This is a genomic window from Nocardia concava NBRC 100430, from assembly GCF_000308815.1.
Lineage (GTDB): Bacteria > Actinomycetota > Actinomycetes > Mycobacteriales > Mycobacteriaceae > Nocardia > Nocardia concava.
The window spans coordinates 113,985-162,475 of sequence record NZ_BAFX01000064.1; the positions used below are offsets into that span (position 1 = coordinate 113,985).

The window sequence follows — 48,491 nt, forward strand, 5'->3', positions numbered from 1 at the left end:
AAGCGTTCGTATTACGCCGATTTCGAGGGCGTGATGCCCTTCCTGCAGCGGCGCATGGACGCCACCGAATCCGAGGCGATGAAGGAGCACTACGACGGCTACATGCGGGACATCCCGTGCCCCGTCTGCAATGGTGCGCGCCTGCGTCCGGAGATCCTGGCCGTCACGCTGTCAGCGGGCGCGGAGCGCATGTCGATCGCGGATCTGGCGGATCTGTCGATCGGAGACGCGGCCAAGTTCCTCAATACCCTGACCCTCGACGAGCGACAGGCGGCCATTGCCGCGCAGGTGATCAAGGAGATTCAGGCGCGGCTGGGCTTCCTGCTCGATGTCGGCCTGCAGTACCTGACGCTGTCGCGGGCGGCGGCCACCCTGTCCGGCGGTGAGGCCCAGCGCATTCGCCTGGCCACGCAGATCGGTTCCGGGCTGGTGGGTGTGCTCTACGTGCTGGACGAGCCGTCCATCGGCCTGCACCAGCGCGACAACCGGCGGTTGATCGAAACCCTCACGCGCCTCAAGAGTCTCGGCAATACGCTCATCGTGGTCGAGCACGACGAGGACACCATTCACGCGTCGGACTGGGTGGTCGATATCGGCCCGCTGGCCGGCGAGCACGGTGGTCAGGTGGTGTACTCGGGTCCGTACGAGGGACTGCTGAAGGACAAGAATTCCCTCACGGGCGCTTACCTTTCCGGCCGCGAGCAGATCGAGGTGCCGCTGGTGCGGCGGCCCATCGACAAGAAGAAGCAGCTCACGGTGGTCGGCGCGGTCGAGCACAATCTGAAGAACATCGATGTGAGTTTCCCGCTGGGCGTGCTCACCTCGATCACCGGCGTCTCCGGCTCGGGTAAGTCCACGCTGGTCAACGACATTCTGGCGACCGTGCTGCAGAACAAGCTGAACGGTGCGCGCCAGGTACCGGGCCGCCACACCCGCGTCAACGGCCTCGATCATCTGGACAAGCTGGTCCAGGTCGACCAGTCGCCGATCGGTCGTACCCCGCGCTCGAATCCGGCCACCTACACCGGCGTCTTCGACAAGATCCGCACCTTGTTCGCCTCCACCACCGAGGCCAAGGTGCGCGGCTACCAGCCCGGCCGGTTCTCCTTCAATGTGAAGGGCGGCCGCTGCGAGGCGTGCTCGGGTGATGGCACGCTGAAGATCGAAATGAACTTCCTGCCCGATGTTTACGTCCCCTGCGAGGTTTGCCACGGTGCGCGGTACAACCGCGAGACCCTCGAGGTGCACTACAAGGGGAAGACCATCGCGGAAGTCCTCGACATGCCGATCGACGAGGCCGCGGACTTCTTCGAGCCGGTGACCTCGATCCACCGCTACCTCAAGACCCTGGTGGATGTCGGCCTCGGCTACGTCCGCCTCGGCCAGTCCGCACCGACGCTGTCGGGTGGTGAGGCGCAGCGTGTGAAGCTGGCCGCCGAACTCCAGAAGCGCTCGACCGGCCGGACCATCTACATCCTCGACGAGCCGACCACGGGTCTGCACTTCGAGGACATCCGCAAGTTGTTGAAGGTCATCAACGGCCTTGTGGACAAGGGCAATTCGGTCATCGTGATCGAGCACAACCTGGATGTCATCAAGACCTCCGACTGGGTCATCGACATGGGCCCCGAGGGCGGTTCCGGCGGCGGCACGGTCATCGCCCAGGGCACCCCGGAAGACATTGCGGCGGTGGGGGAGAGCTACACCGGCCAGTTCCTCAAGGATGTGCTGGCGAACTCGCAGGCCACCCTCACCGAGGCGAAGCCGGTGAAGAAGGCGGCCAAGAAGGCTCCGGCCAAGAAGGCCGCGCCGAAGACGGAGGCTCAGGCCACCGCCGCCAAGAAGGCCGCCGCCGCCCGCCGCAAGGCCGCGGCTCTGCGCTGATGAAAGCTCGTCCATGACGAAGGCCCCGTACCGGAATCGGTACGGGGCCTTCGTATTCGGTTCCTACTCGGCGGCCGCCAGCGGCGGGCTGAGCTCCTTCACCTCGGCGATGCGGCCGAAGTCGAGCTTCACGATCTGGTCGGCGCAGTCGAAGTAGCGGTCGTCGTGGGTGATCACGATGACGGTCTTGCCGCGTTCCTTGAGCTTCACCAGGATCTCCCGGTAGAACACGTCACGGAACTTCGGCTCCTGATCGGCGGCCCACTCGTCGAACATGTAGATCGGCCGATCCTCGAGCAGCGCGGTCAACAGCGCCAACCGCTTTCGCTGCCCCTGCGACAGGGCGATGGTCGACAGGCGGCCGTTCTCCACGGTCACCTTGTGATCGATCTGCAGTTCCTTCAGGTACTTGCGGACCTCGTCGTCGATGCCGTCCTCGAAGCCGAGGTAGTCCTCGAACAGGTGGAAGTCGGTGAAGACCGCCGAGGTGTTCTGCCGGAACCACTCGATGTTCTCGTGGTCGATCGTCTCGCCATTGAGCGACAGGTGGCCGTTCTGCGGGACGTAGAGTCCCGTGATCAGTTTGGCCAGCGTCGATTTGCCGCTGCCGTTGCCGCCCACGATGAAGGTGATCTGCCCGGGCTGGAAGGTCAGGTCCAGCGGGCCCAGGCTGAAGCCGGAGCCGTCCGCCTCGGGCGGGGCCACGGGCGCGCCCATCGGGACGGGCCGTCCGTCGTGGCCGCCGTGGTCAACGAACCTGTGCCCGTTGACATCCGGGCGATCGCTGCCGGGCCGCGGACCGTGCCCGGGCGGCGGGCCGCCGGGACGACCACCACCCGGATGCGGTCCGGGCCGACCACCGACCGGCGCACCCGGCGCGCCGGGCCGTCCACCCGCACCCGGGTGCGGCCGCGCACCGCCACCCGGGTGGGCTCCGGTGCCGGGCGGCGGGCCACCCGGAACGGGCGGGAACGCCGGCGGCGCCTCGGTCAAATAGTGGTAGCTGACGTCATTGAGCTCCAGCCGCGCCGCGGAGGCGGCCGGGCGCTCGGTGTAGGGCAGCGTGGATTCGTCGTGCGCGGTCTGGATGGACAGATTCAGCGAGCGAATCTTGGCCAGCGCCACGTCACCCCGCAGCAGATCCGGAATGCGGTGCATGAAGTTCTGCATGGGCATCGAGAGGAACGTAGTGACCAGGACGTATCCGACCATGGTGTTCTGCGGCAGATCCAGCGCGCGGGCCAGGCCGAACAGGATCAGGGCCATGGTGCCCAGCTGCAGCACCTGACCGAAACCCTGGGCGAAGGTGAACTTCGAACCGGCCTCGACATTCTGGACCCGCAGCTTCTCGGCCGAGCCGAGCAGGTGCTTGTCCATGAAGTCGCCGCGCCGTCCGCGGTGCAGCTTGAGCTCCTTGATGCCCAGCGACACCTCCTGGAAGGAGCGGATCAGCCCGTCCTCGTTCTCGCGGGCCTCCTTGTACAGGTGCCGCACCTTCTTGAGAACCGTTTCGACACAGGCGATTCCGAGCAGCGTGCCCGCCACCGTGGTGGCGAAGATCGGGCCGGACACGATCGCCAGGAAGATGAAGCACCCGATGATCGTGGCCAGGTCGATGCAGATGCTCGGAATGGCCGTGACCGCCTGCGACAGTGACCGCACGTCCTCGGTCAGCGTCGCGATCAGGCGGTGCTGACCGAGCCGCTCGAGATGCTCGAGCGGCGCGGACACGATGCGGCCGCTCAGGTCCGCCCGCAGGCGGTAGATCGCTTCCTGAGCCAGCCGGATCAGCAGCACCTGCGAGATCACCCCGCTGATCAGGATGATCAGCGCGGTCGCCACGAAGGCCTGCACGGTGACGGCCGGGTGCGGTTCCGGTGACACCACTCCCCGAATCAATGTCACCAGATAGGTATTGGCCGCACCGCAGACCAGACCGGAGGCGATGACGCCCGCGATCCGCATCCACGAGATGGAGATGAGGAATCTGAGTAGTTGCATGACTGCTGAGCCTTTTGCTGGGGCCTATCGAAAAGGGACGGATGCCCGTCTCAGGGGCGGATGATGTCGAAGAGCACGCCCTCGAGGGTGACGCCCGGCGCGAAGGAGAACGCCACACCCGTCGAGATCGGCTCGTCGGCCTGCTGCGCGATCATCTGCTCGAGCACGAAGATCAGCGAGACGCTGAGCATGTTGCCGTACTCGGCGAGCACGTCCCAGCTGGTCGCCGCCCGCTCCGAACCGATGCCCAGCGAGCGCACCGACTCCTCGATGATCTTCGGGCCACCCGGGTGGATCGCCCACAGATCGACCTCGGCCTTGGTCATGCCGTGCCGCTCGAGCACCCGGGTCACCACCGGATCGACCCCGCGCAGAATGTACTGCGGCAGGTTCTCCGACAGCTCGCAGGTGATCCCATTGTCGTTGACGCCCAGGACGATTCCGTCCTCGGCATCGTCGAACAGGTAGCTGAAGCTGTCGCGGATGACCACCGCGCCCGCCGGTAGCTCCTGCTGCGGGTTGCTCGCCCCGATGACCACCGCGCCGCAGCCGTCGCCGAAGAGGCTGTGGATGATGACGTCATTGATGTTGTCATCGAACACGGCGTTCACCGAGCTCAGCTCGAGGCAGATGACCAGCGCCTTCTTGTCCGGGTGCGCCCGGACGAAATCGACGGCGGCGCGAATGGAGTTCATCGCGGCGGCGCAGCCCATGAAGTTCACCATCACGCGGTTGATTGCGGGCGACAGACCGAGCTGCTTGACCACGGCCACATCCACGCCGGGCGCGATGAAACCGGTGCTGGTGGCGAAGACCAGCATGCCGATCTCCGACGCCGGATCCTCCAGGTGCTCGATCGCGCGCCCGGCCACATCCACGGCCAGCGGCACCGCGTGGTCGTAGAAGGTGTTCATGCGGTCCCGGATGGTGCCGACTTCCTTGCTGTAGGACAGGAATTCGGGATCGATCGGATTGACCGCCAGGTGCCGGGTGGTGATCCGGGTCTTCTGGTAGATCCGCGGGATCCGGGCCTGCTGGGCCGGATCGCTGAACAGCCCGGCCACCTGGGCGGCGGCGTCGGCCTGCGAGAAGATCTGCGTCGGCGAACCGGTCGCGATGCTCTCGATCACGCCGACGGTGGTCGGCGGGGTCGGCGGCAGGGGGGCCGGCGCGAAGTCGTAACCGGGTTCGCCTCCCACGAACCGGGTCGAGGACTGCGCGGCGGGCAGAGCGCCCCCTTCATCAATGGTGATAGACACGAAATACTCCCCTCGAATTTTCCAAATGACGACCCGCGGTGCGATCGGCGCATGTTCTGGAAAGCTCCAGTCGAGCGCACCGCGGTCTGGAATCGGTTCAGACGGTTCCGATTCCGGTGAAGCCCTGAACCGTGTAGACGGCGCAGGTCTTCAATGCAAGCGGCGAGAAGTGCTCCTTCACGAACCCCCACTTGCGCTCCACCGCGTCGTCGGACGGCGCGAGAATGTAGGTGCGGATCTGCTTCGGGAAGCGGTCGGTGAAGAAACTCTTCGCCGGCAGCCACTCCACCCCGAACTTGGCGGACTCCTCGCGGAGCACGTCCTCGGTCGCGATATTCGCGAATCCGCTGCGCTGGTACGGCAATACGTGGTGCACCCGGTGCGAGCTCAGGCCCGCGGACAGGAAGCAGTCCACGTAGCGGTTGCCGACCACCTTCAGGTCGTAGGCCTGCTGGATCTGGTCGACGCCCCAGTCCTCGGAGTTGTGTTCGAGCTCCTCGGATTCGACCTCGAAGTCGTGGCTGGCCACCACCAGGAAGGTCGAGACCCACAGGGTGAGCACGAATTGCAGTGCCCAGGCCCAGAAGTCGCCCATCACGGTGAACACGATCAGCTCGCCCAGCAGCAGGAACCGCACGCCGAACGATCCGATGAAGTGCGGCAGCGCCCCGCCCCAGGTGCCGTACATGTCCTTGATGCCCACCTTGCGGGTGAGGCGGCAGACATCGAGCAGGCGCATGAGCATGCCGGTCACGGTGTGGCCGAACTTGTGCAGGGTGTGCACCGGCACCCGGTACAGCCGCGGGATCCGCATCATCATGGTGAAGACGTTCTTCTTGATGTCGACTTCACTCTGGGTGTGCGGGTGGTGCAGCAGCGCGTGGCCGTCCGCGGTCACGAAAGCCAATGCGACGTAATTGAAGTCGAAGGCATTCGTGTAGATCTTGTTCATGCCCTTCTGGGCCCGGTGGATGGCGTAATGCCCGAAACCGGCCAGGCCACTGCGCAGCAGCACCATGGCGATCACGAACACCGGCAACGGCATCCAGCTGCGCTCGAACAGCCGCAGCCCCTGCACCGCGAAGTAGGCCACCGCCAGCAGGGCCACCACGATGTTGAAGTAGGTGTCCATGCGGCGGATCCGGGCGGCCAGCTCGGGTTCCTTGAGCCGCGCCTTCACCTTGTGGAGCAGGTCGTCCTTGTTGTCGAAGCTGAACTTCGGGGTGTCGCGCCAGCTGTCGAAGCCCTCGTTGAAGAGGAAGGCCGGCGCATTGGCCTTGGGGTGGATGTCCTCGGGCAGCGCATCGCGATCCAGCGAGTACTTCTTCAGGATCTTTCCGATGGCTTCCGGATTCTTGTGGTACGAACCGACAATCGAGGTGATATCGCGGTTCTTGGTCCGGCCGATGAAGAACTCGCCGCCCGGATGCTTGGAAATCCAGTCGCTCAGGTCGTAGGCTTTGCCGTTGTAGACCCAGACATTCGAAATCGGGGGCGGGCCATCCAGCGGAGGACGGCGGAACTCACCCTCGGGTTCTTGGCGTTCGATCGTCGCGTCGGCTTCCGGGCGTTCGATCGTCATAGCATCCCTCCACACGCAAGCTCGACGTTTGAACTGAACTTTCGACTCAAATCGTCGGTCCTGCGGCTTGCATTTCACTCAACAATCGCTTGTAGCGCTCGAGTTGCGGTTGCTGCGGACTAACCGGCTCGGCACCGGTCTGTAATTCTTTGGACTCACCGGCATTTCGCATCGGGATGCGCAAATGCCAAAGCCGGTCCGGGGTGGCGTACGACAGCCGTTGCCGCCGTTATGTTTCCCCGAACCGGCTCCGAACTCACATGGCAGGGTGGAGCTTTACGCTCAGCTGCCGGGCTTGGTGACGTGGACCGGCTTGGCCCAGTCGGACAGGGTAACCGTGACGGTGCCGGAGTCCTTGGTCACGATGGCGCGCACCAGGTTCGGGCCGGTGCCCGGGGACGCGGCCGTGGACGGCAGCGTGGTGCCGGTGCCGCTCGGGGGAGCGACGTCCTTGATGTACAGGGTGATCGGGAAGCTGCCGCCGTCCTTACCGATCTGCGGGACGATCGGGTCGAAGACCTTGGCGTCGATGGTGCCGGACACCTTCACGGTGTCCACGCCGTCGATCTTCTCGCGGCCCTCGGCCTTGGCGTTCTCCACCTTGGCGATCACATTGGCCAGGCCCAGGTCCTTGTCCAGGAGAACGCCCGGATCGTAGATCTTCTCGGCGGGGCCGACGGGGGCGTACTTGCTGCCGTCGCCGGTGTAGAGGGTCTTGTCGACCACCAGGAACTTGGTGGTGGTGAAGTCCGCGTCCTGCTTGACCTTGACCTTGGCCTCACCGATGGCCTGGCCCTGGCCCTGCGGCTGGTTGGTGACGTCGCCCTTGAGGCTCTCGACCGGGAGGGTCGGGAGGCCCTTGACGTCGAGCACCACGTGCACCGACTGCAGGGTCTGGGTGGTCTTGGCCGACTCGGCGACGATCTGCGCGCCGTCGGGCAGCTGGGTCGGCGCGGCCGCCGCCGAGGTGGTGGCCTTGCTGTCCGAGCTGGAGGACGAGGAGCAACCCGTCACCAGGGCGGCGGTCGCGGCCGCGGCGATCACGAGCGGCAGGACGCCACGCCGGATGCGGCGTCGCGGTGTGCTTTTGGCTTGGGACATCACTTCATTCATGTACAACCCCCGAAGTCCATTTCGATCTCGTAGTGAGGGCAGCCTTGCCGCTGCCCGTCGTAGTATGCAGGAGTTCGCCCGCGTCCGCGTCGAACGAGGCGATACTCCGGCATCCAACCAGCACCGCGTTCGTGTCGCCAACGTTTTCGATCTTCCAGCTGCACAGGCGATTAACCTGCAACCCGGTAATGTCCCACGTGGCGGCAAGTGTTAACAGTCGCGCCGAGCTCGCAGCAAGCCGAGCGACCGCTTATTTGTATGCTGTTCTGTCGCTGAATGTTTGCCAAACGGTCGCCGAATGGTCAGACCGCTGTTTCTCCGAATGGTTTCAGCGCTGTGCCGCTTCGTGAATCAGGTCCGCCAGCTCGATCGGCTTCGACCACATGGGCCAGTGTCCCGTCGGCAGGTCGAGGTATTCGGCGTCGATATTGCGCAATTCGCGGAACAGCGGCGGCTCCCCGGCATCGCGTAGCTGCTGGACCAACTCCGAGGGGTAGCTGGTGCAGATGAGCGTGGTCGGAACCTTCAGCCGCGCAGCCGAATCGCTCAGCGTGATCGGCCGTCCCGCCACCCCGGCCGGGACCGATACCGCGCGTTCGCGGAAGCGCGCCAGCTGCGCGTCATCCAGTCCGGCCAGGCTGTTCCCGGCCGCCTCGACCTCTTCCCAGGTTTCCGGTAGCGGGAAATCCACCGCGTCGCCCAGCGCCGGGTTCAGTACGAACCCGTCCGGCATGGGCGCGGTGTCGGCGTAGATGGCGCGCGAAAAGACCTCGGGCGCCAGATCGGTCGCCATGTAGGCGGCCGCGCCCGCTCCCGAATGCGATACCAGCACCGCCGATTCCCCGGCCGCGTCCACGATGGCCCGCGCCTGGGTCTCGAGCGTCGCCGAAAGTCGATCCGGGTCCTCTGGATCCAGGCCCGGCAGCGTCAGCGCCGTCACCTCGTCCCCGAGCCCCCGAAGGTGTTCGGCCACTTCATCCCACGCCCATGCGCCGAGCCAGAACCCGGGTGCCAGCAGTATCCGTGCCATGTCCCGAAGCATGGCACACCCCACCGACAGTCAAAACCCATGTGTCCTAGGGGCTCTTGACGACCCCTCGGCTTCGAGCGCAGTATGAACAGACGTTCATGAACAGTTGTTCATAAGGAGTCGAGCATGACCGAAATCGTGAATACCGCCCAGTCCGAAGCCTGGAACGGCTACGAGGGCGAGCACTGGGCCGGCAACTACGACCGCTACGACGCCGTCAACCACGGCTTCAACGAACCCCTGCTCACCGCCGCCCGCGTCACCACCGGCGACCACGTCCTCGACATCGGTTGCGGCAACGGCCAATTGACCCGGGCCGCCGCCCGGCGCACCGCCACCGCGACGGGCGCCTCCGGATCTGCGATGGGAGTGGACCTCTCCGGCCCGATGCTCACCCGAGCCCGCGAACTCGCCACCGCCGAGGCCGTCCCCAACGTCACCTTCGAACAGGGCGACGCCCAGATCCATCCCTTCCCCGACAACGCTTTCGACGCCGCCCTGAGCCGCTTCGGCATCATGTTCTTCGCCGACCCCACCGCGGCCTTCGCCAATATCGCCCGCGCCCTGCGCCCCGGCGGCCGCCTCGCCTTCGTCGCCATGCCCCCGATGCCCGGCACCGACCTCGGAGCCGTATTCGGCGCCGCCGCAAACCATCTCGACAATTTCGTCGTCAGCCCATCGGTAGGCCCGTTCTCCGATCCCGACCGCATCCGAACCCTGCTGACCGCAGCCGGTTTCACCGACATCGCCACCGAATACCGTGAGGCCGAGGGCATCTGGGGCCGCGACGTCCCCGACGCCACCGAATTCATCATGGGCTGGGGCCCCGTCCACTACCACCGCACCCTGGCCGGCTTCGCCACCGACGACAAAGTCCGCCAAGCGGTCTCGGAAACCCTCACACCCCACGCCACCCCCGACGGCGTCCGCCTCCGCATAGCGGCCTGGCTGGTCACCGCCACCACCCCGCTACCGTAACCACATGTCCCCGAGAAAGGCAGCAGCCCTGCGCGGCTCCGACGACGCCCTCCGCGACCACCTCGTCACCACCGCCCAGCGCCTGATCGCCGACCAGGGCGCGGCCGGCCTCACCGTCCGCGCCATCGCCCGCGCCGCCGGCGTAGCCGACGGCGTCCTCTACAACCACTTCTCGGACAAGGACGAATTGCTGGCCGCCGCCGTCGGCGCGCACGTCGCCGCCGCGCACGCCGAGCTGGGTCCGCTACCCGAGCCCGGCACCTCGACCGTCCGCGCGAACCTGGTCATTTACCTGCGCGCTGGCTTGGCCTTGCATCGCGCCGTCCTCCCGGTCTTCGCGGGTCTGCTGTCCACCCCGGCCGTACTGACCCGTTTCGCCGAATCCGAAGCCCGCGACCGCGACTGGCGCGAACAACTGGCCGCCTACCTCCAAGCTGAACGCGATCTGGGCCGTCTGGCCCCGACCGCCGACATCGCCGCCGCGACGGCGGTACTCGTCGGCGTCTGCCACGATGCCGTCCTCACCACCCTGCTGCCGGGCACGACGGCGCCGCCCACGACGAGACCGGAGATCGATGTGGACGCCATCGTCGCGACCCTGCTGGTTGGAATCGCGCCGCCCGCCTGAGCCGTCCGCGGCTCACCCAATCCGTCCGCGCCCCACGAAAACGGCCCGCCGCGACCGGGTTTGGGTCGCGGCGGGCCGGGAGCTGTTCGAGCGGTCGATCAGTAGACCGGGCCGGTGTACTTCTCTCCCGGGCCCGCGCCGGGGGCGTCGGGGTATTCGGAGGCTTCGCGGAAGGCGCGCTGCAGGGACTGCAGGCCCTCCCGGATCGGGCCGGCATGCGGGCCGAGGTACTCGACGGACGCGGTGACCAGGCCGGCGAGGGCGGTGATGACTCGGCGGGCCTCGTCGAGATCGAGATGCGGGCTGGTGGCAGGATCGGCTTCGCCGAGGCCGAGCTTCTCGGCGGCGGAGCTCATCAGCATGACGGCCGCGCGGCTGATCACCTCGACCGCGGGGATGTCGGCCAGTTCGCGGACCACCTCGCCGTCGATGAGGGCCGAGTCGTCGTTCATGATTGCCTCGCTCATGGGGTAGAGCATCCCATCGAGCGGGTCGGCGCTGGTCGCGGGGGCCGCCGATTCGGAGCTCACGGCTATGAGTGTTAGACTCTTCCGCGACGACCGTCCCGGACTGATTCATGCAATCGACTCGGGGCATCAAGTGGAGCCCGACTCCCACCGTCCACCGGCCTAGAGCTTGGTAAGACGGTCCGGTCGCCCATCATTTACTTGATGGGTTCTGCGCGTGGGTTTTTCCTGCGTGTGGCGTGATGCGGCATGTTCGCGTCGCGGATCGGTCGACTCGGGCCCCGTGGTGGTGAAATACCAGCACGGGGCTTTCGTGTTGAAATTGGGGTTGCAGTTATTGCTTGCGGTCGTTGACGAACCGCTTGACCTAGGAGGCCCCATCAGCACTGAGACCCGCATCAACGATCGCATCCGCGTTCCCGAGGTCCGACTCATCGGACCGGGTGGCGAGCAGGTTGGGATCGTGCGTGTTGAAGATGCACTACGCGTCGCTCAGGAAGCTGACCTCGACCTGGTCGAGGTCGCCCCGGATGCACGCCCGCCGGTGTGCAAGATCATGGACTATGGCAAGTTCAAGTACGAGACCGCGCAGAAGGCGCGTGAGTCCCGGAAGAACCAGGTCCAGACCGTGATCAAGGAGCAGAAGCTCCGGCCGAAGATCGACGACCACGACTATGCGACCAAGCGCGGACACGTGATGCGCTTCCTCGAGGCCGGGTCGAAGGTCAAGGTCACCATCATGTTCCGTGGTCGCGAGCAGTCGCGTCCGGAACTCGGCTTCCGGCTCCTGCAGCGACTGGCCGCCGACGTCGCCGATCTCGGGTTCGTCGAAACTTCGGCCAAGCAGGACGGCCGGAACATGACCATGGTCCTCGCTCCCCACAAGGGCGCGAAGACGCGGGTGAAGGCCCAGAACGACGCGAGCTCGTCGCAGCAGCGCAGCAGTGCGCCCGCGGCGGCTCCGGCCGAAGCTCCGGTTACCGACGCTGCCGCGGCTCCGGCCGAGGCACCGGTCACCGACGCCTCGGCGGCCACCCCGCAGCAGTAATAACGACAAGCACCGTGGACAGGGGGTCACCCCTGTCTCCGGTACGACACAGATAGAGGAAATCCATGCCGAAGATGAAGAGCCACAGCGGCGCCTCGAAGCGATTCAAGGTGTCGGGCAGCGGCAAGCTGCTGCGTCAGCAGGCGAACCGCCGCCACCTGCTCGAGCACAAGCCGACCACCCGGACTCGTCGTCTGGACGGCGTGGAGGTCGTCGCGAAGGCGGACGTCGCTCGCGTCAAGAAGCTGCTCGCCAAGTAATTCGGGCTGAGCCAGCCGCACGCGATCCGTTCGCGGAACGCATAAACCGACTACCTCGGGCGCATCAACCCCTCGGGTCCACGCGAAGGACCCAGCGCCCCCAACGATCAAGGACTGAAAAGTGGCACGCGTCAAAAGGGCTGTCAACGCTCAGAAGAAGCGCCGTTCCGTTCTCGAGGCCTCCAAGGGCTACCGCGGTCAGCGGTCGCGCCTGTACCGCAAGGCCAAGGAACAGCAGCTGCACTCGCTCACCTACGCCTACCGGGACCGCCGGGCGCGGAAGGGTGACTTCCGTCAGCTGTGGATCACTCGTATCAACGCCGCCGCGCGTCTGAACGACATGACCTACAACCGCTTCATGCAGGGCCTCAAGGCCGCCGGCATCGAGGTGGACCGCAAGATCCTGGCCGAGCTCGCCGTCTCCGACGCCGAGGCCTTCGCCCAGCTGGTCGCCGCCGCCAAGGCCGCCCTGCCGGCCGACGTCAACGCCCCGGCCGCCTGATTCGGCCTGCGTGACAACACACGATTCGAAACGACCCGCGGACGCGCTCTCCGAGCGCAATTCGCGGGTCGTTTCGGCTGTCAAGCTGCATCGCGGACCGATGCGCCGCAAGACCGGGCTGTTCCTGGCCGAAGGCGCGAATTCGGTTGCCGCGGCGCTGGATACGGGCCGGATCGAGGAGCTGTTCTTCTCCAACCGGGCCGCCGAGCGCGAGCACGAGCTGGTGGCGAGCGCCGCCGCCCAGCGGGTGCGCACCACGCTGGTCAGTGACCGCGCCGCGGAGATGCTGGGGGAGACCGTGACCCCGCCCGGGCTGGTCGCGGTGTGCCGTCAAGTGGATGTGCCGCTGCGCGAGGTGCTCGACTCCTCGCCGCGCATGCTCGCCGTCCCCGTCGAGATCGCCGACCCCGGCAATGCGGGGACCCTGATTCGCGTGGCCGACGCGGTGGGCGCGGATGGTGTCGTGCTGGCCGGTGATTCGGTCGATCCGCACAACGGCAAATGCGTGCGCGCCTGCGCCGGAAGCCTGTTCCACGTTCCCGTGGCCCGCTCCCGCGACATCGACGCGACCCTCGACGCCCTCGAAGCGGCGGGCATCGCCATCCTGGCCACCACCGCCAAGGGCGAGGTCGACCTCGACGACGCCGACGAGATCCTGCGCGGCCCGGTCGCCTGGCTCTTCGGCAACGAGGCCCACGGCCTGGACAAGGCCGTCGCCGCCCGCGCCACCCACCGCGTCCGCATCCCCATCCACGGCCGTGCCGAGAGCCTGAATCTCGCTGCCGCCGCGGCGATCTGCCTCTACGCGAGCGCGCGCGTCCAGCACGCGCGGTAGCCGCCGGGCACCCCCGCCGCGCAGTCCCGGGCCGGTGGCGGTCCGCCGACCCGGCAGCGCGCCCGGTGCCGCTCGGCGGTCTGGGATGCGGGTTTCGGAGGTCGCCGTGCTCGATCGGATTCGAGCGGATTGCCAAGTGCCGCAGCGAAAGTTCCACTCCCCGGAGGATCGGCGGCAGGTTGATGGCCAGAGGGGAGTGGCCACGGCCGCACGGGCGTCGCAGGGTCGTCCGGCGCCGCTCGGCGGGCCCGCGATGTGGCCGTACCGTGCGATTCGGTGTGCTGGGGATTTGCCCGTATTCTTTCGAGTCGTGACTTCGCCCAGCACTCTGCGGTCCGGTGCGCTGTCCCTGGTCTCCAGTGTGGTGATCGGGGTGGCGTCGGCGGGGCCGGCGTACAGCATTACCGCCACGCTCGGATTGGTCGTCGTGGCCGTCGGTGCGCAATCGCCGATCATCGTGGTGCTGGCGTTCGTGCCGATGCTGCTGGTGGCCATCGGGTATCGGGATCTCAATGAGGTGGAGCCGGATCCGGGGACCACCTTCGTGTGGGCGACCCGGGCGTTCGGGCCGTTCACCGGGTGGATGGCCGGATGGGCCATCGTGGTGTCGGATCTGCTGGTGATGGCGAGCCTGGCGCAGATCAGCTCGCAGTACACCTTCCATCTGTTCGGGGCGCACGGGATCGGGTCGGACGGGACCAGCCTGTGGGTGCTGGGGCTGGGCATCCTCTATCTGATCGTCATGACCCTGGTCGCGGTGCGCGGCATCGACGTGTCGGCGCGGCTGCAATCGGTGCTGCTGAGCATCGAATTCGGGATGCTCGTGGTGTTCTCGGTGGTCGCGCTGACCCGGGTGATGCTGGGGCACGGGCCCGACGGGTCGGGGATGCCGCGCTGGGAGTGGTTCAACCCCTTCGCCATCGGGTCGTTCTCGGACTTCGTGACCGCGCTGCTGCTGATGGTGTTCATCTACTGGGGCTGGGACTCGGCGGTGTCGGTGAACCAGGAGACCGTGGACCCGCGGCACACGCCGGGACGGTCCGCGGTGTTGTCGACCATCACCCTGGTCGCGCTGTACCTGCTGGTGACCGTGGCCGCGCAGGCGTACGCGGGCGTCGGCACCGACGGGCTGGGGCTGGCCAATCCGGATCACGTCGACGATGTGCTGGGCGCGCTGGGCCGAGCCGTGTTCGGCGACAGCTGGATCGGGACCGCGGCGGTGTACCTGCTGTTCGGCATGGTGCTGACCTCGGCGGCGGCCTCCACCCAGACCACGATTCTGCCGACCGCGCGCACCACCTATTCGATGGCGCTGCATCACGCGCTGCCCGCCGCGTTCGGGCGGATCGATCCGCGTTTCCGGACACCGGTGTTCTCGACCTGGGTGTTCGGCGGGGTCTCGGTGGCGCTGTATGTGGGGCTGAACTTCGCCTCGGGCGGCCGTCTGATCGCCGAGGCGGTGACGGCCATCGGCATCTCCATCGGCCTGTACTACGGGCTCACCGGACTCAGCTGCGCCTGGCTGTACCGGCACGAATTCGCCGGTAACCCAAGGAAACTCGTGGTCAAGGGCATCCTTCCGACGCTGGGTGGGCTGGCGCTGCTGTTCGCGGCGGGCTGGACGGCGGTCACCTCGTGGTTCAGCGCGGTGTTCGTGCTGGGCGTGGGCACGCTGCTGATCGGCATTCCGATCTATCTGACGCTGGCGCGCGTCATGCCGCCGTTCTTCCGCGGTGAGGTGCTGGCGCGCAAGCTGCCCGCGCCGACCGAGAACATCATCGAGGCCGACGCGGAACCGGAGCCGGAAGCGCCCGCGTACAGCTGAATTCGCGATGGATGCGGCTGATCAGATGCCGTCCTCGCTCAGATTGGTGAGGATCTCGGCGGCCCACGGCGGATTGCCCGCGTCCTCGATGTCGACGACCCCGAGGACGGTCAAGTCGATGAGCAGCATGCCGGTGGCGAAGAAGCGGCGGACCTCGTAGATCGTCGCGCCGGTGAGCTCTTTGGCCAGTTGGAAGAGCTGCCCGAAGTGCTCGCGGATATTGGCGCCGATGGCAGGTTCGCCCGCGGCGGCGATGCCCTGCAGGAAGACCTTCGGTAGGTCGCTGTCGGTGAGGAAGTACTCGCCGAAGTGCTGGCCGAGGGCGTCGAGGCGGTCTTTGGGGGAGGCGTCGGGCTCGGCCTGGGTGGCGCCGGCCCGGAAGATCTCCCCGATGCGGTCGCACACCTGGTCCAGCACGGCCAGGAACAGCTGCTGCTTGGTGCCGAACAACCGGATCACATACGGCTGCGAGACGCCCGCGCGCCGCGCGATCTCATCGGTTTTCGTTGCGGCGTAACCCGATTCGGCGAACGCGGAGGTCGCGGCCGCGAGTACCTCGGCGCTGCGCTCGGTTGCCGTCATCCGGGTCCTGGTCATGGCTGTCGAGCCTCCTCGTCGTGAAGATTCCGGCGTCGTCGGGGAATCCTAGCTGCCATTGACATGTTATCAGTCGATGCATACTCTCTAGTTATCAGTCGATAACAACAAGGAAATGGTCATGACTGAAACACTCGGAACCTCAACTCTCACGGGCACAGTCGCCGCCAAGCGGCGACCGCTCGCCGCGGTCCTGGCGGCCGTCGGCATTCCCATGTTCATGGCCACACTCGACAATCTCGTGGTCACCTTCGCGCTGCCGGTCATCCGGACCGAGATGCACGCCTCGCTCACCGACCTGCAATGGTTCGTGAACGCCTACACCCTGTCGTTCGCGTCGATGCTGCTCACCGCGTCCGCGCTCGGCGACCGGCTCGGCCGCCGCCGGGTGTTCCTGTTCGGTATCGCGCTGTTCACGGCGGCTTCGGCGGCCTGCGCGCTGGCCACCGAACCGTGGATGCTGATTGCCGCGCGAGCGGTGCAGGGCATCGGTGGCGCGGCGGTGATGCCGTTGTCGCTGACGCTGTTGTCGGCGGCTGTGCCGGAGAAGATGCGCAGCGCGGCGATCGGCATCTGGGGTGGCATCACCGGGCTCGGCGTGGCGCTCGGGCCGGTGATCGGCGGCGCGGTGGTCTCCGGTCTGAGCTGGCAGTGGATCTTCTGGATCAATGTGCCGATCGGCATCGCGGCGGTACCGTTCGTCGCCCGCACACTGGACGAATCATTCGGTGGCGCAAAGAAGTTGGATCCGATCGGTGTGGTGCTCTCGGCGACCGGTATGCTGGCGCTGGTGTGGGGCGTGATCCACGGCGCGGATGACGGGTGGACCTCGGGCAAGGTGCTGACCGGACTGATCGGCGGCGCGGCCCTGCTGGCGGCATTCGTGGTGTGGGAGAACCGTTCCGCCGATCCCATGCTGCCGCTGCGACTGTTCCGGTCGCGCAGCTTCACGGCAGTCAATACCGTGCTGTTCACCTTCTCGGTCGGCGCGTTCGGCTCGATCTTCCTGCTGGCCCAGTACTTCCAGGTCGTGCAGGGCTACTCGCCGCTGCAGTCCGGAATCCGGACGCTGCCGTGGACCATGGCCCCGATGGTGGTGGCTCCGCTGGCCGGTCTGGTCGTGGATCGCGTCGGCGTCCGCCCCCTCATCGGCCTCGGCCAGGTCTTCCTGTCCGGCGCACTGCTGTGGATGTCGCTGATCACCAGCGTCGACGCGTCCTACAGCTCCTTCGTCCTGCCCTTCGTCCTCGGCGGCATCGGCATGGGCCTGACCTTCGCGCCGACCGCCACCGCCATCATGGTCAGTGCTGCCCCCGCCGACCAGGGCATGGCCTCGGGCACCAACAGCACCATTCGCGAGGTCGGCGTCGCCATGGGCGTCGCAATCCTCGCCTCGGTCTTCGCCTCCTACGGCTCCTACCTCAGCCCCGCCGCCTACGTAGACGGCCTCATCCCCGCCGTGAAGATCGGCGCGGCCATCGTCGCAGTCGGCGCGGTTGTCTCCCTGTTCCTCCCCAGCCGACGCGCCGTCGTCGAATCATCCACCGGCGCACCGGCTCTCGCTCACTGAGCGGGTTCGGTGGCCTCGAAGGCCTCGGCGACGGCAGCGACCACCTGCCGCATCGTCGGGGCCTTCTCGTCGCCGAGTTCCCTTTCGACGGAGGTCATGTCGACGTCGGGGAGGCCGCAGGCGATTGCGAGTTTCCAGGGGGTGAGGTCGCCGGTGACGTTGAGGGCGAAGCCGTGGGTGGAGACGTTGCGGCCTACTCGCATGCCGATTGAAGTGATTTTGCGGCCGGTGTCGCGGGTCCAGACTCCGGTGAGGAGTTCGGAGCCGGGTGGGGTGTCGCGGCGTTCGGCGGGGATGCCTAGTTCGGAAAGGACTGCGACTATTCGGTGTTCGACGTCGCGGATGAGGTCGACGACGCCCTCGCCGGGTTGGAGGCGGGCGATCAGGTAGCCGACGAGTTGGCCGGGGGCGTGGTAGGTGAGTTGGCCGCCGCGGTTGGTTGTGAAGACGGGGATGTTGGTTTCGGGGGCCGGGAGGTGGGCCTCGGGGGTGCGGCGGCCGATGGTGAAGGTCTGCTCGTGGCTCAGCAGCCAGAGGGTGTCGGGGCGCTCGTCGGCGACGCGCTGCTCCCACATCTCCTGCATTCGGTCCATCGCCGCGCCGTACTCGGTGAGGTGGTCGGTGTCGTCGATGAGGGTGAGGGGGCGGGACTTCACGGATTCATTGGTACCACTTCGGGCGATCGGGGATGCGGGTCACCCGGGGGATGCGATTCTGCTGGCCATGGCGCAAATCGTGAGTCGTCGTATGCATTGGGAGCACGCGACGTCGGTGCCTTTCACGGCGCTGGCGCTCGCCTTTCTGATCTCGTATGTGTGGCAGGTACTCGACCACGGGCGGACACCGGCGCTGGATGCCTGGCTGACCCGGATCGACATCGTGATCTGGGTGGTGTTCTCCGCGGATTTTCTTCTGCGGCTACGGATTTCGACGGATCGGCGGCGGTTCCTGCGGCACAACTGGCTGGACCTGTCGATCGTGCTGGTGCCACCCCTGCGGCCGCTGCGGTTACTGCGGGCGGCGTTGCTGATCATCGACGCGGTCGATCGGCACACCCGGTTCCAGGCGCGGATGCGGTTGGCGGTGTTCGTCGGGGTGAGTTCGGTGCTGCTCGTCCTGCTGTGCAGCGTGGCCGTTTACGACGCTGAACGCGATGCGCCGGGCGGCAATATCCACAGCCTCGGCGAGGCCGGGTGGTGGTCGATGGTGTCGGTGACCACGGTCGGCTACGGCGATTTCCATCCGGTGACCCTCACCGGACGGCTGATCGCGGTGGTGCTCATGACCGTCGGCATCGGGCTCATCTCCTTCACCATCGGTGCCGTCACCAGCTGGGTCATCGATAAGTTGCGGATTGTCGACGAATCGGTGGAACGGGCCGACCGCGACCTCGAGGAACTGCTCGACGAGGTCCGTTCGCTGCGGTCCGAGATCGCTGACCTGCGCGCCGAGCTGAGATCGGGCGCGGTGGCCGCCCGCCCCGAACCACGCCGGGAGGTGGCTGCGAGCTGGGGAAATCCAGGTGAGGTGGGCTGATTACAAGGATTACGATGCGACCAGCAAGAATGGGAGAGCAATCCCGACCCGTAACCAGCCTGGGGAGTGACGAACCATCGTGGCCGACGACAACAGTGCCGAGCAGAACGCTGCCTTGAGCGAGGAATCGCTCGCTGCCGCCGCGGAAGCTGCAGAGAAGGCGTTTGCCGCGGCCGCCACCCTGGACGAGCTGGCGACCGCCAAGACCGAGTACATGGGCGGCAAGTCCCCGATCTCGCTGGCGCAGCGATCGCTGGGCAGCCTGCCCAAGGAGGAGAAGGCCGAGGCCGGCAAGCGCGTGAACGTGGCGCGCGGCCGGGTGTCGAGCGCTTTCGAGGCGCGCCAGGCCGAGCTGCTCGCCGAGCGCGACGCGGCGGTGCTGGTCGCCGAGACCATCGACGTGACCCTGCCCGCGCGTCGGCACGCCGAAGGTGCGCGGCACCCGATCTCGGTGCTGTCCGAGCGCGTCGCGGACGTGTTCGTGGCCATGGGCTGGGAGGTCGCCGAGGGCCCCGAGGTCGAGACCGAGCACTTCAACTTCGACGCCCTGAACTTCCTGCCGGACCACCCGGCGCGCACGATGCAGGACACCTTCCACATCGCGCCCGAGGGTTCGCGGCAGGTGCTGCGCACGCACACCTCGCCGGTTCAGGTGCGCTCCATGCTGTCTCGCGAGCTGCCGATCTACGTGGTGTGCCCGGGGCGGACCTTCCGCACCGATGAGCTGGATGCCACGCATACCCCGGTGTTCTCGCAGGTCGAGGGTCTGGCCGTCGACAAGGGTCTGACCATGGCGCACCTCAAGGGCACCCTGGACGCGTTCGCGCGGGCGCTGTTCGGTCCGAACACGACGACCCGCATGCGGCCGAGCTACTTCCCCTTCACCGAGCCGTCCGCCGAGGTGGACGTGTGGTTCGAGGACAAGAAGGGCGGCCCCGGCTGGGTCGAGTGGGGCGGCTGCGGCATGGTGAACCCGAAGGTGTTGATCGCCAGCGGCATCGACCCCGAGGTGTACAGCGGTTTCGCGTTCGGCATGGGCCTGGAGCGGACCCTGCAGTTCCGCAACGGCCTGCCGGACATGCGCGACATCGTCGAGGGCGACGTGCGTTTCACGCTGCCGTTCGGCATCCAGTCCTGATCTGACCCCGCTGAGTCCATTCACTGAACAAGGAAGCGAAACGTCAAGTGCGAGTAGCGCAGTCCTGGCTGACGGACATCCTGCAGCGGACCACCCCCGGGTGGTCGGTGACGCCGGAGGAACTCGACGCGGGGTTCGTCCGGGTCGGTCTGGAGGTCGAAGAGGTCGATCCGCTGGAGCCGGTGGGCGGTGACATCGACCACCCGCTGGTGGTCGGCCGGGTCGCCGAGATCACCGAGCTGACCGAGTTCAAGAAGCCGATCCGCTTCTGCAAGGTGGACGTCGGCAATCCGGAGCTGCAGGAGATCGTCTGCGGCGCACGGAATTTCGCCGTCGGCGATCTGGTGGTCGTTGTGCTGCCGGGCGGCGTGCTGCCCGGCGGCTTCAAGATCTCGTCGCGGAAGACCTACGGGCACACCAGCAACGGCATGATCTGCTCCGTTGCCGAGCTTGGCATCGGCAAGGATCACAGCGGCATCCTGGTGCTCGAGCCCGGCACCGCCGAGCCGGGCGCGGACGCGAATGTGCTGCTGGGCCTGGACGATACGGTCATCGAGCTGGCCATCACGCCCGACCGCGGCTACGCCTTCTCGGCGCGCGGCCTGGCGCGTGAACTCGCCTGCGGCTTCGACCTCGAGTACGGCGATCCGGCGCAGCGCCTGCTGCCCGACAGCGACGCCGAGGCCTGGTTGGTGAAGCTGGAGCCCGAATCGCTGTGCACCCGTTTCGCGGCGCGCCGGGTGACCGGTGTCGACCCGAAGGCCGTGAGCCCCTGGCGGTTGCAGCGTCGCCTGCTGCTCTCGGGTGTGCGCCCGATCTCCCCGGCCGTGGACGTCACCAACTACGTGATGCTCGAGCTGGGCCAGCCGCTGCACGCCTTCGACGCCGCCAAGGTGCAGGGCGGCCTCGTCGTGCGCCGCGCGCACAAGGGCGAAACCCTGCGCACCCTCGACGAGGTCGAACGCACCCTCGACGCCGAGGACGTGGTGATCGCCGACAACTCCGGCGTGGTGTCGCTGGCCGGTGTCATGGGCGGCGCGAGCACCGAGGTCGGCGCGGAGACCACCGACGTGCTGCTCGAGGCGGCGACCTGGAACCCGGTCGCCATCGCGCGCACCGCACGTCGGCACAAGCTGTCCTCCGAGGCGAGCCGTCGCTACGAGCGCGTTGTCGACCCCGAGATCAATGTGATCGCACTCGACCGCGCCGCCACGCTGCTGGCCGAAATCGCCGGTGGCACCGTCGAATCCGTGCTGACCGACGTGCGCGTACCGACCCCGGCCCCCCAGCCGATCGCCATGAACATCGACCTGGCCGACCGCACCGCGGGCGTGCACTACGCCCCCGGCGCGGCCACCCGCCGCCTGCAGCAGGTGGGTTGCTCCATCGAGGTCGGCGTCAGCGAGGCCGGACATGGCCAGTTGGTCGTCACCCCGCCGAGCTGGCGCCCCGACCTCACCCAGCCCGCCGACCTGGTCGAGGAGGTGCTGCGCCTCGAGGGCCTGGACAAGATCCCGTCGGTGCTGCCCACCGCCCCCGCGGGCCGCGGCCTCACCGCCGAGCAGCGCCGCCGCCGCGCGGTCAGCAAGGCGCTGGCCTTCGAGGGCTGCGTCGAGGTCCCCGCGCCGGTCTTCATGCCCGGCGGCGTCTTCGACACCTGGGGCCTGGACGCCGACGACCCGCGCCGCAAGACCCTGCGCGTCCTCAACCCCCTGGACGTCGAACGCGCCGAACTCTCCTCGACCCTGCTGCCGGGTCTGCTGGAGATCGCCGCCCGCAACATCTCCCGCGGTGAGCGCGACCTCGCCATCTACGGCATCGGCCAGGTCACCCTGCCCACCGACGAGACGGTCGCGGTCCAGCCGATCCCGGTCGACCGCCGCCCCACCGAGGACGAGATCGCGGTCCTGCTGAAGTCGTTGCCGCAGCAGCCGATCCAGATCGGCGCGGTGCTGACCGGCCGCCGCGAGCCGCGAGGGCCGTGGGGTCCGGGGCGTGCGGTCGAGGCGAGCGACGCCTTCGCCCTGGTCGACGCGATCGCCGATGCGGCGGGCGTGGTGATCGAACGCCGCGCGGCGCAGTACCTTCCGTGGCATCCGGGGCGGTGCGCTGAGCTCCTCGTCGACGGTGTCGTCGTCGGTCATGCCGGTGAACTGCACCCCGCAGTCTTGGAGCGTTCGAGCCTGCCGCCGCGCACGTGTGCGGTCGAGCTGGATCTGGATGCGCTGCCGGTTCGTGAAGTTCGACCCACCCCCGTGGTTTCCGCGTTCCCGGCGGTGCTTCAGGACGTGTCGGTGAGCGTCGACAAGGCGGTGCCCGCGGCGTCGGTCGAGGCCGCGCTGCGCGGTGGTGCGGGCGAATTGCTCGAAACCATCTCGCTGTTCGATGTGTACGAGGGTGCGCAGGCGGGTGAGGGGCGGAAGTCGCTCACGTACGCGCTGCGGTTCCGGGCACAGGATCGGACGCTGACCGAGGACGAGGCCAGTGCTGCGCGGGACGCGGCTGTGGCTGCGGCGTCGTCGGCGGTGGGAGCCGTTCTCCGCTGACGGAGAAGACAAGACAAAAGACGAAGAGACAAAAGAAGAAAAGACAAAAGACGCCTGGAGAAGGGGGAGGAGGTGGCTGGGTTCGCGGCCTCGGCTGCGGCACCAGCCTCCTCGAGGCTCGGGCGCGCAGCGGCCCGGGGTAGAACACTCAAAGACACCCGCCGCGTGTCCGATTCGCCCGGTTCCTGTCATCGAGAGGAACATCCTGGAGGCGGGATTAGGGAGGAACCGGACAAAGGCCCTCCAGGATGTGCCGCTCGGCGAACGGGGAGCCGGGTGAGGGGATGACGGGGAGGGGTTTTGGGTCTTTGTCCTTTTTGGTTTTGTCTTGGAAGGTGATCCGTGCAGTCCGTGGGCCGGGATCGGCGTGGTGACGGCTCCCAACCCGGCGTCAGCCCAAGTCCGGTAGGGCAGGCGAAGCGACCACACTTTTCGTTCGCTTTGCGAACGCCTCGCGAGGATGAGCGGCCCGGGTTCAGGCCGCCCGTGAACCCCACTCCCGGCAGCTTGCGGCGATGCTAGTGGCGACCCACTGCCCGACGTGATGTTTCTCGTTCACGCGAGGCGTGCGCGTCGGGTCGATTGCCTTGGGCGCGATCCAGGCGACGCGGCCGGGGTGCGGGGAGTCCTTGCCGAGCATCACCGTGGACCACCCGTCGGCACTGTCGTTGACGAGCGCGTGGTGGTGATCGCACACCAGGGCCAGGTTTGTCAGATCGGTGGGTCCGCCTTTGGCCCAGTCGATTACGTGGTGGGCGGCGCACATGGATGCTGGCGCGTCGCAGTCGGGGTGGGTGCAGCCTTTATCGCGGGCGATCAGCGCGAGGCGCTGTCCCGGGGTGGCGAGGCGTTGGGCGGTGGCGGTCTGCTTACCGGATTTACCCTTCGACGAGGCCGAGTCGCTATGGCGCTGAGGAGGATTGGTCAGCGGCTTGCAGCGTCCGAGGAAGAGCGGAATTCCGTTGGCGTCGAGGACGGTGAGTACCGGGCGGGTGCCGGTGGCCATCTTCAATGCCTCGTTGACCGACATGTGGCCGCCGGTCGCGGTGGTCGCGATCCCGGTGCCACGCTCGAGGTCTTCGAGGCTCATCGACAGGCACACCTGCACCGGCAGGCCACGGTGGTTGCCGAGCTTGGAGAAGTCGACACTGGGCTGCAGCAGCGCGAACAGGGCATCGTGGTTGCGCTGCCCGATATCGCGGCGATCCCGGCGCGCGGCCGCCTCCAGCACGGCCGAGTCGATGACCGCGCCCAGCCCGGCGACATCCGACGCCGGGCTGTCGGGGTCTTCGAGGTTGCACATGCCCGGGCGAGCGAACTTGGCCAGCAACGCATCCAGCAGGGCGCGCAGCTCCGGGGTCAGCCAGCCTTCGATCCAGCTCATGCCGTCCACGCCCGGACGGCCGATGATGAGGCCGCGTCGGCGTCGGCGATCGGCGTCGTTGATGACCTTGCCGTCCGGGTCCAGGCGGGCCAGGATCTCACGCCCGATCTTGGGCAGGTCATCGGGAAACAGCCCCTCGCAGGACTTCTCGACCAGCAGCCGCTCGGTCTCCACCCGCGCCTCGGCGGGAATGTCGGTGGGCAGGTGGTTCATGATGTCCATGATGTGGCGGACATGATCGCGCGAAATATCGCCTGCTTCAAAGGCTTCCGCTGCCTTCGCGAGAGCGGCGGGCCGCAGGTGGCCGGTCGGCTCGAAGACCTCCGCGCACTCACGGGTGATCTTCACCCGCACCGACGCGTCATGCGCCGAAAGACCGAGGGTGTGGCGCAGGAACGGAACCAGCTTGCCCGCACCGCTGGCCTCGGGCAGGGAACGATCGGAGGCTTCGATGATGAGTTTCGAATCCAGCGCGGACAACTGACGCTTGCAGGTCTCCAACTGCTGCATCAACACGACGACATCGGCGTCGGAGAACTGTGCCAGGTTGCCGTGCCCGACGGTGTTCGACAGGGTCTCGACCGCGGCCGCAAGTTCGGCGATCCCGCAGTCGTTGAATGTCACCCCCATCGAATCCATGTTCTAATTCTACCTCTTTCATGATCGCACCAAAAGCCGAATTACGTTGTGATATAAGCACTTTCAGAATATCTGGCGTTTCCCAAAGCCTGCATACATGCCGATGAAGCAGAATGCGCGAGTGGAATCTGTCGATCTATCCCGCACAACCGTGCGCAAGGTGACCATTCGCTTGGTCCCGTTCCTGGGCCTGTTGTATTTCGTCAACTACCTGGACCGCGTGAACATCGGATTCGCCGGTCCCAACGGTATGAAGACCGATCTAGGCCTGAGTGAAACAGCATTCGGCTTCGCCTCGGGCATCTTCTTTCTGGGCTACCTCGTGCTGGAGGTACCCAGCAATCTGGCGCTGCACCGATTCGGCGCGCGTCGATGGATCGCGCGAATCCTGGTGACCTGGGGCGTGATCGCCTCAGCGATGGCGTTCGTGCCGAACGGTACCGCCCTCATCGCCTTGCGCTTCCTGCTGGGCGTCGCCGAGGCCGGATTCTTTCCCGGCATCCTGCTCTACCTGACGTACTGGTTCCCGCAAAAGCAGCGAGCACGCGTGGTCGCGTTGTTCATGACGGCCGTGCCGATCTCCACCGCCTTGGGCGCGACCCTGTCCAGCCTCATATTGCAATGGGGCGACGGCGTTTTCGGCCTCAGCGGCTGGCGCTTCATGTTTCTGGTCGAAGGCGTCCCCTCCCTGCTCCTGGCCGTCGTCACCTGGTGGTACCTCACCGACCGCCCGGAGCAGGCGACGTGGTTGGACCAGGCGGAACGGGAATGGCTGGCGCAGGAGCTCGCGTCCGAGGAACAGCAGCGGACCACCAACGAGCATTGGACGCTGCGAAAGTCGTTGACACATCCGCGGATTCTCGGACTGGCTCTGGTCTACGCCGGGATCGTGTACGGGCTGTACGCGCTCGGTTTCTTCCTGCCGACCATCATCAACGGCTTCCAGCAGCAGTACGGCACGCACTATTCGGTCATCCAGCGCGGCCTGATCAATGCGGTCCCGTATGTGATCGGTGCCGTGGTGATGGTGTGGTGGAGCCGCCACGGCGACCGCACCGGCGAGCGCGCCTGGCATGTGGCCTTGCCCGCGTTGGTCGGCGGCCTGGCGATTCCGGTGACCCTCTATCTCGGAAATCCGTTCAGCGCCATGGTCGCGGTGACCGTCTGCGCGGTCGGTGTGCTGGCGGCCCTGCCGACATTCTGGGCGCTCCCGAGCACCTTTCTGTCCGGTGCGGCCGCCGCCGGCGGTATCGCCCTGATCAATTCGATCGGCAATGTCAGCGGTTTCGCCGCGCCCTACATAACGGGCTGGTTGAAGGATTGGACCGGCACGCAGAAAGCCGGATTGTGGGTGGTCGGGGCCTGCATGGTGGCCTCGGCCCTGGGCGCATTGGCCCTGCGGCGAGGAATCCGGGAGCCGGTGGGGTAAGAAAGGACTATGTGGCATCCGGCGGACCCGATTTTGAATGCGCTGACCTATCAGCCGGGTGATCGGCGGATCGTGGCCACGCCCGAAATGTTCGGGATCCCGTACGAGGACCTTTCGCTGACCACCTCGGATGGGGAGACGCTGAACGCGTGGTTCGTTCGGGCTGCCGGGGAACCGCTGGCGCACATTCTGTTCGCGCACGGGAACGGCGGGAATATCGGTGACCGATCACCGATGCTGGCCATGCTGGCGGCGGTCGGGTTCGACGTGCTCGTCTTCGACTACCGCGGTTACGGGCGCAGTACCGGCCGGACCAGCGAGCAGGGGACCTACCGGGATGCGCGGGCCGCTCGGGACGCACTGCTCGCGCAGCCGGGGATCGATCCGAATCGGGTGGTGTATCTGGGGAAGTCGCTGGGTGGGGGAGTGATGCTCGAGTTGGCGAACGCCTTCCCACCCGCCGCCTTGCTGCTCATGTCGACGTTCACCGGGCTGCGGGCAGCCGCCGCGGCGGTGTACCCGTTCCTGCCGAAGGTGTTCGTGCCCAACGCCTATCCGAGCCTGAAGCGGATTCGGGGCCTGCGGTGTCCGGTGCTGATCATGCATGGTGATACCGATGAACTGCTGCCGGTGGAGATGGGGCGAACCTTGTTCGCGGCCGCGCCGGAGCCCAAGGAACTGGTGATCTACGCCGGTGGGATGCACAACGATCTGATCGGCTTCCCGGGGTGGGCGGAGACGGTGGCCGAGTGGGCGGCGGGGGTGTTGCCGCCCAAGCGGCTCACTTCAGGATGATGTTGGCGAGGAACTCGGCATTGCTGCCGGTCTTGCGGAGGCCGTCGAGCAGTAGGTCGATGGCGCGCTGATCGTCGAGTTCGGCGAGGGTGCGGCGGAGTTTGGTGACCGCCAGGCGCTCGTCGGGGGCGAAGAGGAGTTCGTCGCGGCGGGTGCTGGACTTGGCGATGTCCACCGCCGGGAAGATGTGGCGGCCGGCGAGGGTGCGGTCGAGTTTGAGCTCGGCATTGCCGGTGCCCTTGTACTCCTCGAAGATGACCGTGTCGGCGAGCGAACCGGTTTCGACCAACGCGCTGGCGATGATGGTCAGCGAACCGCCGCCTTCGATATTGCGGGCCGCGCCCAGGAACCGCTTCGGGGGCAGTAGCGCCGTGGAATCCACACCGCCGGAAAGGATTCGGCCCGAGGCGTGGCCGGTCATGTTGTAGGCGCGGGCGAGCCGGGTGAGCGAGTCGAGCAGGACTACGACATCGCGTCCCTCCTCGACCAGGCGCTGCGCGCGCTCGATGGCCAGTTCGGCCAGTGCGGTCTGCTCGGCCGGGGAATGATCGAAGGTGGCCGCGACGACCTCGGCGGGAACTCCGCGTGAGAGGTCGGTGACCTCCTCGGGGCGTTCGCCGATCAGCACCAGCATGAGGTGCGCTTCGGGGTGATTGGCGGCGATGCCGTGCGCGATCGCTTGCAGCACAGAGGTTTTGCCCGCCTTGGGCGGTGCCACGACGAGGGCGCGCTGGCCCTTGCCGATCGGCATGATCAGGTCGGTGACGCGGGTGGTGAGCTTGTGCGCCGTGGTTTCCAGCCGCAGTCGCTCATCGGGGTGGACGGGGGTCAGGTCCCGGAAGTGCGGGCGCTTCGGCAGGTCGGCGGCCGGATGGCCGTTCACGGTGTCGACGCGCACCAGCGGAGCGTGCTTGCCGCTCTTGGGATTCGGCTGCGCCAGGCCGGTGATGGCGTCCCCGCGGCGTAGTCCATGCCCGCGGATGAGGCGGGTGGGGACGTGGATATCGTGCGGACCGGGGAGATAGCCGCTGGTGCGCAGCACGCCCGTCTGGCCGGTGATGTCCAGGATTCCCGTTGCGGGGGAAAGGGTTTCGATGTGATCGAGTTCTCGGGCCCGGTCGGGTTGTACGGGACTCGACATGCGTTCGATGGTTGTCATGAGTGGTTCTCCTAAGGAGGAAGTGGTGACTTGTGCACCGGGAGTGAATGATCGGGTCGGCCGGATGCGGCCGATGGCGGTACGGAACCGCCGGTGAGGTCGAAAGCGTCCGGGTGGCTGACTGCGGCTATGTCGAAATCGGTACAGCTCTGCCGGGATCGAACTCGGGAGGGAAGAAATCTCGCGGGAAGGGACTCGGTGTCTACCTGCGTCCACAAGATTGCGACGACCCCACCGTACGCCGAACTCGAACGCTTTGGCAATGCCCTCTCCGTTTCGGCGAGTTGCGTAGCCTGGAATCCATGAGCGATGCCCAGGAACTCGCGGTGTTGTTGGCGCAACTGCCGGATGCCGAACTCGCGGCCGTCGTGGAGGTCGCGACCGACGGTAAGGCCGGTCTGGCCGCCCTGCACGCGGTGGCCCAGTCGCTGGCCGCCACCCTCGGTCATGCACCCGATGTCATCGATGTGACTCCTGACACCCTGTCGGTCGAAGGCTATTCACAGTCTCAGACGGCTGGCGTATCGGGCCAGGTCGGAGGGGGTCCGGTGGTGACCGGAGTACCGGTACCACCTGCGGGTATGCCCACCGCCCCCGGGATCGGGGGTTATACCAACTCCGGCGTCCCTACTTTCGAGTCAGTTCGCGATAAGGTCGAGCAGCGCTACGGCACATCGCAGGGGATGGGCGAACTCGATCGGCAGACACCCGTGGGTCGTAGCGTCGAGGAACAGTGGGATGCGCGCGCCAAGGCCGCGCGGGAACGTTTGGATCAGATCCGAAAATCGATGCACGGCAAGGGTTCCGAGCAGGGCAGCGATTCCGAGTGATCCCGGCGTTCCGCTTATCGGAATGGGTGGAACAGTGACCGAGTCTGAGTCGCGACCGCGAGAGCCTCGCGAAATCGCCGAGAAGCTGCTCGATCTGCAGGTCGACTTCATTGTCGCCGAGGTCAGCGGCGACCGCTTCGCCGAAGTGATCGCCCGCGACGTCAAGGATGTGGTGGGTGTCGCGGACACCATCATCTTCCGGGACGTGGTGGAGATCGAGCAGGCCAAGCAGACCGTCGCCAATGTCATCGATCTGATCGGCGGCAGTCCCGTGCTGGGCGAGATGGTCGAGACGTTGGCCGGCTCGCTGTACCAGGACATCGCCGAGAACACCGACTACACGCTGGGTGACGTGGTGGATCGGGAACCGGTCGAGGCGCTGCTGGAGAAGATCTTCGGCATGCACCAGGCCCAGGAACGAATTCTGGAACGGCTCACCGAGAGCCCCCTGGTCGCGACCGTGGCCGCCAAGTTCGTGGACAAACTGGTCGACGATTTCATGGAGACCAACAAGCAGATCGCCGGAAAGATTCCCGGTGTCGGCTCGCTGGTGTCGATGGGCACCAATGCCGCGAAGTCGGCGCGCAAGGCCGCGGAGAAGGCCGGCGGCACGTTCATCGGCGAAATGGCGGGCAAGGGCGCGCAATTCGCGCTCAAGCGCACCAATAACGCGATCCGCGAAATGCTGCGTGACTCGCCCGTGCACGACGCGGCCATGGAATTCTGGGACCTGCACGCCGGTGAACCGGTCGCGGGCCTCAAGGAGTACCTGTCCCAGCAGGATCTGGTGGACCTGGCGCAGATCATCTACCGGATCGCGCTGACCACCCGCAACAAGGAATACGTCGGCGTGCTGGTGGATCAGGGCGTCGAGGTCTTCTTCGAGAAGTACGGTGACCACACCCTCGCCGGTCTGCTGCCGGAGCTGGGGTTGTCCGAGGAGGTCATCGCCGAGGAGATCCTGCGCTACGGCCCGGCCGTGGTGGAGGCCGCCAAGCGGAACGGTGTGCTGGCCAAGCTGATTCGGGAGCGGCTGGAGCCGTTCTTCCTGTCGGAGCCGGTGCTCGCGGTGCTTGCCGGGAACTGACGTTCATTCCCTGGAGGGCTGAGACATCATTCCCTGAAGGGAATCGCTCATGGCACCGAGTCCGAGCAGACTCGGTGCCATGACGAACATCAACGAACTCGCCGACCGCTACCTGGCCCAGTGGAATGAATCCGATCCGGCCTTGCGCCACAAGCTGATTCACGAACTGTGGGCCGAGGACGGGGCGCAGATCCTCGTCGATCCGCCGGAGGATCTGCGAAACGCCGCTACTAACTTGAACTTCCCGATTCCGGTGCTCGAGGTGCGCGGGCATCACGCGCTGGAGCGGCGGGTGGATCGGGCCTACGAAATGTTCATCGCGACCGGCCACCGCTTCGTGCAGCGCGGGGAGGCGAAGCCGCTGCTGAAGAACGTCATCGCCTTCACCTGGTCGATGGTGACCGACGACGGCACCGTGGTCGGCGGCGGAATGGATGTCCTGGCTCTGAACGAGGACGGCCGGATCCGCACCGATCACCAGCACATCGGGGTCGACTAATCGACGATGGCGATGCCGTCGATCTCGACCAGCATCTCCTCACGGGGCAAGCCCGTGAAAACGGTTGTGCGGCTGGGGAGTACGTCACTGGTGGTGTGCTCGTTGACGAACTTCCCGTATGCCTCGTTCATGATGGCGAAGTCCTCGCGCTTGGTGAGGTAGACGCGCAGCATCACCACGTCGTCGAAGCTCGCGCCGCCCGCCTCGACGATCGCCTTCACATTCTCCAGGGTCCGGATCGTCTGGGCCGCAACGTCTCCCGGGTACAGGTACTCGCTGGTGGCCGGGTCGACGGGGCCCTGGCCGGAGACCTGGAGGAACGGGCCCTTGCGCACGCCCTGGGAGAAGGTGTGGGCGGGGGCCGGGGCATTGTCGGTGCGGATGGCGATCTTCTGGCTCATGGTCGGCCTTTCACTGGTCGGGGCGTTCATTTGTGGTCGAGGCTCGGACTCCAGCCGAGCTCGGTGGAGATGGCCTCGGCGGTGTCGCGCACGCGCGGCAGCAGGCCGAGGACCTGGTCGTGATCGAGCAGCATGTCCGGCACCGACACCGACAGCGCGGCGACGGTTGCGCCGGTGCCGTCGTGGATCGGGACGGCCACGCAGTTGATGAAGCTCTCGTGCTCCTCGTGGTCCTCGGCGAAGCCTTGGGCCGCAACGAGTTCGAGTTCGGCGAGGTACTGCTCGGGGGTGCGGATGGTGCGGTCGGTGTAGGCGCGGTAGTCGAGACCGTTCGCGATGGCCGCCCACTGCGACCGGGGCAGCGCGGACACCAGCACCTTGCCCACCGCCGTGCAGTGCAGCGCGGCCGGGCGGCCGATGCGCGAGTACATGCGCACGCTGTGGGTGGCGTCGAGCTTGTCGATGTAGACCGCCTCGCCGGATTCGTAGGTGGCCAGGTGCACGGTCTGCCCGGTGTCGGCGTTCAGCGCCGCCAGATGCGGCCGCGCCACCGTGCGCACGTCCCGGCCCTCCAGCGACCGGTTGGCCAGCTCGAAAAGCCTGGTGCCGAGCCGGTATCGGTGCTCATTGTCGTGGGTGACGAAGCGGTCCGCCTCCATGGTCTGCAGCAGGCGCAGCACGGTGGACTTGTGCACGCCGAGTCGAGTCGCCAACTGGTCCAGGGACTTCGGCTCCTCGCCGAGTTCGACGAGCAGGGTGAGGGCGCGCTGGAGACTCTGGCTCATGACGCCACATTCTCGGGGATGAGCAGGGCCGGGCGGTAATGGATGGCGGCCCAATCGGATTCGGAGGCCGCGGCCAGGGATTCGAGCGCCGAGAGCGGGGGCAGGTCGGCGATATCGCCGGTGCCGGTGAGCGCGGCGGCGGCGCAGAGGTGGCCGAAGCGCAGCAGTTGCTCGTGCGGGCGGCCCTGTAGCAGCGCCGCGAGGTAGCCGCCGGCGAAAGCGTCTCCGGCGCCGATGCGTTCGGTGACCTCCAGCGTCAGGGCCGGGACTTCGAGCCGGTCCGCACCGAAAAAGCCTGTCACCGAATGCTTGTCGTTCTTGACGATCAGGTGCCGGGGCTGCGGGAATGCGGCGCGCAGGCGGTCGGCGTCGCCGATACCGAAGACCTCTTCGGCCTCGTCCGCACCTAGGAACACGACATCACTGCCGCCGATGTGACGGGCCAAGATGTCGGCGGGGGATTCGGTGCGGCGGGCCCAGAGTGCGGGCCGGTAGTTGAGATCGAAGCTGATCAGGCGGCCGCGCCGGGGGAGCGCGAGCAGCGCGTCGGTGAGCTCGGTCGCCGAGGGGGAGAGTGCCGTGGTGATGCCGGTGAAGTGGATGAGCTCGGCCTGCTCGAGCAGCGGGTTCGCGGAGTCCATATCCGCCGGTGACAGCGCGCTCGCGGCGGAACCGGTGCGGTAGTACAGCATTCGGCTGGAACCGGCGGGCAGATCCGTCGCCCGGCCCGAGCCGCTGCCGCGCTCCTTCACGTAGACCGCCGTCGGCCGCGTCGAGTCGACCGTGACGGCCGCGGTGTCCACGCCGCGCTCGGCCAGGTGCCGGACCAGATACCGTCCGAAGCCGTCGTCCCCGACCCGCGACATCCATCCGGTCGGTATGCCCAGCTGACTCAGCACGCACGCGACATTCGCCTCGGCCCCGCCCGCGCCGCGCTCGAACACGGGGGAATCCTCGAGCGGCCCCGGTGCCGCGATGAGCACCGCGAGGCCCTCGCCGACGGTGACAGCCCGGGCGGTCGGCTGGATCACACCAATCTCCTTCGAATGGTTGCGGCTTTCGGACATTACGTGCAGACTAACCACCAGAAACACGATGTGCAACAAGCGTTGCAAATTATGCAATGCATTGTTGCTATTGATCGGAAGGAGCGTCTTGGCCGCCGACAACGCCGTCGCAGCCCCCGGTGAGACCGTCGCAGCCCCACAGGGCACCGGTCTCGCCGACACCGTCGGGGCGGTTCCGGACTTGGTCCTGGGCCCGCAGCACAAATCGCTGCCACCCGCCGCCTGGGGGCTGACCGTGCGCGAATACCTGGCCACGGCTCCGCATCTGGACGACCTACAGACCCCGGTGCTGACCATGGACCGCGCCGCGCTCGACACCAATCGCGCCGTCATGGCCGAGTGGGCCAGCGCCGCCGGTGTCCGCCTGGCACCCCACGGCAAAACCACGATGTCCCCGCAGCTCTGGAAAGAGCAGCTGGACGCCGGTTCCTGGGCCATCACCCTTGCCACCGGCTGGCAGGTCCAGGTCGGCCGCTCCCTCGGCCTGAACCGCATCCTGCTGGCGAACGCCCTGCTGGATCCGACCGCATTGCGCTGGGTCGCAGCCGAAATCGCCCGCGACCCGAACTTCGAGCTCTACAGCTGGGTCGACGGCGTCGCCTCGGTGCGGGAAATGGAACGCCACCTCGAGTCCGCCCCGGACGGCGTGAAACTCAACGTCATCGTGGAACTCGGTGGCCCGCACGGCCGTACGGGCGCCCGCGGCCTGGCCGCCGCCCACGAGGTCGCCGACGCCGTCGACAAGTCGCCCCGACTGCGCCTGGCAGGTGTCGGCGGTTATGAGGGCGCACTCGCCCACGACCGCACCCCGGAAGCACTTGCCGCCGTACGTCATTACCTCGACCAGGTCGCGATTCTGCACCAGGAACTCGCGGCCGCCGGACGATACGACGAGTTCCTCGAACAGCCAGCGGCGCGTGCGGACGACACGTCTCCCCGTCATTCCGGCGCGTCTTTGGCCGGAATCCACTCGGCCGCTGTGGATCCCGGCCAAAAGCACGCCGGGATGACGGGTGGGTCTGTGGCTGCCGGGTTGCGTGAAAGTATGTCGGGGGAGCGCGGGGCATCGGGCACCGGCGGGTTGCGTGAGGCTGCGGTCGGAGCGGGCGGTCGGAGCGCTTCTCGGACAGCAGGCCAGGCAAGTCCTCATCGCGAGGGCCGTGCCACGATCGTGACCGCCGGGGGTAGTGCGTATCCGGACCTCGTGGTCGAGCGGCTGGGCGGGCTGGCCGATGAGGCTGGCGCGCACGGGGTTCCGACGGCGGTGGTGTTGCGGTCCGGGGCTTATCTGGTGCACGATGACGGCTTCTATTCCGGGATTTCGCCGTTGGCCGCCGGGCACGCGGAGCGTCCGTTGCGGTCGGCCATGCACGGTTGGGCGCGCAGTGTGTCCCGCCCGGAAGCGGAACTCGCGCTGCTCGATGCGGGTAAGCGGGATTTTCCGTTCGATGAGGGGTTGCCGGTCCCGCAGCTGGTTGCGGGACCGGCAAGCAAACCGTTGCCGGATGGGGCGCATGTCTCGGCGTTGAATGATCAGCACACATTTCTGCGGCTGCCGGGTGGGTCGGAGGCCGACGTTCCGGTGGGAAGTGTGGTGCGGCTGGGGCTTTCACATCCGTGTACCGCGTTCGACAAGTGGCGGCTCATTCCGGTGATCGATGATGCGGAGGCCGAGCGGCCCCGGATCGTTGATTTCCTGCCCACCTATTTCTGAGTGGGATGTCATGGCTGAGTTGTTGATTCGCGATATCGATGTCATCGACGGCACGGGTGAGGAGCGGTACCGGGCCGATGTGGTGATCGAGGGCGGGCGCATTGCCGAGATCGCCGCGCCCGGCACCGTCGCCGGGGCCGATCGGATTCTCGACGAGGGCGAGAATCTGGTGCTGGCACCGGGATTCATCGATATGCACGCGCATTCCGATCTGCATCTGCTCACCGATCCCGGGCATTTCCCCAAGCTGAGCCAGGGGATCACCACCGAGGTGATCGGACAGGACGGGCTGTCCTACGCGCCCATCGACGACGCCACGTTGGCCGTCGTGCGCCGCCAGATCGCGGGCTGGAACGGCAATCCCCCCGATCTCGACTTCGCGTCGCGGACGGTGGCGGAGTACCTGGACCGGCTGGATACGGCGGGGATCACGCCGAACGCCGCCTATCTCGTGCCGCAGGGCACCCTGCGGCTGATGGTGGTGGGCAGCGAGAAGCGCGCCGCCACCGCGGCGGAGATCGAGCGCATGCGCGCGCTCCTGCGGCAGGCCCTGAGCGAGGGCGCGGCCGGCATGTCCAGCGGGCTCACGTATACGCCCGGAATGTACGCCGACACTTCGGAACTCGCGGCGCTGTGTGAGGTGGTCGCCGAGTTCGGCGGCTTCTACGCCCCGCACACCCGCTCCTACGGAGCCGGGGCGCTGGACGCCTACGCCGAGATGATCGAGCTCTCCCGCCGCACCGGCTGCGCCCTGCACCTCACCCACGCCACCATGAACTTCGGCGAGAACCGCGGCCGCGCACCGGAATTCCTCGCCATGATCGACGCCGCGTTGGCCGACGGCTGCGATATCAGCCTCGACACCTACCCGTATCTGCCCGGCTCCACCACGCTCTCGGCGCTGCTGCCGAGCTGGGCCATGTCCGGTGGTCCGGATGCCGCGCTGGCGAGGATCGCCGACCCCGAGGCGCGAGCGCGAATCATCCAGGACGTCAACGTCAATGGCTCCGACGGATGCCACGGCGTGACCGTCGAATGGGAGACCATCCAGATCAGCGGCGTCGCCAACCGGGAGCTGAGCGAGTTCGTCGGCCGCACGGTCGCCGACATCGCCGCCGACCGGTCCCGCGAGCCCGTCGAGGTCTTCTTCGACCTGCTGACCCGAGATCAGCTGGCCACCACCATCCTTCAGCACGTCGGCCACGAGGAGAACGTGCGCGCCATCATGCGCCACGGTCGTCATATGGGCGGCAGCGACGCCCTGCTGGTCGGCGACCGCCCGCACCCCCGCGCCTGGGGCACCTTCCCGCGCTACCTCGGCCACTACACCCGCGAACTCGGCGTCCTCGCCCTCGAGGACTGCGTCCACCACCTCACCGGCCGTCCCGCGCAACGCCTTCGACTGCGCGACCGCGGACTCGTCCGCGAGGGCTACGCCGCCGACCTGGTCCTCTTCGACCCCGCCACGGTCATCGACCGGGCCACCTTCGAGGACCCCAAACAACAGGCCCACGGCATCCCCTACGTCCTCGTCAACGGCGAATTCGCCCTGGACGCGGGCAAACCCACCGGAATCCGCGCCGGCCGCGCCCTGCGCCTGGATGCCACCCGAAAGGAGACCCGATGACCGCGCTCGAGAGCCGAACGGCCGCCATGGACGCGATCCTGTCCGACCGGGCGCTGACCGTCGTTCGCGCACCGGTGATCCCGGATCCCGTGGCCCTCGCCGACGCCCTGGCCGGATCCGGAATCCGGGCGGTGGAACTGACTTTCACCACTCCGGGCGTCCTGGACTGCCTGCGCACGATCTCCGAGACCGGTCGTGCGGTGGTCGGCGCGGGCACCGTGCTCAGCGCGTGGCAGGCCGAGGCCGCCATCGACGCCGGGGCGCGGTTCCTGGTGACGCCCGGCATCACCGAGCCGGTCGCCGAAGTGGCCGCGCGCCACGATATTCCGGTCGTCATGGGCGCCTTCACCCCCTCCGAGGTGATGCGGGCCATGGACCTGGGCGCGGCCGCCATCAAGATCTTCCCCGCCCGGGCGCTGGGCCCGGGCTATCTGAAGGACCTGCGCGGTCCCTTCCCGAACGTCCGCCTGATCCCCTCCGGCGGGGTCAATGCGGGCAATGCCGCCGACTTCCTCGCCCACGGGGCGGTCGCGGTCACCGCCGGAACCGATGTCGTACCACCCGCCGCCGTGGCGGCGGGCGAATGGGCCGAAATCGCCTCGCGCGCGGCCGCATTCGTTCGAGCCTTGCGCTGATTCGAAGATGTGAACTGAGAGGTATCCCATGAGCACCACCGTGGACTGGCTGCGTACCAGCACGCCGGGACTGCTGCTGCTCTGCGGTGCGGCGATCGCCGTACTGCTGATCGCGATCATCCGGTTCAAGCTGGAACCGTTCATCGCCCTGCTGCTCACCGGCCTCGGCCTGGCCCTGGCCGCCGGACTGCCGGTGTCCCAGATCGTCGGCACCGCATTGAAATCCGGTGATTCCCTGCTGGAGACCGGATTCGGCTCGATCCTGGGCCATATCGCCGTGATCATCGGCCTGGGCACCGTGCTCGGCGCGATCCTGGAAAGGTCCGGCGGCGCAGACGTTCTGACCCAGAAGTTGCTGAGCCTGTTCGGCGAGAAGGGCGCCCCGGTGGCGATGGGCCTGCTGGGCCTCATCTTCGGCATCCCGGTGTTCTTCGATATCGGCATCTTCGTGCTCGCTCCGCTGGTCTACGTGGCCGCCAAGCGCGGTGGCCGATCGCTGGTGCTCTACGCCATGCCGATGCTCGCCGGTCTGTCCATGACGCACGCGTTCCTGCCGCCGCACCCGGGCCCGGTCTCGCTGGGCGGGCTGCTCGGGGTGAGCCTCGGCTGGCTGATCGTGATGGGATTCGTCTGCGGCATACCGGGATTCATCGCCGCGGGCATCGTGTGGGGCAGCTGGATCGGCAAGCGGGTGCACGTCGAGGTGCCCGCCGACTTCCTGGTGCGCGAACCCGACAGCGTGACCGACGGCCCCGGCGCGGCCACCGCCGACCCGGCTACCGCCACCGCGACGCTGGTCAAGCGCCCGCCGTCGGTCGGCCTGATCGGCGCGATCATCGCCGTGCCCCTGGTCCTCATCCTCGGCGCGACCTTCGGCACCCAACTGCTGATCAAGGGTTCGAAGCCGTTGCAGGTCCTGACCTTCCTCGGCACCCCCGCCGTCGCCCTGCTGCTCACCGTCCTGCTCGCCTTCTACGTGCTCGGCATCCGCCGCGGCTCCACCGTGCAGGAGCTCAGCGCGGTCACCGCGGAATCCCTGCGCCCGGTCGGCATGCTGCTGCTGGTGGTCGGCGCGGGCGCGTTCTTCGGAAAGGTGATCTCCGCCACCGGAATCGGCACCGCCCTCGCCCACACCATGGCCGCGGCCGGACTGCCGGTGATCGTGCTCGCCTACGTGATCAGCTGCGGCCTGCGCATCGCTCAGGGCTCGGCCACGGTGGCCATCGTCACCACGGGCGGCATCGTCGCCCCGCTGGTGGCCGACCACGGGTACTCCCAGGTGGCGCTGGCGCTCATCGCCATGGCCATCGCGGCCGGCTCGATCATCCTCAGCCACGTGAACGACGGCGGCTTCTGGATCATCGCGAAGTTCTTCAACCTGACCGTGAAACAGACACTGCAGACCTGGACGGTGCTCGAGACAGTCCTGTCTGTGGTCAGCTTCGCGGTGGCCGCGGTGCTCTTCGCGATCCTCGCGTGAGGTGACGTTGGGGCAGAGTGGAATCAGACACTTCGGATAGGAGATCCGCATGGACCTACCGATCGCCGGTTCCACTCTTGCCGTTTCGACCGGTTCCACCGTTTATCAGCTCGCGCTCGCGGCCGGGCCCTATGTGGTCAATATCGAGGGTGAGCTGGCGGTGCACAGTCCGACCGGGGAGAGCCTGCACCGGATTCCGGGAGAGCCGCACACCGATGATCTGGTGGCGGCCCTCACCGGGGTGATCATTGCCGCGGTCGCGGCGGATGACGGGGAGTTGCGGATCGATCTGGACTCCGGGCATCGGCTCGTCGTGGAGCCGGACCCGTATTTCGAGGCGTGGAACGTGACCGCGCCCGGGCGCTATCTCGTGGTCTGCATGCCCGGCGGTGAACTGGCGGTGTGGTCGGCCGAATCCTGAACGCCGCGTGGACCGTTGGCGTCGCGGCCGGTGGACCCCGATGAGGTCGGCCCACCGCCGCGACGACGGATACCTCGCGGCACGCAGCGCGCCACCACTCGGCGACAGCCCTGTGGTCCGCGTTCGTGCCGTCCCCTCGCGGACACCCGGTGTCGCCGTGCGGCGCATCGCACGGCGGAAAAAGCATCCCGATCCAAGGGGGTGATGGTCAAGGCGGACCCCTGTCCCAATTTGTCCCAGTGGCGTTGCGTCGGGTTAGCTAGCGGATCTGTTCGGTTTAATTTTTCGGCTGGAGGTATGGGTGACCGCGCTCTCGGAGATTGCGGACTATTTGCGCGGGCGGCGGGAGGTGGCCGGATTGACCCGCGCGGAGCTGTCCAAGCGAGCCGGTGTCTCCGAGGCGTTGATCCAGAAGATCGAGCAGGGCACCCGGCCGCCGACCGCCACCGCGCTCGGCGCGCTGTTCACCGCCCTGGAGGTGCCGGTGCAGGTGCGCGAGCACGCCGCCACCTTGCTGCAGCCTGAACTGGCCAGCTTCGGAACCGAGATCACCCCGCCCGAGCCGTACGAACTCGACTTCCTGCGGAGCCTGCCGTATCCGGCGTGCTACCAGACCATGCCCGCGGTCGACCTGGTCGCCGCGAATGACGCCTATCTGAAGGCGTTTCCGGGTCTCGAGCCCGGTGCGGTCATCCTCGAATGGATGATGCTCGATCCCCGGGCGCGCGAGGTCATGGCCGACTGGGAAAGCGACGCGCATCTCATGGCGTACGGCTTCCGGTACCTGGCGTCGGCCATTCACTCGCCGGAGAAGGTGCAGGCCATCATCGCGCGATGCAGCGCGGCCCCGGAGTGGGATCGCTTCTGGAACACCGAAGTCGCGGCCGACGCTATCCAGCGCCGAGTCACCCGCGTGCTCTCACCCGACACCGGCGAGCTGATCAGCTACCACATCCAGGTCTTCAAATTCGAACTGCCGCAGCGGCCTTGGTGGATCTACTCCCTGGTCCCCGTCAATTGAGCCGCGCCGGTGGCGCTGTGCTCATCGGTAGAGAAATGCTGCCGGTAGCGTTCGGGCGTGGTGCCCAGGCGGCGGGTGAACACCCGGTGCAGGGTCTCGCCGTGCCGGTAGCCGACCTGACGGGCGATCGCGCCGATGGTCAGCTCGGTGGATTCCAGCAGCCGGCGGGCCGATTCCAGGCGTAGGTCCTCGATGAAAGCCGCTGGCGTGCTGCCGGTTTCGGCTCGGAAGGCGCGGGCGAAATTGCGTTCGCTCATGCCCGCGCGCCGCGCCAGCACGGCCACCGCGAGAACTTCGTCGAGGTGGTCGGGTACCCACTGCTGTACGGCGCGGATGGCGGGCGTCCGCGCGGGCTGACTGCGCAATTGGGCGCTGAACTGGGCCTGCCCGCCGGGGCGCCGGGTGAAGACCACGTATACCCGCGCGATCATCGCGGCCGTTTCGCGCCCGTGGTCGTCCTCGACCAGTGCGAGGGCCAGATCGACGCCCGCGGACATGCCCGCCGAGGTCCAGCGATTGCGGTCGCGGACGTAGATGCGATCCGGTTCGACGGTCACCCTCGGAAAGCTCTGGGCCAGTAGGTCGGTCGTGCCCCAGTGGGTGGTGGCCCGATAGCCGTCCAGCAGTCCCGCGGCCGCCAGCAGCAGCGCGCCCGCGCACACCGAGGTCACCCGCCGTGCCTTGCGGGCGAGGGCGGGCAACTCCGGGACCACCTCGGCGGCGCCGGGCTCGGTGACGGCGCCGCCGACGACGATGAGGGTGTCGAAGTCGTCGCCCTCGGCGATCTCGCGCAGTGAATGCGCCACCGAGAGGGTCAGTCCGCCGTCGGCGTGGATCGGGCGACCTCCCGGCGAGGCCGTCAAGAGGCGGTAGGGCAGCGCCGGGGAATCGCCGTTCGAGGCCGGCCCGTCGACGGTGATCGCGTGCCCCCGCAGCTCCGGCGGCAGCCGGTGCGACGGCGTCTCGACAATGCTGTTGAGGAGCGCGAAAACATCCAGTGGCCCGGCCAGCTCGGAGATCTGCATGCCTTGGAAGACGACGAAGACAATGGTGCGGGGCGCGGGCACCCCGCCATCATCGCAGTGCAACCGCGTGGCTGTCACGGTCAATTGCTGATCGATCCGGCCGCTTTCGGGGCACTGTGGCTGTCATGAGAGGCACAGTGACGATCCAGGAACGGGATCATGAGCGCGGCCACCCGCTCGCCGAACTGGGCGTGCGGGTAGTGACCGCCCTGTTCGACCAGGGCGTACTCGCCCAGGCCGGGCGGCAGGGCGGCCACGATCCGCTGGGCTTCCGCCTCGGGGCTGGGGAAGTCCGGATCCTCCGCGCCCATGATCACCAGTGCGGGACAACGGACTTCGGCCACGCGGGCCTCGGCATCGGCCGGGGAGGTCGCGCCGGTCTTCATGAATTCCGCCCAGCGCCCTGGCTCGCGCAACTGGTTTCGCAGGGCGGTCAGGTAGTCGTCCTGATCGGCGGGCCGGGTCGGATAGGCCACGCCCTCGAGGTATCGGAACCACAGCCGGGGCGACTTCAGCAACTGCATGCCGACCAGTTCGAACATCGCGCGGCGATGGCGGCGATCCGACCACAGCGCGCCGAGATCCGGCTGGATGGTCATGGTGAACGGGTCGATCTCCACGATCGCCGACACCAATTCCGGGGCTTCGGCCGCCGCGATGGTCGCCGAACCACCGGACAGCGAATGTCCGACGATCACCGCCGGGCCCCCGAAATGCCGGATGACTCCGAGCAGATCGAGGGCCACGTCGGTGCGGCTGATGGCCGCCTTGCCGGTCACCGACGGCCAGTCCAGGCTGGATTCGCCGTGGCCGCGCATATCGGTGTTCACCACGCGGTACCCGGCGGCGGCAAGCGGACCGACCAGGTGGCGGTATTCCTGCCGCCAGGTCCCCATGCCGTGCGACAGCACCACGAGGGGTCCGTCGCCGGTCACGTCATACGCGATCCGCCCGTGCTCGAGCGTTACGAACTCGGTCATTTCCCGGTCCTTCCAAGCGATTTCGTTCCGTTGCCGCGTCTTGCGGCATGACGAAATTGAACGCCGGAAGGGGGAGCGGGCCGAGGGCTCGGGCCGGACGGATCAGTCGTGTGGCCGATCCGGTCAGTCGCTGACCGGTGCGGAACAGGTCAGTCGCTGACCCTGCCGATCCGGTCAGTCGCTGACCCTGCCGATCCGGTCAGTCGCTGATCGTGCCGACCGCCGCGGCCGCGCGGTCGGGTGCGCCGAACCAGGTGGCGAGCGCGTCGCGCAGCGCGGGCACCGCCGTGTCCGACGCCTCGCCGACCGTCGCGGCCCAGGCGACGTGGGCGTCGGGCCGGATCAAGAGGGCGTCGGCGGGGCGATCGGGAGTGGTGGCGGTCCGCACGTCGACACGACCGGCCCAGTCCCCGGCGACCGCACGCAGGTCCGGGCGATCGGCCAGGACGAGCAGGACGGGACGGGCGGCGGGCAGCAGGTCGGCGACGCTCGCCTCCCCTCGATCGCCCTTCAGCGGCAGGTCGGGAACCACGGTGCCGGTCAGCGGATGCCCGTTGGGATTCGCCAGCGGCAGCCGGAGTTCGGTGCCCGCGATGAGCCCGGCCAGGCGGTGCAGCGCGGGCTCGTCGAGGAGCATTTCCTGGAACAGCTCCCGCAGCGCCTGCGCCGCCGGGTCGTCGGACCGCCGCAATGCCACCTGGGCCTGGGTCTGCATCATGATGCGGGTGCCCGCGAAGTGACGTTCGTCGTGGTAGCTGTCCAGCAGCCCGGCCGGGGCCCAGCCCTGCAGGTCGGCGGCCAGCTTCCAGGCCAGGTTGACCGCGTCGAGCATGCCCGCGGTCAATCCGACACCGGTCATGGGGAACCCGTGCGCGGCGTCACCGGCCACCAGAACCCTTCCGGCCCGGTACCTTTCGGCCTGGCGGGCCTGGAACTGATAGCGCGACAGGCGAATCGGATCGATCAGGGGCAGATCGACGCCCAGGACGCGACGGATGCTGTCCTGCAGTTCGGCCAGCGACATGGGTTCGTTGTCGTCGGTCTCGTCGTTCGTGTCCTCGGTGACCTGAATCATCACCGTGCGGGTGGGCGAGACCGGCCCCATCGCGAACACGCCGTGGTCGGTCCGGGTGAAGCCGGGGGAGATGACGCCCTGCCCGGCGATCTCGATGGCGCCGTTGTCCAGCACGGTCACCGAATCGGGCACGCTGACCTGGCCCAGCCGGTTCACCTCCGGGTAGGTGGTGCCCGGGAAATCGATTCCGGCCATGCCGCGGATGCGGCTGCGCGCGCCGTCACAAGCCACCAGATAGCTTGCGGTGAGCCGGTATTCGCCGTCCGGTCCGCTGACATCGACGGTGACCGCGGTGTCCTGCTGCTCGATCCCGGTCACCTCGTGCCCGCGCCGCACCTCCGCGCCGAGCTCGCCCGCCCAATCGTCGAGCAGCTGCTCGAGTTTCGGCTGCGGCAGATGCATGGCCTTCAAGGGCGAATCGGCCAGCGGGCTGAAATCCACATGCATTCCGCCGAACGGCAGCGCCGTGAGCGCGCCCGCGTCGGAACCGATGGCCTGAAGCCGCTCCGTGAGCCCCCGATAACCCAGCAATTGCAGAATCTGCCCGCTGAGCCCATTGGCCTTCGGGACCGTGCGCAATTGCGGCGACCGCTCCAGCACCACCGGCACCACCCCCGCCAGCCGCAGTTCCGCGGCCAGCATCAGACCCGTCGGGCCCGCACCCACGATGATCACGTCGGCATCGCTGTTTCGCACTCGCACTACTCCGTTTCCGTGGGTTTTCGCTACGGTCGGCGATTCTGCAGCATTACCGGGGTCTTGCCGCAAGGGCGGGGGTGCGATATACGTTGAAGAGGGAGGGATTCGAGTCCGGTCAGGACGCGGCCTGTTCGCCGAGCTTGTGGCGCAGCACCTTTCCGCTGGGATTGCGGGGGAGCTCGGGCAGGCGGACGAATTGCTTGGGCACCTTGTAGCGTTCGAGGCGAGCCCGGATGTGTACTCGCAGGGCCTCGTCGCCCGGATCATCGCTGGTGACCAGGTAGGCGCGCAGGACCTGCCCGTACTCGGGATCGGGGATGCCGACCACGATCACATCGCTGACCGCGGGGTGCTCGGCCAGGGCGTTCTCGACCTCGCGGGGATAGATGTTCTCGCCGCCGGACACGATCATCTCGTCGTCGCGGCCGTCGATATAGAGACGGCCCTGCGCGTCCAGATGACCCATATCGCCGACATTCACGTAGCCGTCGCGAATCTCCTTGGTGGGCGCGGAACCACCGCGATCGGCGGTGTAACCGTTGAAGCCCAGGCCACCGCGCACGAAGATGGTGCCGGTCTCGCCCACGGCGGCCGGGGTGCGGTCGGCGCGCAGAATGCGCACGGAGACACCGAGAATGGGGCGGCCGACGGTCTTGGGGGAGTGCTCGAGGTCGGCGGGTGTGGCGATCGACACGACGCCCGCCTCGGTGGAGCCGTAGCCGTTGATCAACCTCGGGCCGTAGTCGCGCAGGAATGTCTCGATGGTGTTCGGGGAAATCGGTGCGGCACCGGTCAACGCCAGGCGCAAGGATCCGAGGTCGTAGCGTCGGCGGACCTCCGCGGGCAGGGCGGCCAGGCGCTGGATCATGATGGGGACGCCGATGAACACCGTCGCTTTATGGCGTTCGATATCGGCCAGCGCCAGTTCGGGATCGAAGCGGCGACGCGTGATGGCCGTTGCGCCCAAGGCCAATTGGCCCGCCAGCGCGCCGAGGCCGAAGCCGTGGAAGAACGGTGGCGCGACGATCGCGATATCGCGATGGCTCAGGCGGCTCGCGGCGGCCAGCGACGCGGCGGCCTCCAGTGCGGGCCGCAGGCCGATCCGGCGGGCCACGCCCTTGGCCATGCCGGAGGTGCCCGAGGTCAGCAAGGTGATCTGCGCGGGCTGACCGGCGGGCGGTGGCGACAGATGATGGTGCCGCGCAAGCTGATCCAGGGTGGGGATATCCGACTCGATCGGAGAGTCGACCCAGCCGCGCACCTGGAGACCCGGATAGCCCGCCTCGGCGACCGCCGCCAGATATTCGTCGTCATGGATCAGGACATCCGGCGCGTGCCGCTCCAGGATCCGGGCCAGCTGGGCGGCGGGTAGCTCGGTATTGAGGAACACCAGCTCGCACCCGAGCCGGCTGCCCGCGATCACCGCCTCGACGAAACCGCGGTGATTGCGGCACAGCACACCCACGGTGCGCAGACCCGGCGCTAGCGAATGCAGCGATGCGGCAATGGTTTCGGAACGACTCAACAGCTCGCGATAGGTGACCGCGCCGGATTCGTCGATCAGCGCGATCCGATCCGGATACCGGGCCGCCGAGGTGGCGATGAGCAAGCCGAGCGACGGACCGTAGGCGCGGTAACCGCGCACGATCGACATGGCGGCGGCCGGGCCGATCGGCCGCAGTGCGCCCGATGTCGCGACGGCGGAAAGGGCGGTGCCCCAATCGAGTACGGTGCTAGGCCGCATTGCCGGTCCCCTTCCCGTTGATCGCGCGCAGCGCCGCATCGGTATCGCCGAGCCGCTTGTAGAGAGCGGTGGCCCCGATCTCCAGCGGCACCCGCAGGACCGGCACCAGCACTGCGGTCAGGTACCCGTAGGCGGGAATCATGAAGCGCGGCTTGCGGATCAGTGCTCGCGCGACGCTGGTCGCCGCCTCGGCGGGCGTCTGTCCGGGCAGTGCCGACATCCAGCGGCTGGGCGCGCTCATGCGGGTATGCATGAGACCGGCGTAGATGGTGGTGAGGGTGACCCCGTCGGGCCGCGCCTCCATGCCCACCGCCCGCATCCAGACGTCGAAGGCGGCCTTGGACGACAGGTAGAAGCCCCACTTCGGTGCGGTCGGGAACAGCACGCCGACCGTGGAGACGTTCACGATGTGACCGCTGCGCCGCGCCCGCATGCTCGGCAGCAGCGCCAGGGTGAGCCGAATCGGGCCGAGATAGTTGGCCGAGGAGGTGGCGGTCAGATCCTTGGGCCGGTCGTAGGACAGGTGGATGGAGCGGCGTAATGACTTGCCCGCGTTGTGAATCAGATAGTCCACGTGGCCGAAGCGGGTCAGGATCTCGGTGGCGAACTCCGAAATCGATTCCGGCTCACCCAGATCCAGGCGCAGCGCCACCGCCTGCCCGCCCGCGTCCTTGATCTCCGCCGCGATCTCCTCGAGCTGATCGATCGACCGGGCGCCGAGCACCACGGTGGCTCCGGCGGCGCCCAACAGTCGGGCGGTCTCCGCGCCCAGGCCGTGCGAAGCGCCGGTCACGACGGCGATCTTGCCGTCCACCTCGCGGCGCAGCCGGTTCGGGTCGGAGATGCCGCGCGGGCCGATGAGCCAGGCCGCGGCCCGGCCGATCGGGCCCGCCGCCAGGGCATTGTTGGGTCGGTGCGGTTCGTTCACTGAGGGGTCTCTTTTCGTGCGGGTCGAGCGGCATTGCTCAGGTCCAGCAGGGCCGCGATAACGCGGGAAGTCAGGGTGATCGACGGGTCGAGTGCCAAAGTCGTTTGGATGGTGGCGAATCCGGCCGCCAGCACCAGTGCCCGCAGACGTTCGCGATCGGGATCGGCCTCGGTGAGCCAGCGCGCGGTGGCGCCCTCCACGAACGCCAGCCAGCCGTCTATCGCGATATGAACGGTGGAACCCTCACCGGTGGAGACGATTTCGGTCAGCAGCGCGGTGACCAGCCGGTCCCGGTGCCGCTCGTGCTGCGCGAGCAGCCGCTCGTCGGCCCCCGCGCGCGGCGTCATGATCAGTGCGGTCCCGTGCTGCTGCACGAAATCCAGATAGATGTCGAACCCCTGGGTCAGCCGCTCCATCGCGGGACCCCGCAAGGCCTGCAGCCGATCCCAGAAGTCCTCCAGCACGGCCTCGTGCACCGCCAGGTACAGCTCGTGCTTCCCCCCGAAGTGATACCCGATCGACCCGACGGCCGCCCCGGCCGCCGCCGCGATCTCCGCGATCGACACTTCTTCGTACCGCTTGGCCGAGAACGCGATCCGCCCGGCTTCCACCAGCGCGGCCCGCGACTGCCGACCCCGCCGGTTCACCTGCGGGCCACTTTTTGAATCTCGTTCAACTTTGGCCACGAGGGCAGCATAGCCAGGTTTTTGAACGAGATTCAAGAACTGATTTCCGGCCCCGACGGAGGGCATCACGTGAACTGGATCACATCGCGTCACAGGATTTCGGGATCGGGCGTCTTGTGGGCATGACGAACATGGAACAGACTTCGGTCCTCATCACCGGCGCGAACAAGGGGCTGGGCTACGAGGCGGCGCGGCAGCTGGGCGAGCTCGGCTGGACGGTTTTCCTCGGCTCGCGGGATGTGGAACGCGGGCAGGCGGCCGTTGACAAGCTGGCCACCGCGGGCATCAAGGCCATCCTGATTCCCTTGGACGTGACTTCGGATGATTCTGTGGCGCAAGCGGTTCGGCTGGTGCGCGAGCACACCGACCGGCTCGATGTCCTGGTGAACAACGCCGGTGCGCCCGGCCACGCGGTCAACCCGGCCGAGGCCACCGTCGAGGAGATTCACCCCGTCTTCGACACCAACGTCTACGGCCCGGTCCGCGTCACCCAGGCCTTCCTGCCGCTGCTGCAGGCCGCGGAGAATCCCCGGGTCGTCATGGTCAGCAGTGCCGCGGGCTCTTTCGCGGTCGTCACCGACCCGACCCAGGCGGTCTCGCAGATGCACGAACTCGCCTACACATCCTCGAAGGCGGCGCTCAACATGCTGACCGTCCGCTACGCGCAGGCGCTGCCCGGCATCAAGTTCAACGCCATCACTCCCGGCGAGGTGGCCAACCACAAGTTCGCCGCCACCGATATGAACAACCACATGGGCCAGCTGACCGCCGCCGAGGGCGCGGAGGCGATCGTGCGGCTCGCGACCATTCCCGCCGACGGGCCGACCGGGACCTTCACCGATCGCCTGGGCCCGATCGCCTGGTGAGTCAGTTCGCGCGGCTCAGGACGGCGATCGGGAAGCGGCGGGTACTCAGCGCTCGGTAGGTGTCGAAGTGGCGGTACCCGGCCGTGAGTGTGCGCCAATGGGAGTCGTACTCGGCCTCGTCGGTGACCACCCGCACCGTGACGGGGAAGGTTTCTCGGCCGATGCGGACGGCGGCCCGATCGGGGGCGGCGACCAGGTTCTTCCACCAGTTGGGGGTGCCGGGGTTGCCGCCATTGGAACCGCAGATCAGCAGGTCGTCGCCGGACCGGATCTGCATGAGCATGACGGGGCGCGGCGCACCGGATTTGCGGCCGGGCACGATCAATTCGAGGACCGGATCGCCGAAGAGGGTGCCGAAGCGGGTGCCGCCGAAGCGCTCGTAGAGGCGTCGGTGCAGGCGGGCGTAGAAGCGGGCGACCGGACCCAGGTAGGTGGTGGAGTAGTGGTTGAAACGACCCTCCAGGGTCAGTGGGCCGGAGTTGGTGCCGGACATCGGTTTCCCCTTCGGTCGGTGCGGGTTTCACTTTACATCGCGTCCAGTGAGTGGATGTATCGGTCATGGGTAGGCTGCCGACATGACCGTGGGCACCGATTCCGGTCCGAGGGGCGATGTGGACGCGTTCGATCGGCTGCGGCCGCTGCTGTTCACCATCGCCTACGAGATGCTGGGCAGCGCCGCCGATGCCGAGGATGTGTTGCAGGACAGCTATCTCCGC

The 48,491-nt window shown here is 67.5% G+C and carries 44 protein-coding genes and 1 pseudogene (1 of these 45 only partly in view); 25 read left to right on the forward strand and 20 right to left on the reverse strand.

Translation table 11 applies throughout. The features are described from left to right. Window positions 1-1,884: the 3' portion of an excinuclease ABC subunit UvrA gene (uvrA, locus tag ON43_RS13145; protein ID WP_040807281.1), read on the forward strand. Its footprint begins 1,116 nt before the window's first position; 1,884 of the gene's 3,000 nt are visible here — the last part of the coding sequence; its start codon lies beyond the left edge, outside the window; its stop codon occupies window positions 1,882-1,884. Window positions 1,885-1,947: 63 nt separating this feature from the next. On the opposite strand, the gene ON43_RS13150 is transcribed toward uvrA, so the two are convergent. From ON43_RS13150 to ON43_RS13170, 5 genes are all read right to left on the reverse strand, one after another. Further along, a complete protein-coding gene (locus ON43_RS13150; protein ID WP_051178364.1) occupies window positions 1,948-3,885 on the reverse strand; it encodes an ATP-binding cassette domain-containing protein in 1,938 nt (645 codons plus the stop codon). 50 nt (window positions 3,886-3,935) lie between these two features. Then, window positions 3,936-5,084, reverse strand: coding sequence for a type III polyketide synthase (locus ON43_RS13155; protein ID WP_245568572.1), 1,149 nt, complete (start codon window positions 5,082-5,084; stop codon window positions 3,936-3,938). A 157-nt stretch (window positions 5,085-5,241) separates the two neighbouring features. Continuing rightward, window positions 5,242-6,726 (reverse strand): fatty acid desaturase, encoded by a 1,485-nt coding sequence (locus ON43_RS13160; protein ID WP_040807282.1) that lies wholly within the window; start codon window positions 6,724-6,726, stop codon window positions 5,242-5,244. Between the two features lie 282 nt (window positions 6,727-7,008). Further along, on the reverse strand, window positions 7,009-7,839 hold the full coding sequence (locus ON43_RS13165; RefSeq protein WP_040807283.1) for an LppX_LprAFG lipoprotein: 831 nt from the start codon (window positions 7,837-7,839) through the stop codon (window positions 7,009-7,011). 328 nt (window positions 7,840-8,167) lie between these two features. Next, window positions 8,168-8,869, reverse strand: coding sequence for an alpha/beta fold hydrolase (locus ON43_RS13170; RefSeq protein ID WP_040807286.1), 702 nt, complete (start codon window positions 8,867-8,869; stop codon window positions 8,168-8,170). Between the two features lie 126 nt (window positions 8,870-8,995). Between ON43_RS13170 and ON43_RS13175 the strand changes: the two genes are divergently transcribed. Beyond that, a complete protein-coding gene (locus ON43_RS13175; protein WP_040807288.1) occupies window positions 8,996-9,847 on the forward strand; it encodes a class I SAM-dependent methyltransferase in 852 nt (283 codons plus the stop codon). 4 nt (window positions 9,848-9,851) lie between these two features. Continuing rightward, window positions 9,852-10,475: a TetR/AcrR family transcriptional regulator gene (locus ON43_RS13180; protein ID WP_040807290.1), complete on the forward strand. Its 624-nt coding sequence runs from the start codon at window positions 9,852-9,854 to the stop codon at window positions 10,473-10,475. Between the two features lie 98 nt (window positions 10,476-10,573). Here the strand turns inward: ON43_RS13180 and ON43_RS13185 are convergent, their stop codons facing one another. Then, window positions 10,574-10,942 carry a DUF1844 domain-containing protein gene (locus ON43_RS13185; protein ID WP_040807393.1) on the reverse strand — a complete coding sequence of 123 codons (369 nt, stop codon included), beginning with the start codon at window positions 10,940-10,942 and terminating at the stop codon, window positions 10,574-10,576. A gap of 328 nt (window positions 10,943-11,270) precedes the next feature. On the opposite strand from ON43_RS13185, the gene infC reads away from it, so the two are divergent. From infC to ON43_RS13210, 5 genes are all read left to right on the forward strand, one after another. Then, complete coding sequence (gene infC, locus ON43_RS13190; RefSeq protein WP_040807394.1) at window positions 11,271-11,990, forward strand: translation initiation factor IF-3; 720 nt, start codon at window positions 11,271-11,273, stop codon at window positions 11,988-11,990. 65 nt (window positions 11,991-12,055) lie between these two features. Beyond that, a complete protein-coding gene (rpmI, locus tag ON43_RS13195) occupies window positions 12,056-12,250 on the forward strand; it encodes a 50S ribosomal protein L35 (RefSeq protein ID WP_033090982.1) in 195 nt (64 codons plus the stop codon). Window positions 12,251-12,371: 121 nt separating this feature from the next. Beyond that, the gene (gene rplT / locus ON43_RS13200; RefSeq protein ID WP_040807291.1) at window positions 12,372-12,752 is read left to right on the forward strand and encodes a 50S ribosomal protein L20; all 381 of its coding nucleotides are present in this window, start codon (window positions 12,372-12,374) and stop codon (window positions 12,750-12,752) included. A 10-nt stretch (window positions 12,753-12,762) separates the two neighbouring features. Next, the gene (locus ON43_RS13205) at window positions 12,763-13,587 is read left to right on the forward strand and encodes a TrmH family RNA methyltransferase (RefSeq protein WP_040807292.1); all 825 of its coding nucleotides are present in this window, start codon (window positions 12,763-12,765) and stop codon (window positions 13,585-13,587) included. Window positions 13,588-13,897: 310 nt separating this feature from the next. Further along, window positions 13,898-15,412: an APC family permease gene (locus ON43_RS13210; protein ID WP_063712538.1), complete on the forward strand. Its 1,515-nt coding sequence runs from the start codon at window positions 13,898-13,900 to the stop codon at window positions 15,410-15,412. Window positions 15,413-15,433: 21 nt separating this feature from the next. On the opposite strand, the gene ON43_RS13215 is transcribed toward ON43_RS13210, so the two are convergent. Beyond that, complete coding sequence (locus ON43_RS13215) at window positions 15,434-16,009, reverse strand: TetR/AcrR family transcriptional regulator (protein ID WP_040807294.1); 576 nt, start codon at window positions 16,007-16,009, stop codon at window positions 15,434-15,436. A 121-nt stretch (window positions 16,010-16,130) separates the two neighbouring features. On the opposite strand from ON43_RS13215, the gene ON43_RS13220 reads away from it, so the two are divergent. Further along, window positions 16,131-17,579 (forward strand): MFS transporter, encoded by a 1,449-nt coding sequence (locus tag ON43_RS13220; protein WP_051178377.1) that lies wholly within the window; start codon window positions 16,131-16,133, stop codon window positions 17,577-17,579. On the opposite strand, the gene lipB is transcribed toward ON43_RS13220, so the two are convergent. Further along, window positions 17,573-18,235, reverse strand: coding sequence for a lipoyl(octanoyl) transferase LipB (gene lipB, locus ON43_RS13225; RefSeq protein WP_051178365.1), 663 nt, complete (start codon window positions 18,233-18,235; stop codon window positions 17,573-17,575). The genes ON43_RS13220 and lipB overlap by 7 nt on opposite strands. A gap of 79 nt (window positions 18,236-18,314) precedes the next feature. Between lipB and ON43_RS13230 the strand changes: the two genes are divergently transcribed. The 3 genes from ON43_RS13230 to pheT all read left to right on the forward strand — a co-directional run bounded on the left by ON43_RS13230 (window position 18,315) and on the right by pheT (window position 22,799). Continuing rightward, window positions 18,315-19,115, forward strand: a complete 801-nt coding sequence (locus ON43_RS13230) for a potassium channel family protein (RefSeq protein WP_245568565.1) — start codon at window positions 18,315-18,317, stop codon at window positions 19,113-19,115. 79 nt (window positions 19,116-19,194) lie between these two features. Then, window positions 19,195-20,253 (forward strand): phenylalanine--tRNA ligase subunit alpha, encoded by a 1,059-nt coding sequence (gene pheS, locus ON43_RS13235; RefSeq protein ID WP_040807297.1) that lies wholly within the window; start codon window positions 19,195-19,197, stop codon window positions 20,251-20,253. Between the two features lie 47 nt (window positions 20,254-20,300). After that, the gene (gene pheT / locus ON43_RS13240; protein ID WP_040807299.1) at window positions 20,301-22,799 is read left to right on the forward strand and encodes a phenylalanine--tRNA ligase subunit beta; all 2,499 of its coding nucleotides are present in this window, start codon (window positions 20,301-20,303) and stop codon (window positions 22,797-22,799) included. Between the two features lie 475 nt (window positions 22,800-23,274). On the opposite strand, the gene ON43_RS13245 is transcribed toward pheT, so the two are convergent. Next, window positions 23,275-24,822, reverse strand: coding sequence for an HNH endonuclease signature motif containing protein (locus ON43_RS13245; RefSeq protein WP_051178366.1), 1,548 nt, complete (start codon window positions 24,820-24,822; stop codon window positions 23,275-23,277). Between the two features lie 121 nt (window positions 24,823-24,943). Here ON43_RS13245 and ON43_RS13250 point away from each other — a divergent pair, with 121 nt between their 5' ends. Both ON43_RS13250 and ON43_RS13255 read left to right on the forward strand, forming a co-directional pair. Beyond that, window positions 24,944-26,251, forward strand: a complete 1,308-nt coding sequence (locus tag ON43_RS13250; protein WP_040807301.1) for an MFS transporter — start codon at window positions 24,944-24,946, stop codon at window positions 26,249-26,251. Window positions 26,252-26,260: 9 nt separating this feature from the next. Beyond that, a complete protein-coding gene (locus ON43_RS13255) occupies window positions 26,261-27,046 on the forward strand; it encodes an alpha/beta hydrolase (protein WP_040807303.1) in 786 nt (261 codons plus the stop codon). Here the strand turns inward: ON43_RS13255 and ON43_RS13260 are convergent. After that, window positions 27,033-28,154: pseudogene (locus tag ON43_RS13260) on the reverse strand (transcription termination factor Rho, short form); the annotation flags it as partial. The gene ON43_RS13255 and the pseudogene ON43_RS13260 overlap by 14 nt on opposite strands. 353 nt (window positions 28,155-28,507) lie before the next feature. On the opposite strand from ON43_RS13260, the gene ON43_RS45750 reads away from it, so the two are divergent. The 3 genes from ON43_RS45750 to ON43_RS13275 all read left to right on the forward strand — a co-directional run bounded on the left by ON43_RS45750 (window position 28,508) and on the right by ON43_RS13275 (window position 30,621). Then, window positions 28,508-29,035, forward strand: a complete 528-nt coding sequence (locus ON43_RS45750; RefSeq protein ID WP_174416466.1) for a hypothetical protein — start codon at window positions 28,508-28,510, stop codon at window positions 29,033-29,035. Window positions 29,036-29,069: 34 nt separating this feature from the next. Next, window positions 29,070-30,122, forward strand: coding sequence for a hypothetical protein (locus tag ON43_RS13270; RefSeq protein WP_040807308.1), 1,053 nt, complete (start codon window positions 29,070-29,072; stop codon window positions 30,120-30,122). Between the two features lie 79 nt (window positions 30,123-30,201). Continuing rightward, window positions 30,202-30,621 (forward strand): hypothetical protein, encoded by a 420-nt coding sequence (locus ON43_RS13275; RefSeq protein ID WP_040807309.1) that lies wholly within the window; start codon window positions 30,202-30,204, stop codon window positions 30,619-30,621. On the opposite strand, the gene ON43_RS13280 is transcribed toward ON43_RS13275, so the two are convergent. From ON43_RS13280 to ON43_RS13290, 3 genes are read right to left on the reverse strand one after another with little or no spacing between them, the layout of a single operon-like run. After that, complete coding sequence (locus tag ON43_RS13280) at window positions 30,618-31,022, reverse strand: RidA family protein (protein ID WP_040807310.1); 405 nt, start codon at window positions 31,020-31,022, stop codon at window positions 30,618-30,620. The two genes, ON43_RS13275 and ON43_RS13280, sit on opposite strands and share 4 nt — an antisense overlap. A 26-nt stretch (window positions 31,023-31,048) precedes the next feature. Next, window positions 31,049-31,807, reverse strand: a complete 759-nt coding sequence (locus ON43_RS13285) for an IclR family transcriptional regulator (protein WP_040807313.1) — start codon at window positions 31,805-31,807, stop codon at window positions 31,049-31,051. After that, on the reverse strand, window positions 31,804-32,838 hold the full coding sequence (locus ON43_RS13290) for a sugar kinase (protein WP_245568566.1): 1,035 nt from the start codon (window positions 32,836-32,838) through the stop codon (window positions 31,804-31,806). The genes ON43_RS13285 and ON43_RS13290 overlap by 4 nt, the downstream gene beginning before the upstream one ends. A gap of 124 nt (window positions 32,839-32,962) precedes the next feature. Here ON43_RS13290 and ON43_RS46175 point away from each other — a divergent pair, with 124 nt between their 5' ends. From ON43_RS46175 to ON43_RS13320, 6 genes are all read left to right on the forward strand, one after another. Then, on the forward strand, window positions 32,963-34,588 hold the full coding sequence (locus tag ON43_RS46175; protein ID WP_245568567.1) for a type III PLP-dependent enzyme domain-containing protein: 1,626 nt from the start codon (window positions 32,963-32,965) through the stop codon (window positions 34,586-34,588). Window positions 34,589-34,598: 10 nt separating this feature from the next. Continuing rightward, entirely contained in the window at window positions 34,599-36,215 is a 1,617-nt protein-coding gene (locus ON43_RS13300) for an N-acyl-D-amino-acid deacylase family protein (protein ID WP_040807314.1), read from the forward strand. Beyond that, complete coding sequence (locus ON43_RS13305; protein WP_040807316.1) at window positions 36,212-36,850, forward strand: bifunctional 4-hydroxy-2-oxoglutarate aldolase/2-dehydro-3-deoxy-phosphogluconate aldolase; 639 nt, start codon at window positions 36,212-36,214, stop codon at window positions 36,848-36,850. Before ON43_RS13300 ends, ON43_RS13305 begins: the two co-directional genes overlap by 4 nt. A 28-nt stretch (window positions 36,851-36,878) precedes the next feature. Then, window positions 36,879-38,330, forward strand: a complete 1,452-nt coding sequence (locus ON43_RS13310) for a GntP family permease (RefSeq protein WP_040807319.1) — start codon at window positions 36,879-36,881, stop codon at window positions 38,328-38,330. A 49-nt stretch (window positions 38,331-38,379) separates the two neighbouring features. After that, window positions 38,380-38,751 (forward strand): DUF6188 family protein, encoded by a 372-nt coding sequence (locus tag ON43_RS13315; RefSeq protein ID WP_040807321.1) that lies wholly within the window; start codon window positions 38,380-38,382, stop codon window positions 38,749-38,751. A 301-nt stretch (window positions 38,752-39,052) separates the two neighbouring features. Next, a complete protein-coding gene (locus ON43_RS13320; RefSeq protein WP_040807322.1) occupies window positions 39,053-39,772 on the forward strand; it encodes a helix-turn-helix domain-containing protein in 720 nt (239 codons plus the stop codon). Here ON43_RS13320 and ON43_RS13325 read toward each other — a convergent pair. The 6 genes from ON43_RS13325 to ON43_RS13350 form a co-directional block, all read right to left on the reverse strand. Continuing rightward, window positions 39,748-40,875 carry a GlxA family transcriptional regulator gene (locus ON43_RS13325; protein WP_245568568.1) on the reverse strand — a complete coding sequence of 376 codons (1,128 nt, stop codon included), beginning with the start codon at window positions 40,873-40,875 and terminating at the stop codon, window positions 39,748-39,750. The genes ON43_RS13320 and ON43_RS13325 overlap by 25 nt on opposite strands. 2 nt (window positions 40,876-40,877) lie before the next feature. After that, on the reverse strand, window positions 40,878-41,777 hold the full coding sequence (locus ON43_RS13330; protein ID WP_063712540.1) for an alpha/beta fold hydrolase: 900 nt from the start codon (window positions 41,775-41,777) through the stop codon (window positions 40,878-40,880). A 199-nt stretch (window positions 41,778-41,976) separates the two neighbouring features. Next, a complete protein-coding gene (locus ON43_RS13335) occupies window positions 41,977-43,548 on the reverse strand; it encodes an FAD-dependent monooxygenase (protein ID WP_245568569.1) in 1,572 nt (523 codons plus the stop codon). A gap of 118 nt (window positions 43,549-43,666) precedes the next feature. Next, entirely contained in the window at window positions 43,667-45,295 is a 1,629-nt protein-coding gene (locus ON43_RS13340; protein ID WP_040807323.1) for an AMP-binding protein, read from the reverse strand. Then, complete coding sequence (locus ON43_RS13345; protein WP_051178369.1) at window positions 45,285-46,223, reverse strand: SDR family NAD(P)-dependent oxidoreductase; 939 nt, start codon at window positions 46,221-46,223, stop codon at window positions 45,285-45,287. Before ON43_RS13345 ends, ON43_RS13340 begins: the two co-directional genes overlap by 11 nt. Further along, window positions 46,220-46,870, reverse strand: a complete 651-nt coding sequence (locus ON43_RS13350; protein ID WP_051178370.1) for a TetR/AcrR family transcriptional regulator — start codon at window positions 46,868-46,870, stop codon at window positions 46,220-46,222. Before ON43_RS13350 ends, ON43_RS13345 begins: the two co-directional genes overlap by 4 nt. 170 nt (window positions 46,871-47,040) lie before the next feature. On the opposite strand from ON43_RS13350, the gene ON43_RS13355 reads away from it, so the two are divergent. Further along, a complete protein-coding gene (locus ON43_RS13355) occupies window positions 47,041-47,775 on the forward strand; it encodes an SDR family oxidoreductase (protein ID WP_218003252.1) in 735 nt (244 codons plus the stop codon). Window position 47,776: 1 nt separating this feature from the next. On the opposite strand, the gene ON43_RS42460 is transcribed toward ON43_RS13355, so the two are convergent. Further along, a complete protein-coding gene (locus ON43_RS42460; protein ID WP_051178371.1) occupies window positions 47,777-48,268 on the reverse strand; it encodes a nitroreductase/quinone reductase family protein in 492 nt (163 codons plus the stop codon). An 82-nt stretch (window positions 48,269-48,350) separates the two neighbouring features. Between ON43_RS42460 and ON43_RS43675 the strand changes: the two genes are divergently transcribed. After that, on the forward strand, window positions 48,351-48,491 hold a 141-nt coding region (locus ON43_RS43675; protein ID WP_281033314.1), incomplete at its 3' end, for a sigma factor.

Coding starts and splice junctions, on each gene's coding strand:
- ON43_RS13150 (WP_051178364.1), bottom strand. CDS start 3,885: ATGCAACTACTCAGATTCCTCATCTCCATCTCGTGGATGCGGATCGCG.
- ON43_RS13160 (WP_040807282.1), bottom strand. CDS start 6,726: ATGACGATCGAACGCCCGGAAGCCGACGCGACGATCGAACGCCAAGAA.
- ON43_RS13165 (WP_040807283.1), bottom strand. CDS start 7,839: ATGAATGAAGTGATGTCCCAAGCCAAAAGCACACCGCGACGCCGCATC.
- ON43_RS13170 (WP_040807286.1), bottom strand. CDS start 8,869: ATGGCACGGATACTGCTGGCACCCGGGTTCTGGCTCGGCGCATGGGCG.
- ON43_RS13175 (WP_040807288.1), top strand. CDS start 8,996: ATGACCGAAATCGTGAATACCGCCCAGTCCGAAGCCTGGAACGGCTAC.
- ON43_RS13180 (WP_040807290.1), top strand. CDS start 9,852: ATGTCCCCGAGAAAGGCAGCAGCCCTGCGCGGCTCCGACGACGCCCTC.
- ON43_RS13185 (WP_040807393.1), bottom strand. CDS start 10,942: ATGAGCGAGGCAATCATGAACGACGACTCGGCCCTCATCGACGGCGAG.
- rpmI (WP_033090982.1), top strand. CDS start 12,056: ATGCCGAAGATGAAGAGCCACAGCGGCGCCTCGAAGCGATTCAAGGTG.
- ON43_RS13215 (WP_040807294.1), bottom strand. CDS start 16,009: ATGACCAGGACCCGGATGACGGCAACCGAGCGCAGCGCCGAGGTACTC.
- ON43_RS13220 (WP_051178377.1), top strand. CDS start 16,131: ATGACTGAAACACTCGGAACCTCAACTCTCACGGGCACAGTCGCCGCC.
- ON43_RS13245 (WP_051178366.1), bottom strand. CDS start 24,822: ATGGATTCGATGGGGGTGACATTCAACGACTGCGGGATCGCCGAACTT.
- ON43_RS13255 (WP_040807303.1), top strand. CDS start 26,261: ATGTGGCATCCGGCGGACCCGATTTTGAATGCGCTGACCTATCAGCCG.
- ON43_RS45750 (WP_174416466.1), top strand. CDS start 28,508: ATGAGCGATGCCCAGGAACTCGCGGTGTTGTTGGCGCAACTGCCGGAT.
- ON43_RS13275 (WP_040807309.1), top strand. CDS start 30,202: ATGACGAACATCAACGAACTCGCCGACCGCTACCTGGCCCAGTGGAAT.
- ON43_RS13280 (WP_040807310.1), bottom strand. CDS start 31,022: ATGAGCCAGAAGATCGCCATCCGCACCGACAATGCCCCGGCCCCCGCC.
- ON43_RS13285 (WP_040807313.1), bottom strand. CDS start 31,807: ATGAGCCAGAGTCTCCAGCGCGCCCTCACCCTGCTCGTCGAACTCGGC.
- ON43_RS13300 (WP_040807314.1), top strand. CDS start 34,599: ATGGCTGAGTTGTTGATTCGCGATATCGATGTCATCGACGGCACGGGT.
- ON43_RS13305 (WP_040807316.1), top strand. CDS start 36,212: ATGACCGCGCTCGAGAGCCGAACGGCCGCCATGGACGCGATCCTGTCC.
- ON43_RS13310 (WP_040807319.1), top strand. CDS start 36,879: ATGAGCACCACCGTGGACTGGCTGCGTACCAGCACGCCGGGACTGCTG.
- ON43_RS13315 (WP_040807321.1), top strand. CDS start 38,380: ATGGACCTACCGATCGCCGGTTCCACTCTTGCCGTTTCGACCGGTTCC.
- ON43_RS13330 (WP_063712540.1), bottom strand. CDS start 41,777: ATGACCGAGTTCGTAACGCTCGAGCACGGGCGGATCGCGTATGACGTG.
- ON43_RS13340 (WP_040807323.1), bottom strand. CDS start 45,295: ATGCGGCCTAGCACCGTACTCGATTGGGGCACCGCCCTTTCCGCCGTC.
- ON43_RS13355 (WP_218003252.1), top strand. CDS start 47,041: ATGGAACAGACTTCGGTCCTCATCACCGGCGCGAACAAGGGGCTGGGC.
- ON43_RS42460 (WP_051178371.1), bottom strand. CDS start 48,268: ATGTCCGGCACCAACTCCGGCCCACTGACCCTGGAGGGTCGTTTCAAC.